Source organism: Dysgonomonas sp. 25 (assembly GCF_010501075.1).
In the GTDB taxonomy this organism is placed as follows: Bacteria; Bacteroidota; Bacteroidia; order Bacteroidales; family Dysgonomonadaceae; genus Dysgonomonas.
In genome coordinates this window covers 1-42,368 of the sequence record NZ_QVMN01000016.1, presented here as the reverse complement: position 1 = coordinate 42,368, position 42,368 = coordinate 1, and the positions used below count along the sequence as shown (strand labels likewise).

Annotated in this window: 42 protein-coding genes, 1 tRNA gene and 1 pseudogene; 21 read left to right on the top strand and 23 right to left on the bottom strand. The window is 37.5% G+C overall.

Features of this window, described 5'->3' with window-relative positions; all coding sequences use genetic code 11:
- Window positions 1–510: 510 nt before the first annotated feature.
- From mobC to mobA, 3 genes are all read right to left on the bottom strand, one after another.
- On the bottom strand, window positions 511–2,514 hold the full coding sequence (gene mobC, locus D0T66_RS15800; protein WP_163358270.1) for a conjugal transfer protein MobC: 2,004 nt from the start codon (window positions 2,512–2,514) through the stop codon (window positions 511–513).
- Window positions 2,515–2,597: 83 nt separating this feature from the next.
- Window positions 2,598–3,821 carry a conjugal transfer protein MobB gene (mobB, locus tag D0T66_RS15795; RefSeq protein WP_163358269.1) on the bottom strand — a complete coding sequence of 408 codons (1,224 nt, stop codon included), beginning with the start codon at window positions 3,819–3,821 and terminating at the stop codon, window positions 2,598–2,600.
- Window positions 3,811–4,251 (bottom strand): conjugal transfer protein MobA, encoded by a 441-nt coding sequence (mobA, locus tag D0T66_RS15790; RefSeq protein ID WP_163358268.1) that lies wholly within the window; start codon window positions 4,249–4,251, stop codon window positions 3,811–3,813. The genes mobB and mobA overlap by 11 nt, the downstream gene beginning before the upstream one ends.
- 1,194 nt (window positions 4,252–5,445) lie before the next feature.
- Here mobA and D0T66_RS15785 point away from each other — a divergent pair.
- From D0T66_RS15785 to D0T66_RS15685, 21 genes are all read left to right on the top strand, one after another.
- On the top strand, window positions 5,446–6,207 hold the full coding sequence (locus D0T66_RS15785; protein ID WP_163358267.1) for a ParA family protein: 762 nt from the start codon (window positions 5,446–5,448) through the stop codon (window positions 6,205–6,207).
- A 13-nt stretch (window positions 6,208–6,220) separates the two neighbouring features.
- Complete coding sequence (locus D0T66_RS15780; RefSeq protein ID WP_163358266.1) at window positions 6,221–6,634, top strand: DUF3408 domain-containing protein; 414 nt, start codon at window positions 6,221–6,223, stop codon at window positions 6,632–6,634.
- Entirely contained in the window at window positions 6,627–7,319 is a 693-nt protein-coding gene (locus D0T66_RS15775; RefSeq protein WP_163358265.1) for a hypothetical protein, read from the top strand. The genes D0T66_RS15780 and D0T66_RS15775 overlap by 8 nt, the downstream gene beginning before the upstream one ends.
- Window positions 7,320–7,492: 173 nt before the next feature.
- A complete protein-coding gene (locus tag D0T66_RS15770) occupies window positions 7,493–7,792 on the top strand; it encodes a DUF4134 domain-containing protein (protein WP_163358264.1) in 300 nt (99 codons plus the stop codon).
- An 8-nt stretch (window positions 7,793–7,800) separates the two neighbouring features.
- Window positions 7,801–8,136: a DUF4133 domain-containing protein gene (locus D0T66_RS15765; protein ID WP_163358263.1), complete on the top strand. Its 336-nt coding sequence runs from the start codon at window positions 7,801–7,803 to the stop codon at window positions 8,134–8,136.
- Window positions 8,133–10,628 (top strand): TraG family conjugative transposon ATPase, encoded by a 2,496-nt coding sequence (locus D0T66_RS15760; protein WP_163358262.1) that lies wholly within the window; start codon window positions 8,133–8,135, stop codon window positions 10,626–10,628. The genes D0T66_RS15765 and D0T66_RS15760 overlap by 4 nt, the downstream gene beginning before the upstream one ends.
- Window positions 10,629–10,702: 74 nt before the next feature.
- A complete protein-coding gene (locus D0T66_RS15755; RefSeq protein WP_163358261.1) occupies window positions 10,703–11,332 on the top strand; it encodes a DUF4141 domain-containing protein in 630 nt (209 codons plus the stop codon).
- 87 nt (window positions 11,333–11,419) lie between these two features.
- Window positions 11,420–12,412 carry a conjugative transposon protein TraJ gene (traJ, locus tag D0T66_RS15750; RefSeq protein ID WP_163358260.1) on the top strand — a complete coding sequence of 331 codons (993 nt, stop codon included), beginning with the start codon at window positions 11,420–11,422 and terminating at the stop codon, window positions 12,410–12,412.
- 145 nt (window positions 12,413–12,557) lie between these two features.
- Complete coding sequence (gene traK / locus D0T66_RS15745) at window positions 12,558–13,181, top strand: conjugative transposon protein TraK (protein WP_163358259.1); 624 nt, start codon at window positions 12,558–12,560, stop codon at window positions 13,179–13,181.
- Between the two features lie 48 nt (window positions 13,182–13,229).
- The gene (locus tag D0T66_RS15740; protein WP_163358258.1) at window positions 13,230–13,559 is read left to right on the top strand and encodes a TraL conjugative transposon family protein; all 330 of its coding nucleotides are present in this window, start codon (window positions 13,230–13,232) and stop codon (window positions 13,557–13,559) included.
- 19 nt (window positions 13,560–13,578) lie between these two features.
- Window positions 13,579–14,871 (top strand): conjugative transposon protein TraM, encoded by a 1,293-nt coding sequence (gene traM / locus D0T66_RS15735; protein WP_163358257.1) that lies wholly within the window; start codon window positions 13,579–13,581, stop codon window positions 14,869–14,871.
- A gap of 96 nt (window positions 14,872–14,967) precedes the next feature.
- On the top strand, window positions 14,968–15,951 hold the full coding sequence (gene traN, locus D0T66_RS15730; protein WP_163358256.1) for a conjugative transposon protein TraN: 984 nt from the start codon (window positions 14,968–14,970) through the stop codon (window positions 15,949–15,951).
- Window positions 15,952–15,997: 46 nt separating this feature from the next.
- The gene (locus D0T66_RS15725; RefSeq protein ID WP_163358255.1) at window positions 15,998–16,579 is read left to right on the top strand and encodes a conjugal transfer protein TraO; all 582 of its coding nucleotides are present in this window, start codon (window positions 15,998–16,000) and stop codon (window positions 16,577–16,579) included.
- 2 nt (window positions 16,580–16,581) lie between these two features.
- Window positions 16,582–17,043 (top strand): DNA N-6-adenine-methyltransferase, encoded by a 462-nt coding sequence (locus tag D0T66_RS15720; protein ID WP_163358254.1) that lies wholly within the window; start codon window positions 16,582–16,584, stop codon window positions 17,041–17,043.
- A 32-nt stretch (window positions 17,044–17,075) separates the two neighbouring features.
- Complete coding sequence (locus D0T66_RS15715) at window positions 17,076–17,501, top strand: DUF3872 domain-containing protein (protein ID WP_163358253.1); 426 nt, start codon at window positions 17,076–17,078, stop codon at window positions 17,499–17,501.
- Window positions 17,502–17,727: 226 nt separating this feature from the next.
- Window positions 17,728–19,065: a DNA phosphorothioation system sulfurtransferase DndC gene (dndC, locus tag D0T66_RS15710; protein WP_163358252.1), complete on the top strand. Its 1,338-nt coding sequence runs from the start codon at window positions 17,728–17,730 to the stop codon at window positions 19,063–19,065.
- Window positions 19,066–19,072: 7 nt separating this feature from the next.
- Entirely contained in the window at window positions 19,073–21,199 is a 2,127-nt protein-coding gene (dndD, locus tag D0T66_RS15705) for a DNA sulfur modification protein DndD (protein WP_163358251.1), read from the top strand.
- Window positions 21,189–22,781 (top strand): DndE family protein, encoded by a 1,593-nt coding sequence (locus D0T66_RS15700; RefSeq protein WP_163358250.1) that lies wholly within the window; start codon window positions 21,189–21,191, stop codon window positions 22,779–22,781. Before dndD ends, D0T66_RS15700 begins: the two co-directional genes overlap by 11 nt.
- Before the next feature lie 7 nt (window positions 22,782–22,788).
- Window positions 22,789–23,898, top strand: a complete 1,110-nt coding sequence (locus D0T66_RS15695; protein ID WP_163358249.1) for a hypothetical protein — start codon at window positions 22,789–22,791, stop codon at window positions 23,896–23,898.
- Window positions 23,882–24,889 carry a hypothetical protein gene (locus tag D0T66_RS15690; protein WP_163358248.1) on the top strand — a complete coding sequence of 336 codons (1,008 nt, stop codon included), beginning with the start codon at window positions 23,882–23,884 and terminating at the stop codon, window positions 24,887–24,889. The genes D0T66_RS15695 and D0T66_RS15690 overlap by 17 nt, the downstream gene beginning before the upstream one ends.
- Window positions 24,890–24,898: 9 nt before the next feature.
- Complete coding sequence (locus tag D0T66_RS15685; protein ID WP_163358247.1) at window positions 24,899–25,717, top strand: restriction endonuclease; 819 nt, start codon at window positions 24,899–24,901, stop codon at window positions 25,715–25,717.
- Between the two features lie 272 nt (window positions 25,718–25,989).
- Here the strand turns inward: D0T66_RS15685 and D0T66_RS16485 are convergent.
- From D0T66_RS16485 to rlmD, 20 genes and pseudogenes are all read right to left on the bottom strand, one after another.
- Window positions 25,990–26,124: pseudogene (locus D0T66_RS16485) on the bottom strand (PcfJ domain-containing protein); the annotation flags it as partial.
- Window positions 26,072–26,215, bottom strand: coding sequence for a PcfK-like family protein (locus D0T66_RS16390; RefSeq protein ID WP_255489848.1), 144 nt, complete (start codon window positions 26,213–26,215; stop codon window positions 26,072–26,074). The gene D0T66_RS16390 and the pseudogene D0T66_RS16485, both read right to left, overlap by 53 nt.
- Before the next feature lie 2 nt (window positions 26,216–26,217).
- On the bottom strand, window positions 26,218–27,228 hold the full coding sequence (locus D0T66_RS15675; RefSeq protein WP_163358246.1) for a fusion protein: 1,011 nt from the start codon (window positions 27,226–27,228) through the stop codon (window positions 26,218–26,220).
- A gap of 7 nt (window positions 27,229–27,235) precedes the next feature.
- On the bottom strand, window positions 27,236–27,730 hold the full coding sequence (locus D0T66_RS15670) for an SLOG family protein (RefSeq protein WP_163358245.1): 495 nt from the start codon (window positions 27,728–27,730) through the stop codon (window positions 27,236–27,238).
- Window positions 27,731–27,741: 11 nt separating this feature from the next.
- Window positions 27,742–28,008: a hypothetical protein gene (locus D0T66_RS15665; protein ID WP_163358244.1), complete on the bottom strand. Its 267-nt coding sequence runs from the start codon at window positions 28,006–28,008 to the stop codon at window positions 27,742–27,744.
- Between the two features lie 428 nt (window positions 28,009–28,436).
- Window positions 28,437–29,177: a hypothetical protein gene (locus D0T66_RS15660; protein WP_163358243.1), complete on the bottom strand. Its 741-nt coding sequence runs from the start codon at window positions 29,175–29,177 to the stop codon at window positions 28,437–28,439.
- An 11-nt stretch (window positions 29,178–29,188) separates the two neighbouring features.
- On the bottom strand, window positions 29,189–30,106 hold the full coding sequence (locus D0T66_RS15655; protein WP_163358242.1) for a ComF family protein: 918 nt from the start codon (window positions 30,104–30,106) through the stop codon (window positions 29,189–29,191).
- A gap of 122 nt (window positions 30,107–30,228) precedes the next feature.
- Window positions 30,229–30,765, bottom strand: coding sequence for an ORF6N domain-containing protein (locus D0T66_RS15650; RefSeq protein ID WP_163358241.1), 537 nt, complete (start codon window positions 30,763–30,765; stop codon window positions 30,229–30,231).
- Between the two features lie 7 nt (window positions 30,766–30,772).
- Window positions 30,773–31,303: an ORF6N domain-containing protein gene (locus D0T66_RS15645; RefSeq protein ID WP_163358240.1), complete on the bottom strand. Its 531-nt coding sequence runs from the start codon at window positions 31,301–31,303 to the stop codon at window positions 30,773–30,775.
- Between the two features lies 1 nt (window position 31,304).
- Window positions 31,305–31,700, bottom strand: a complete 396-nt coding sequence (locus D0T66_RS15640) for a hypothetical protein (protein ID WP_163358239.1) — start codon at window positions 31,698–31,700, stop codon at window positions 31,305–31,307.
- A gap of 11 nt (window positions 31,701–31,711) precedes the next feature.
- Complete coding sequence (locus tag D0T66_RS15635; protein WP_163358238.1) at window positions 31,712–32,914, bottom strand: site-specific integrase; 1,203 nt, start codon at window positions 32,912–32,914, stop codon at window positions 31,712–31,714.
- A 269-nt stretch (window positions 32,915–33,183) separates the two neighbouring features.
- A tRNA-Ser gene (locus tag D0T66_RS15630) sits at window positions 33,184–33,270 on the bottom strand.
- 78 nt (window positions 33,271–33,348) lie between these two features.
- Window positions 33,349–34,356: an aspartate-semialdehyde dehydrogenase gene (locus D0T66_RS15625; RefSeq protein WP_163358237.1), complete on the bottom strand. Its 1,008-nt coding sequence runs from the start codon at window positions 34,354–34,356 to the stop codon at window positions 33,349–33,351.
- A gap of 136 nt (window positions 34,357–34,492) precedes the next feature.
- Complete coding sequence (locus D0T66_RS15620) at window positions 34,493–34,849, bottom strand: hypothetical protein (protein ID WP_163358236.1); 357 nt, start codon at window positions 34,847–34,849, stop codon at window positions 34,493–34,495.
- A gap of 129 nt (window positions 34,850–34,978) precedes the next feature.
- A complete protein-coding gene (locus tag D0T66_RS15615; RefSeq protein ID WP_163358235.1) occupies window positions 34,979–35,881 on the bottom strand; it encodes a hypothetical protein in 903 nt (300 codons plus the stop codon).
- Between the two features lie 7 nt (window positions 35,882–35,888).
- The gene (locus tag D0T66_RS15610) at window positions 35,889–36,824 is read right to left on the bottom strand and encodes a glycoside hydrolase family 43 protein (protein ID WP_163358234.1); all 936 of its coding nucleotides are present in this window, start codon (window positions 36,822–36,824) and stop codon (window positions 35,889–35,891) included.
- Between the two features lie 165 nt (window positions 36,825–36,989).
- Window positions 36,990–37,676, bottom strand: coding sequence for a porin family protein (locus D0T66_RS15605; protein WP_163358233.1), 687 nt, complete (start codon window positions 37,674–37,676; stop codon window positions 36,990–36,992).
- A gap of 8 nt (window positions 37,677–37,684) precedes the next feature.
- Window positions 37,685–38,371: a hypothetical protein gene (locus D0T66_RS15600; RefSeq protein ID WP_163358232.1), complete on the bottom strand. Its 687-nt coding sequence runs from the start codon at window positions 38,369–38,371 to the stop codon at window positions 37,685–37,687.
- Window positions 38,372–38,398: 27 nt separating this feature from the next.
- A complete protein-coding gene (locus D0T66_RS15595) occupies window positions 38,399–39,757 on the bottom strand; it encodes a C10 family peptidase (protein WP_163358231.1) in 1,359 nt (452 codons plus the stop codon).
- 112 nt (window positions 39,758–39,869) lie between these two features.
- Window positions 39,870–41,285, bottom strand: a complete 1,416-nt coding sequence (rlmD, locus tag D0T66_RS15590; RefSeq protein ID WP_163358230.1) for a 23S rRNA (uracil(1939)-C(5))-methyltransferase RlmD — start codon at window positions 41,283–41,285, stop codon at window positions 39,870–39,872.
- Window positions 41,286–42,368 lie beyond the last annotated feature (1,083 nt).

Genomic DNA, 42,368 nt, shown 5'->3' with positions numbered 1-42,368 from the left:
TTTTTGTTGAGATTCTGCTTTTATATTGTAGGATACACTACTTCTTTTTCCGTCACCTGTCAAGTGACAGAATTTACTTGTAGATGTCAGATAATTAGTAAATTACAAACCTATGTTTCTTCTTGGGAAAACATACGGCAAAACAAAAAAGAGCCGAACAAACTTCTGAGAGATGTGTAATTGTTTCATCTTGTGCATACAAGAAAACATTTTGCGTTCGTTTAGTTACTATTTTTTGCATGACAAACATATAGTGTATTCATTTGTAGCATATTATGTTATCCAGTGTGGAATTGTTTGTCATTTGCTTCAATGAAGAGAATTCAAAATGTATATTATATGATTGAATTTTAGACTCAAAAAATTGGGTCGATAAAAAATAAAAATGTATATTTGCCTCTGTTATTAAGGCTCATCTGTCACTTGACAGGTGACAGAATATGTGAAAAAAAAGATTTCAATAAAATGTAAGATACAAAAAAGGTTGCAATTTTTTGCAACCTTTTTTATTTACTCCTTAATCAAATGCTTCAAATTCTCATCGTTCTTTATTCGTTCTAATTCCTGCTCCACAATATCTTTTACATCCTGTTTTATCTGCTTGTAATTTTCAGCAATATCAACATCCATTGTGTTATTTCCATTCTCATCAATAAAATTAGTCAGTATTGGTATTTTCTGATAAGCCTTTGTTTCGGCAGCGACTTTCGCATTATCAATTACAATTTCAGCATGAAAAATTTTCTGGTCAATCCGCTCATCAAAATTATCGGAAACAGCACCTACAAACATTCCTTGTGTCAGATTCGATATTTTAGAAGCAGGAATAAGGCTATCCATTTGTGTGGAGATAGAGGTAGATTTATCTTGTCGATTAATGGTCATAGACTGCCGTTTTTGTAATACTTTACCAAAGCGGTCGGAAAGAGTTTTGGCAGATTCGCCCACTACTTGCCCCGAAAAGATATTTCCAACTGTATTTTGAACTACTTTCGATTCTTTATCTCCGTAGTCACGATTGAGCTGTGAGAAGTCCTGAAATCCCAGACACACAGCCACTTTGTTAGACCTTGCTGTCGCTATCAGGTTATCCAATCCACGAAAATAGATAGTCGGCAATTCATCTATAACCACGGAAGATTTAAGCATCCCTTTTTTATTTATCAGCTTTACAATACGGCTGTTGTATAAACCAAGTGCTGCCGAATAGATATTCTGACGGTCGGGATTGTTACCGACACAAAGTATCTTTGGTTCTTTGGGGTTGTTGATGTCCAAGGTGAAATCATTGCCTGTCATTACCCAATAAAGTTGAGGAGAAATCATTCGGGAGAGTGGTATTTTAGCTGATGCTATCTGTCCCTGCAACTGATCTTGAGCACCTCCTTGCCATGCATCCATAAAGGGAGAGAGGTAATTTTCAAGTTCGGGATAAGAGGTCAGAATCGGGAAAATATCTTCGTAGCGTTTGTTCAGGAACTCGATAGCATGAGGAAAGGTACAATATTCTCCCTCATTATATATTTTGAGATACCAGATTATGGCTGCCAAAAGAATTATTGGTGATTCGACAAAGAAATCCCCTTGCTTCTGAATCCAAGATTTATTGAGATTCAACATAATCGTGTACGAAGCTTCATATGCATCGCTGATGTCGGTCATAAATTCGGGAGCGATAGGGTTACAACGGTGGCTCTTTGCCGGATTGTCGAAATTGATCACATAGAATTTAGGAGCAACCTTGTACTTATCTATATGTTTTAGCATGGTATTGTAGGCAATCACTGATAGATCATCGAACTTGTAATCATACAGGTACAAAGCGAAACCTTTGGATATTTGCTCTTTGATGAAATTATTTACCACAGCATAGGATTTTCCCGAGCCGGGAGTTCCCAATACAATCGTTGCCCGGAAAGGATTCACAACATTGATCCATCCACTGTGTTGTTTCTTTTTATACCAGAACTTTGTCGGCAGATTGATGGAATATTCATTTTCCATCAGGCGGGTTTCCTGCATAAAGGATTCGTTCTCCAGATTGAAGACATCGTCCATAAGGTTGTTTTTCAATAATCGGCTCATCCACAGTCCTGCCATCAGTAACAAAATATAGCCGATAGTCATCGTCAGTATATAAAAGGCTGTATTGGCTACTAATGGCAATGGCAGTTCCAGAATCCACCAATTAAGAAAGAAAAATATAAATCCGAAGAATAGAAACACATAAATTTTATTCCATGTAATTTTCTCTTCTTTTACTCCTTTGGTTCCCAAACAAGACAAAGCCAAAAACACTACGGCAAATAGCTTTGTCCAAAGAATATTGGAGAATAAACCTGCCGTATTTTGAAAATTCAGTAGTATTTTATCAACTACTCCTATATTAATTCCCATCTCACGGATGGATTGGTAGCAAAACCAATAGATATTGATTACTACAAATAATATACTAATGGCCCGCATAAATTCCATTACTTTGGCGAGTCCTCTTAAATCGTCTTCCTGTGCCATAATAAAATTAATTTGAAAATTAGTAAATGTGATAATTAGCCAATTAGTGAATGCGAAAATTGGCAGATAAATAAATGTATAAATTATAATTTGGAACCACGAGGTTTTCGTTTCTTCCGCTTCATGCGATTGGTAAAGGCTATTTCCTCGTAATTATCTCCATGCTGCTCCATCGCAAAGAGTCCTCCTAACGATTCTGAATCGTTAGGATCTTGTGAATTATCAAAATTGTTATCCCATGATCTGTCATCGGATTTCTGTTTATTCTCCCTATTGAACAGATTGTGAAAGACATTCGCAGAAAACTCTTTTCCCATCCGGGAGCCATTAAATACACACTTGCTCTGATGGTCAATAAAGGTTGCTCCATAGATACGTTTGTCGTCATTCTTACGGAATACAACTGATATTCCATTTTTCAGAAGTTCTTTCTCAAATGCTTCTCGGGAAGGTTTCTCTCTAATCAGAGCCGAGACAATCGTTTTAGTTCTGTCATAAGTAGCCTTATCTTTTAATGCTGTTCTTGACAAAACAGTTCTTTTCTGCAATGCCTTATAACCAACATCGCGACCAATCAAGGATGCTTTGAATGGGTTGCCCGATTTTTCTCCTTTCTTGTTCAATGCGAAATAGACCAAGCCATTGTAGGCTTTGTCTCGCACTTCGCCTTTGACCTCTTCGACTGTTACACCATATATATTAAGGAGTGCCCGATATTCATTGATGCTCTGAAAACGGTAATCTCTTATCAGGGATTTAGCAATATTGGAAACCTGCTTTTTTATGTTACCCTCTTTGATATTTACGGGTTTGAGGGATAACACATCGCTATTCCTCTGCTTTTCTGCCGGAATCAGATTATACCTTTCTTCCAAAAACTTGCGTACCTCTTCCGAGCGTCTTTTCTCAAAAGAATCGTTCAGCTTCTTTCCGTTTTCATCTACCCGTACCGATACGATATGTAAGTGGTGACGGTCGATGTCCTCATGCTTATACACTAAATACGGCTGATTGCCGTAACCCATCTTATCCATATACTCCTGTGCAATCTCCGATAGTTGTTCATCGGTTAGTTTATCATCGGGGTGCGGATTCAGAGAGATATGCAATACAGGTTTCTCGGTACGTTTATTGGTATCCAGATATGGTTCAAATGATTTCATGTTGAAATACATCGTATATGAACCATCGGTATTTTGGATGATACGATTCGAGAAAAGCACCTTGCCTTCTTCCTTATCTACCTTCTCCTGATTGTAAGACAATGCACCCAAAAGCGAACTGCCGATATTGATTTTAGCGACCATGATCCGGTAAATACTTTTGTTGAAAATCATTCGTTAGTTCAATAATCCGCTTGTTCAAAGTCGCCAATTCGATAGTTGCCTGCTCCAATTTGTAGAGGAAAGCCAATGCTTTTTTCTCCGTAAAATTGGTGTGAAGAGCCTTTACAATTTGATTATAGTTGGTGGCAATACCCCGGAACTGACCAAAGAACGTAGTCAGTCGCATGTAATAATCCTGTATTCCCTTGTCTATCTTCACCACTTTTATAGGCTTATCAAAGATGCAGGAGGTAATAAAATGAGCCATTACATGTTGCCCCGATTGTTCGAATAGTGATAAGAACCTGGCTTCGTCAACTTCGTTCAGATAAAAAACATGTCTTCTTTTGGCCGGATCTTTCTTGGGTATGCGTCCACCCTTTCGTTTTTTAGGATTTTTTTCTTCATTCATTTTTCAGTTACGAGTTACATGTTACAAGTAGACAGGATCTGTCTTTCCTGTAGCAGATTAATAAAATTGGATAATTAGCGGTCGCAGACCTTTTTGTTTAGTCTACGACAAGTTTTACATCTGCTGCCATTTTTAAGAGGCAGACTTTACTTTACAATCGAGAATTAAAATCTTACGACTTCGGAGTAAGATTCGCCCCCGACTTTTAGGGGAGTGGGCAAGATGGTTTCAAGTGTCTTGAAACGGTTTTGAGGGTACTCAAAACACATCTTGCAATACACTGACGTGTATAAAAATCCGACAGAAGTCGGATTGCCGTTAGCATTCGAAAGGGGATAGCTTTACAAATGCTCATACCTCTGATGGTTGAAGCCAACAAAATACATACGATAAATTTCATAAGAGGAAGAAACGCTATTCTTCCGGTTTCCGATTGATGTCATCAGACTGGGGCAAAGGTAAATACAAGCTAAATAAGTCCGGGCGGTCATAGATGGACAAAGGCGGCCAGATATATTTTAAGACATTAAATTATACGTGTCGGGGATTCTGTACTTTATGAAAAATAGTGATGAAAAATCGCTCTTTTTACTTTATAGAATGTATACAGTAAAATGTAAATACGTAAATATCAATAATATATGCAGTAAGCCGATTAGCCGGATGGCCAGATAACCGGTATGCCGGACGATTGTTCTTTCGCTTGAGTAAATAATTGAGTTGGCAACTAATCTCTCTGCTTGCCAACTTCTAAGGAAGGCTGAGTCTTAATCAGGTATTTGACCGATTATTTGCTTAGCCTTTCACTTGTCCCCCTGCATATTCAGCCCTCTTATTGACAGAACAGCTATTTAATGCAGTAAATAACCAACAAGAGAAGTTGTCCGGCGGAGAATTAATGAACTGATTGAACAAGAGTGGAGTCATCTTCTCAAAATGTTAAACACCATCTTAGTCAAATAATCAGATGAGTGGTATTCTTGTCAGCAACCCATTTATTTTATCACCTGACAACTCCCTTCGCTTGTCAATTACCCAATTTTCCACCTACCTGATTTGTTAAAAAAGGTGACACAGCCGGACAAAGGCGGCCAACCCATTCGGGAATGAGTGTATTCCGGGAAAAACTATATTCTTTTGCAATGACATCCGAGCCGCCCGGCTCATAATTATAAATCTCAAAAACAAATTGGTATGGAACAGAAACCACTATTTATCGCATTCAGTACCCAAAAAGGAGGAGTCGGAAAAACGGCTTTCACCGTACTACTGTCAAGTTACCTGCACTATCAACAAGGAAAATCTATCGCCGTAGTCGATTGTGATTTTCCCCAACACAGCATTATGGAAATGCGTAAGCGCGATCAAGGATTGGTTATCAGCGATCCCCATTTCAAACGAATGGCTTATGAGCAGTTTAAAGAAATAGGTAGAAAGGCTTTTCCTATTGTCAGTAGCAATCCTATTGATGCACTAGATGATGCCAAAAGACTTGTATCGGACAGTAAAAGTAAAATTGACATTGTATTCTTCGACTTGCCTGGAACCATGAACAGCAAAGGGGTGGTAAGCACGTTGCGAGAAATGGATTACATTTTTGCACCTGTCAGTGCCGACCGTCTGGTATTGGCCAGTACATTGAGTTTTGCTTCTTCTCTCAATGAAAACCTAATCTCTATCGGCAAGTCGTCTGTCAAGGGGATGTATCTCTTCTGGACAATGGTTGACGGCAGAGAGAAAACGCCTTTGTATGAAGCTTATGACGCTGCTATCGGTGAGCTGGGCTTGTCTCTGCTGAATACACGCATACCCGACACCAAGCGTTTTCGGCGGGAAATGGACGAAACGCACCGAGCCGTATTTCGATCTACTGTTTTTCCTCCCGACAAGCAATTGATTAAGGGTAGTAATGTGGATGATCTGGTAGCCGAGATATCTCAGATAATAAAATTCTAATATACATAGGCTTATGGCAAAGAAGATTGAAGAAGAAATAGATGAGGATTTTATCATCGCATCTATGAATATGACCGGTCCTTCGGCATCCGACAAAATGAGCTCGATACTTAAATCGGAAAGAAAAGAGAATCGCGAAAGTTTGGAGGAACCAGAAAAACAGAAGGATGTCCGGAGACGAAAAAGTAAAAACGATTTCGAAAGCTTATTTATCCGGCAAGCCGATATCGCAGGCCGTCAGGAAAAAACGATTTATGTACGGGAAAAATATTACAATAGAATTGATAAACTTATTAAATTATATGGTAATCCGCGATTATCCGTATTCTCTTATGTGGATGCTGTGCTGGAACTACATTTCGAAACTTACGAGCAAGAGATAAAAGAAGTATACCATAAACTATATACACCTCCATTCGATGAGTAACCGATTTATAATACAATTGATAGTTGTCATCTCCTCTGTTTTTCTGGGTATGTTTATATATCCACGGCTAAAGAGACTATTTATCTGCTTTATAGAGAAGCTATATTTACAAACTAGAGATGACAAACCGATTGAAGATGAAAGTACAGTTCTGCAAGTAGAAAAAATACCTTCGATTATAGGAAAAAGTAAATGGATACCAGGTCAAAGGCGGACAAAGACGGCCACGGATTCGGAAAATGAAAAAGAGAAAGAAAATGCCCCTATATTTGCTCCCGATTCGCAAGAAGGCGATCCGAAAATGGAGGATATCGAAGTTCCACTGGAAAAGATTGAGACCTTATCCGAAGATGAGTTTGACGAAGAATCGGAGCAGGAAGAACTGGAAATAGAAAGAGGTGCATTACAGGCCAGTGGAGCCAGTTACGATGAGCTGATGAAAACAGGAAAAATTCTCCAAAAGGAAAAACCTTCGGATGAAGAAAAGGACACGGCAGGAGAAGTGTTGTATCAGCAACAATTCACTGATGTCGTGGAACAGATTTCTTCAAAAGACGAAGCAACACTGACCAAGGTAAATGAGATGATCCATTTTCACATGAAGAAGCATAATCTAAATGCAGATGACTTTGAAATCGGATCAGATGACGATTTGAAGAATTTTGATGCCAACAGTATATTTTAGGGTCGCAGCCCTTTTTATTAACAATAAAAACAATGTATGCCTATGGGAAAATAAAGAATGAAAAAAGGAGTTTTTGTTCTCTAAAAAAACAAACGGTCGCGGACCTCACTAATTATCCAAGTTTAACCCGCCGTGAGTGACCATCCATCCTCACGGCACAATACAAAAAAAGTATGAAGAAAAAACTTCTGTTTTTCGCAGTTATGTTCATAGCTGCCACCACATCTATCTTTGCCCAAGGCAACGGTATGCAGGGGATTACCGATGCCACTAATATGGTGACCTCGTATTTTGATCCGGCAACCAAACTGATCTATGCCATCGGAGCCGTTGTTGGGCTCATCGGAGGCGTAAAAGTATATTCAAAGTTTTCGAGTGGTGATCCCGACACCTCGAAAACAGCCGCTTCCTGGTTTGGAGCCTGTATCTTTCTGATTGTAGCGGCTACTATTTTACGCTCATTCTTCTTATAGGATTGACTATGGCAGAATATTCAATCAACAAAGGGATTGGCCGTCCCGCCGAATTTAAGGGCTTGAAATCTCAATACCTTTTCATCTTTGCAGGCGGTCTACTCTCGGTTTTTATCGTTTTTGTGATTATGTATATGATCGGGATTAATCAAATATTTTGCATCGGATTCGGTGTTGTCAGTGCCGGAACATTAGTCTGGGGGACTTTCCACTTGAATGATAAATATGGAGAACACGGCTTGATGAAGTTGCAGGCAACAAAAAATCATCCCCATTTTATTATCAATCGCAGACGAATGATACAACTGATTGCCCGAGTGAACAGGAAAGGAGGCGACGTATGAGAAATACATTAAAAGCAGCAACGCTGGAAAGCAAGTTCCCATTGCTGGCAGTGGAGTACGATTGCATTTTGAGTAAGGATGCGGATATAACCGTTGCCTATCGTGTGGAACTGTCCGAACTTTTTACTGTGACCTCTCCCGAATACGAAGCAATACATTCGGCTTGGCTCAAAGCCATCAAGGTATTGCCCAACTATTCGGTCATACTGAAACAGGATTGGTTTATCGAAGAGAACTATGAGCCACAGGTACAGAAAGAGGACATCAGCTTTTTGTCCCGATCTTTCGAACGACACTTCAATGAACGACCATTTCTGAATCATACTTGCTATCTGTTTCTGACCAAAACCACCAAAGATCGAGCTAAACAACAAAGTAGTTTCAATGCTCTGACGCGAGGGTTTATTGTCCCTAAAGAAATGCAGGACAAAGAAATGGTACAGAAATTTTTGGAATCGGTCGGACAATTTGAACGGATAATCAACGATTCGGGGTTTGTCAAACTATCTCGTCTAACCACCGATGAAATTGTTGGCACGAAAGAAGAAGCGGGTATTTTGGAAAAATATTTTGCCTTGTCACAGGAAAATACAACTTGCTTGCAGGATATGGCACTTCATTCCGGCGAAATGAAAATCGGAGATAAGTATATGTGCTTACATACCTTATCCGATACCGAGGATTTACCCAACAATGTACAGACCGATATTCGTTATGAGCGACTATCGACTGACCGAAGCGATTGCCGTTTGTCTTTTGCTGCTCCCATTGGAGTACTACTTTCCTGTAACCACATTGTCAATCAGTATATCTTTATTGATGACCATGCGGAAAATCTGAAACGCTTTGAGAAACAGGCTCGCAATATGCACTCTTTATCGAAGTACAGCCGTTCAAACCAAATCAATAAAGCTTGGATTGAAGATTATTTGAACGATGCCCACAGTTTTGGATTGACCTCTGTTCGTTGCCATGTCAATGTAATGGCATGGAGTGAAAACAAAGAGGAACTGTCCCGAATAAAAAACGATGTAGGTAGTCAGTTGGCTCTGATGGAATGTAAGCCCCGACACAATACGGTAGATACACCAACCTTGTTCTGGGCTGGTATTCCGGGCAATCAGGGGGATTTTCCAAGAGAGGAGAGTTTCTATACTTTCATTGAGCAAGCTTTGTGCTTTTTCGTGGAAGAAACGAATTTTCGGGATTCACCTTCTCCTTTCGGTATCAAGATGGTGGATCGAGTTACAGGTAAACCGCTTCATGTGGATATTTCCGACTTGCCCATGAAAAAAGGAATTATCACCAACCGAAATAAGTTTGTATTAGGTCCTTCGGGCAGTGGAAAGTCTTTTTTTATGAACCATATGGTAAGGCAATATTGGGAGCAAGGTACGCACGTCGTCTTGGTGGATACAGGTAATTCTTATCAAGGCTTATGTGAAATGATTCGCAGTAAAACCAAAGGGGAGGATGGGATTTATTTTACATATACGGAAGAAAAACCAATCTCTTTCAATCCATTTTATACCGATGATAATCAATTTGATGTAGAGAAGAAAGATAGTCTAAAAACTCTACTTCTTACTCTTTGGAAAAGCGAAGACGATAAAATTACCAAGACTGAATCAGGAGAATTGGGTAGTGCCGTGGATGAGTATATCCAACTCATTCAAACGGATAGAAATATCCGTCCAAGTTTCAATACTTTCTATGAGTTTATGCGGGATACCTATAAGCCTGCATTGGAAAGTAGAGAAATTAAGGTAGAGAAACGGGACTTCAATATTGATAATATGCTGACTACACTTCGGCAATATTATCGGGGTGGTCGTTTCGACTTTCTGCTGAACTCGGACAAGGAACTGGATCTACTTAATAAACGGTTTATAGTCTTCGAGATTGATCAAATTAAGGAGAACAAAGAACTTTTCCCGATAGTTACCATCATCATTATGGAGGCTTTCATCAACAAAATGAGACGGTTAAAGGGTATTCGTAAACAACTGATCGTGGAAGAGGCATGGAAGGCATTATCTTCCCCGAATATGGCAGATTACCTGAAGTACCTCTATAAAACCGTTCGTAAGTTCTTTGGAGAGGCAATCGTTGTAACACAGGAAGTTGACGATATTATTTCGTCACCGATTGTAAAGGAAGCTATTATCAATAACTCCGATTGCAAGATACTCTTAGATCAGCGCAAGTATATGAATAAATTTGATTCTATACAAGCATTGTTGGGACTAACAGAAAAGGAAAAAGCACAAATTCTTTCCATCAATATGTCGAACAATCCCAGCCGAATTTACAAAGAGGTTTGGATTGGTTTAAGTGGAGCACAATCGGCAGTTTATGCTACCGAAGTGTCGAAATCGGAGTATTTGGCTTATACGACAGAGGAAACCGAGAAACTCGAAGTGATGCAATTAGCGGAAAAATTAGATGGCAATATTGAATTAGCCATCAAACAACTGGCGGAGCGTAAATAACCTCCAATCTACATACAGAGACCTGGATCACGAGTCTCTATCAATCATTTTTTTCTTACTAAAATAAATTAAATATGAGAACGAAAATCTTTATGTTGTGCGTGAGCCTTGTGCTTTTCACAACGAATATGGATGCCCAATGGGCAGTATTTGATCCGAGCAATCTGGCTCAGGGGATAGTGAACACCACCCGTAACGTCACTCAGACGACTACCACAGCTACTAACATGGTCAAAAACTTTCAGGAAGTCAAAAAAGTATATGAGCAGGGAAAGCAGTACTATGATGCCCTCAAATCTGTAAACAACTTAGTGCGAGATGCTAAGAAAGTTCAACAGACAATCCTGATGGTAGGCGACATATCGGATATCTATGTCAATAATTTTCAAAAAATGATGTCCGACCCCAACTATTCGGTAGAAGAACTCAATGCCATTGCAACAGGCTATGCCAAGCTGTTGGAACAAAGCAATGATGTACTGAACGAACTGAAAGGAGTCGTCAATATCAGTACGCTTTCTCTATCGGACAAAGACCGTATGGACGTGGTCAACTCCTGCCACGAATCAATGGTAGAATATCGTAACCTTGTTCGTTACTACACGAATAAGAATATTGGAGTTTCCTATCTCCGTGCCAAGAAAAAAGGGGAAACGGCTCGTGTGACTGCATTATATGGTAATCCTGACGAAAGGTATTGGTAAAACCAATGAGCAAATAAGCAAATTCGGAGATTAGCAAATGCCTTCATTTTCGAATTTGCTAATTGTAAAATTTTCAAATTTAAATTTATGGATTTCGATCAATTTCACGAAACACTGCGTACGCTCTACGACCAAATGATGCCCTTGTGCAGCAACATGGTCGGGGTAGCCAAAGGAATTGCCGGATTGGGAGCCTTGTTCTATGTGGCTTACAGGGTGTGGCAATCCCTCTCGCGAGCAGAACCAATAGATGTGTATCCTCTTCTTCGTCCTTTTGCGATTGGTTTGTGCATCATGTTCTTTCCGTCTGTCGTGTTGGGAACTATCAATAGCATTATGAGTCCCGTTGTACAGGGAACGCATGGAATGCTCCAATCCGAAACATTTGACATGAACAAGTACGCCCAACAAAAAGACCAATTGGAATACGAGATAATGCGGAAAAATCCCGAAACAGCTTATCTGGTAGACAATGAGATTTGGGATGCTAAACTGGACGAATTGGGGATAACCGATGTGGGAACAAAAGTCGGATTATATCTTGAAAAGAGTATGTATGAAGCTAAGAAATGGATACGGGAGGCTTTTCGAGAGCTATTGGAAATATTGTTTAAAGCAGCAGCATTGGTTATAGATGTGATACGAACTTTCTTTTTGATTGTTCTTGCCATCCTCGGCCCGATTGCTTTTGCTATTTCAGTCTGGGATGGTTTTCAGTCTACCCTCACGCAATGGATCACACGCTATATATCGGTCTATCTATGGTTGCCCGTCTCCGATCTGTTCAGTACGATATTGGCAAGGCTACAGTCTTTAATGCTTCAGGCAGATATTGTGCGTATGCAGACCGACCCAAACTTCTCGATAGATAGCTCTGATGTCATCTATATTCTCTTTTTGATAATGGGTATTATCGGGTATTTCACAATACCGACTGTTGCTGGGTGGATTATCTCGGCTGGTGGTATGGGGAATTTCGGTAAGAATGTCAACCAAACAGCGACCAAAGCCAGTGCGATGGCAGGAGGTGCCGCAGGGGCTGCTGCCGGAAATATTATGGGAAGACTAAAAGGACGGTGAGCCACCGCTCCCAATTATTACTTACAAGACCGATAACAAATGAGCCAATTGTTTAACATGCCAATTTGCCAATGAGTAATGGATTACAAGGCTCTGTAATTTTCATTGACACATCGGCACATTTTCAAATTATCACATTGAACTAATGGAATTTAAATCACTAAAAAACATCGAATCGAGCTTTAAACAACTCCGCATCTTCGGCATTGTCTTTCTCTGCTTATGTGCTATTGTCGCGGGATATTCCGTGTATAGTGCTTACCGCTTTGCAGAAGCACAACGCCAGAAGATCTATGTGCTGGATAACGGAAAATCGTTGATGCTTGCCCTTTCGCAGGACTTGTCGCAGAACAGACCTGTGGAAGCTCGCGAACACGTCAAACGGTTTCATGAACTGTTCTTTACCCTGTCACCCGACAAGTCTGCCATTGAAAGTAATATCCAACGGGCATTGTTCCTTTCGGATCGATCGGCTTTCAACTATTACAAAGACTTGTCGGAAAAGGGATATTACAATCGGATAATTTCGGGAAATATCAACCAGAGTATTCAGGTGGATAGTATTTCCTGCAATCTGAATGTATATCCTTACGAGGTGGCTACTTATGCCAAACAGATGATTATCCGAGAGAGTAATATCACGGAACGCAGTCTGACAACTACTTGTAGGCTTCTGAACTCTATTCGCTCCGATAATAATCCGCATGGATTTACGATTGAAGGATTCAAGATCAGAGAAAATAAGGATTTGAGAGTTCTTGACCGATAACAACCCCCTAAATCCCCGAAGGGGGACTTGGCTAAACCACGAAGAATTATGAAAGAGCGAATAAAAGAACTGGGGTATTGGCTTGAGGACAAACTCAAAGGCCTTTGCGGAGAGATCACTCCCGATAAGCGACTGACTGTTATTCTGATTATGCTTCTCTTGTTTACGATTCTCAATCTCTACTTCACATTTACATCCATTGCAAATTGGGGCAGGGAACAGGAACGAAAGGAACAACTCAAGATAGAACATATCAGACAGTTGAAGTTGGAAAGGATAAAGCCAAGCGAGTGGGATTCCGAATTTTTGGATTCGGAGATCAATACTTCGGCTTTGAACAGTATAAGGGTCGCAGACCCTCTTGTTAATCCATTATAGTATAAAAACGTAAAATAATATGAGCGAAAAAAGAAAAATAACAGCAGAGCAGGAACAAAAGCTTATCAAATATGCGGTTTTCGCATTGATGGCGATTGTTTGTGCGGGATGTATCTGGCTGATATTCTCACCTTCGGACGAGGATAAAGCCAAGGAGCAGATAGGCATGGGATTTAATGCCGATATACCCGATCCCAAAGGAGATGGGATTATTGATGATAAAAAAGATGCTTATGAACAGGAACAGATGAAAGAGCGACAAAAGGAGCGGATGCATTCGCTCCAAGGCTATGCCGACATGTTGGAAAATTCCAAGAAAGAAAAGGTAAGCCTTCATTTAGGCGATGATCTGACAAAAGATGTGAAGGAAGCACCTATCAATAACTCCATTTCTTCCTATCAGGACATTAACAAAACATTGGGTAATTTCTATGAAAAGCCCAATAACGATCCCGAAAAGGAAGAGATGATAAAGAAGCTGGAGGAACTGGAAACTAAAATGCAGGAGGCTGAGAATACCAAAAACACAATGGATGAACAACTTCTGCTAATGGAAAAATCTTACGAGATGGCAGCGAAATATATGCCGCAGGGACAGCAAGGTGAGCCGTTTGGGCAAACGAGCAATAATAACTCTCTGAAAAGTAAGATTGATAATTACGGTAAGGATAATTCTTCCAATAATGGCAAAACAAAGATCAGTCCCATCAGACAGATACACAAACAAACGGTATCGGCATTGGCTCAGAATATGAGCAATGAAGACCTTTTTCGAATGTATGACCAAGCCCGAAACATGGGATTCAACACGATGGGCGGAGAAACAGGCGTGTCGGAGAAAAATACCATCTCGGCAGTTATCCATGATGACCAGACGATAGTAGACGGACAGACCACCCGGATGCGTTTGACCGAGCCACTAATGGCAGGTACAATGATTATCCCCGAAAATACAATTCTGACAGGTGTCGCCAAGATACAGGGCGAACGGTTGGATATTCTGATCAGTTCGATTGAGTATCAGGGAACAATCGTACCTGTAGAAATGGTAACATTCGATTCCGACGGGCAGAAAGGAATCTATATTCCCGGCTCATTGGAAATGAATGCAGCCAAAGAGATTGTCGCCAACATGGGAAATAGTGTCGGGACCAGTTTTACCATGACACAGAGTGCTGGGGCACAGCTAAGTTCCGATCTAAGCAAAGGGGCGATACAGGGCATATCGGCTTATATGCAGAAGAAAATCAGGCAAGTAAAGGTTACACTCAAATCGGGATATCGAGTCATGCTTATGCCGAAGGCTAATTAGTCAATGTGATAATATGCCGATGTGCCAATGGTTTAATTCGAAAATTTGCCAATTGGCAGATTCGCCAATAATTTAATAACAGAAAAGAAAAAACAAATGAGAAAATATATAATCGCATTTGCAATGTTGTTGGCAACATTCAATATCAATGCGCAGACAGAAAAAACAGTTATCGTTAACGAAACATCAGAAAAGATACAAGACGATTTGCAACAGGTGCTCAAACCGACTTACGGAGATTATTACGAGGGACTATCCAAGAAAATAACTTTTGATAGAATGATTCCGCCGTATGGTTTGGAAGTGACTTTTGATAAAACCGTGCATATCATCTTTCCGGCATCCATCCGCTATGTGGATTTGGGCTCCAATAATATCATTGCCGGCAAAGCAGGACCTTCTGAAAATATTTTGCGAGTAAAAGCGGCTATCCGTCAGTTCGAAACGGAGACCAATATGGCGGTCATAACCGAAGAAGGCAGCTATTACACTTTCAATGTCAAATATGCCGATGAACCTGAAAAGTTAAACATTGAGATGAAAGATTTTATGCATGATGGTATAGCAACCAATCGCCCGAATAACAGCATGGAAATCTATTTACAGGAATTGGGTAGCGAATCACCTCGTTTAGTGCATCTTATTAATCGTTCCATCTATAAAAACGACAAACGATTAGTAAAACATATCGGCAGTAAACGTTTTGGAGTGCAATACTTACTTAAAGGGATTTATTCACATAATAACCTCTTGTATCTGCATACCTTGATTAAAAATTCCTCCAATGTGCCTTTTGATATTGATTTTATACGGATGAAAATTGTCGATAAGAAAATTGCCAAACAAACGGCTATTCAGGAAACGGTTATCTATCCACTTCGGGCTTACAATTTCGTATCACAAGTAGGAGGAAACCAGACAGAGCGAACAGTATTTACCATTGATAAAATTACCATCCCTAACGATAAGCATCTAATCATCGAACTCTTTGAGAAAAATGGCGGCCGCAATCAATCCTTTATCATTGAGAACGAGGATTTATTAAGAGCGGAGGAGATTAATGAACTAAAAGTGAAGTAAGATGAAGGTCACAGACCTTTTTATTAAACATTAAATACGATAACAGATGTATAGATATAAAATAACATTAGTATTTATTCTGAGCCTTGTCCTGACCGGGCAGGCTCAGGCTCAACGCTACTTACCGGGACAAAAAGGGATTCAGGTAACAGGTGGTGCTGTCGATGGTTTCAAATTCAAAAACGAGGATGGGCAGGCGTTTTTCGGAGGTGTTGCTCTGTCAACTTACACGAAGAATGGTAACAGATGGACCTTTGGTGCAGAGTATCTGCAAAAGAAACACGAATATAAGAATATTCTCATTCCTCTATCGCAGATAACCGCCGAAGGTGGGTATTATTACAAATTCTTATCCGATCCGTCCAAAACGGTATTCTTTTCTGTTGGAGCTTCGGCGATGGCAGGTTATGAAATAATTAACTGGGGAAAGGAACTATTGTTTGACGGAGCGACCATTACGAGTGAAGATAATTTCCTGTATGGCGGTGCAGTGTCTTTTGAGATAGAAACGTATCTCTCGGATAGGCTTGTATTATTAATCAATGCAAGGGAACGAATATTACTCGGCTCGGATGTTAGCAAGTTCCATACACAAGTGGGTATAGGTATAAAATTTATAATAAATTAGTTATGAAACAGAATGATGAATGGTACACACCCAAAGAGATTATAAAATCACTTGGGCAATTTGATTTAGATCCGGCCTCATCGGAAGATGCGTTCAAGCTAAATCAGTCAGCAAAGAGGTTTTATAGCATTAAAGACAACGGATTGGCACAACAATGGGAAGGACGGGTATGGCTTAATCCTCCTTATTCCAATCCTTTAATACAGCAATTTCTAACTAAAATGGCAGAGCATAATAATGGTATCGCTTTGGTATTTGCAAAGATTGAAGCCAAATGGTTCCACGATATTGTCCTCAAACATGCTACAGCGATTAAGTTCCTGTATAATCGTATCAGGTTCTTTAAAACAGATGGTACACAAGGCATGCAGCCCAGAAACGGGTCTATGTTAGTAGCATACAATAAAGAAAATGCTGAAATACTGATGAATAATACAATAAAAGGGAAATTCCTTTTCCTGTAATTCGTTTAATAATCGAATAATAAATATACAAAATGAAAAAAATAGCATCCTATATAATATACACGATACTGATAGCATGTATCGTTTGTGCCTGTAGCAGCGATATTGATGTTCGTCAGGATTATACATTCGAAATAACTCACCTGCCTGTCCCGAAAAGGTTAAAGAAAGGAGAGACAGCAGAGATCAGATGTCAACTGAATCGTTATGGCAGATACGAAAATACAACCTACCAACTGCGATACTTTCAGCCCGATGGACAAGGTACTCTCAAAATGGATGATGGCACAGTATTTCTGCCCAATGACTATTACGACTTAACCAAAGAAACGTTCCGTTTATATTACACTTCGGAATCGGAAGATCAAGCAGTTATAGACATCTATTTCTTCGATTCATTTGGAAATAGCTCATTTCTCTCGTTTTCGTTCAATAATGACAATTCGGAGGAGGAATAGCCATGATGACCATGATGGTAATTTCGTATATCACTACTTGGATAAGTATTATCTATTCAATGGTGACGGCTCCAAGTGATGTGGAACTGTGGAATGAGGAGGTGGAATAGAATATTTCTCTTATTATAAAAGTTTTAAGCAGACTGAGAGGCTATATCTCTCAGTCTTTTTTTATATTTTTGTAAATAAAAATCAAAAGAGCTACGTTAAGTTCGAATCATATAATATGTCAATACGAATCAAATATATAATTTCGGAATTAAAAGACCAATATCTTATCGAAGATAATTTGCGTCCTTGGATAATTGGTTTTAGTGGAGGTAAAGATTCTACAGTTTTATTACAACTAGTTTGGCTAGCAATTTCAGAAATCCCTTTAGAGTATCGAAAAAGAGAAGTACACGTTGTTTGTAATGACACTCTAGTCGAAAACCCCATTATTCAATCTTATGTGTATGGAGTATTATCTAAAATAAAAGAAGCTGCAGCATCAATGAGTATGCCCATTAGAGTTGAAACAACAATTCCTCGTCTGGAAGATACATTTTGGGTTAATATTATTGGAAGAGGCTATCCTGTTCCAAATAATTCATTTCGTTGGTGTACCGATAAGATGAAAATCAAACCTACGTCTAGATTTTTAACAGACAAAGTCGCAGAAAACGGAGAAGCTATTATATTAATTGGTACTCGTAGTTCAGAGAGTGCCAATAGAGCTAAATCTATAAAAAAGCATGAGATAAGGGGTAAAAGATTGACAAAACATCCTCACAATCCAAACACTTTTGTCTATTCACCAATTAAAGAACTTATGCTGGAGGAGGTTTGGTATATTATCAACACGATGACCTCCCCTTGGGGCGCTGATAACTCAAAGCTTTTCCAAATTTATTTAGATGCTAGTGCTGATGATTATGAATGCCCAACTGTAGTGACTGACAAAAGTCATAGTTCTTGTGGACAAAGCCGTTTTGGTTGCTGGACATGTACAGTAGTAAAAGAGGATAAATCTCTATCGGCATTGGTCAATAAAGGGCAAAGTTGGTTGAAACCGTTACTCGATTTACGGCAGAGTATGATCGATGAGCGAAATATATCTAAAAATCGTCTACCAATACGAAGGAATCTACAGAATGCAGTAAATTCAGATGGAGATAATTTGGGAACATATGAACCTGAGTACAGAATTAAATTACTCAAACAAGTACTAAATGCTCAACGTGTAGTTCAGAATGAAAAACCAGAAACAACACTTATAACGAACCAAGAATTAGTTGCCATACAAGTAATATGGCACAGAGATGCTGCTTATTATAACATCAAATTCTCAGAAACAGTATCTCAGATATATAACAAAATCTACGATAAAGAAATAGAGATGGAAAAGCACGCAGAAAAAATTCAAAGAGAAATTGATTTATTAAAGTCAGTATGTACAGATGAACCATCTGATTTTGATTTGATTAATGAATTGTTGGCTCTACAAAGAAACAAAGCCCTTCTAAATCGAAAAAGAGGGCTCAAAGAAGATATAGAACGGGTCATCGAAAAGTACTTAAATTAAGCCTAATATGTATATAAAAGAGATCGAACTAAATAACTTTCGAATATATAAAGGGAATAATGTCATTTCTTTATTGCCATCTGATAATAAGAATGTTATTGTTATCAGTGGAAAAAACGGATTTGGGAAAACAACTTTTCTAATGTCTCTTGTTTGGTGCCTTTATGGTAAGCAGATGGAAAAAGTTGATGATTTGTATGAGAAAGAGATTAGAGATAAAGGAAATTACACAAAATATATATCGGAAAGCTTGAACCGGAAAGCAAGAGAAGAAGGTGAAAATGAATTTTCTGTTTCCGTGACCTTTTGTGATGTGAAAATTCCAGATATTACATGTTCGGAAGTGACGATTAAGCGTACTTATAATGTAATAACATCGGCATCAGATAAGATTGAAGTCTTAGTCGATGGTTATCCTAATCAATTAGTTGATGATTTCTCTAAAAATAATCAACAAGGAGAGGAAATCTTTATTCGTGATTTTATTTTACCTATCGAAATTGCAAAATTCTTCTTCTTCGATGCAGAAAAAATAGTTTCTCTTGCTGAAGTTAACTCAACTCTTCAAAGACAACAGCTAAGCAAAGCATATTCAGAGGTCCTTGGTATACAGAAATATGAAGACTTGAAATCTAATCTTGAAGAGAAACAAGATGATTACCGTAGACGTTCTGCAAAACCGGAGGAGAAAAGAGAGCTGAATCAACTTCATGCAGATATTGAAAATACCGAAATTACAATAAAAGATTATGGATCTCAAATAGACGATATAAAAGAGAAACGGAACACTCTTGAAAAAGAGTCTGATGAAATTCAGCGAAAATTAATTAGAGAAGGAGATAAAATGTCTCTTGAGGAGCTAAATGAATTAAAAAACGAACAATCCAATCTAAATCAAGAAATTGCAAAAAAACAAGAAAATCTAAGAGAACTGCTTGATGTTGTTCCTTTTGCATTGGCAGGAGAAACTATGGCTAATGTATTAGAGCAAATCAATGATGAGAGAGCGTTAGCAGAACAAAAATATAAGCAGGAAGACGTTAGTGAGAAAATAGATAAGATTCAAGCTGATATTGAAAATGCGAAACTTAAATCGGATATTTGTTTTGACACTAATACTGTTAAAGTCAAAAACTTCTACGAAGAACAAATAAAAATATTGATTAAGAAGTATTTTTTCTCTGATATTGTAGAACTTCCTGATACATTCAAAGTCTTACATGACTTTTCAAGCACACAAACAAATGAATTTACACAATTAGTAAACACCATAAGACTAAGTTTCAAAGATAAATTTTCTCAGTTAAACTCGGAGTATTCTTTTATAAAGAACCAACTTGATTCAATAAATAGAAAACTAAGAGATGCCGAAAATAAAGCAGAAGATGAATACATCTCAAGTTTAAGACAAAAAAAGGATGCTATAACAAGTAACATTATTAGATATGACAATGAGATTGAAGCTTTAAATCAGAAAGTTGGAAGTTGCACAACTCAACTTCAAACACTTCTCCAAAGACAGGGTGTACTGCGTAAAAAAATAGATGAATCTTCAGTATATTCTAAAAAGGAGAAAAAAACTAAACAATTAATAATAAGGTTACAAAATTTCATTGTTCAATTCAAAGATGAGAAGAAAAAATCCCTAGAAGCTAAAATGTTGGAGTCGCTAAATATTCTTTTACACAAAAAAGAGTTCATAAAGCGTGTTGATGTTGATATAAATGCAACAGGAGATGATATAGATATTGTTTTGTACAATCAGAATAATAAAATAATAGATCGGAGTTCTTTATCAATGGGTGAGCGACAAATGTATGCTTCTGCATTATTAAGCTCTTTAGTTGATGAATCGGAAATAGAGTTTCCTGTTTTCATTGATAGCCCAATGCAAAAATTTGATGAGCAACATGCTGAAAATATAATTAAGTATTTTTATCCTAGTGTGTCAAAGCAAGTTGTTATATTTCCATTGATAAACAAAGAGCTAACAGAGAAAGAATATGAAATATTAGAGCCTAAAGTAAGTAGAGCCTATTTGATTGAGAATATATCAACAGATAGTTCCAAATTTACAGAAACTACCCCTGATAAATTTATAGAAACCTATAATCAAAAATACAATGCAAATTAATATCAAAACTTCCGAACAAAACCAAGCTGTAGTTAAAAGTTTAACAACAAAGTTGCCGTACGGAACAAAGGAAAATGTAATAGCACGTATTGCTTTGGGGTATTCTTTGCAAACAGGTAAAAGGTTTCAAACATCTGAATTCAATATATATGACTCCAAGGGAAAAGAATACAAGGATCATGTCCTTTTTGATGAAAAATATCGAGATTTCTATATTGCTCTGATATGCCAACACTACGGACTGTATAAGACAGATGATGTAAATATTCCTAAATATATAAAATTACATATAGATCATGGTTTAGAGTCTTTAGATAAAATATTTAGAGATAGTTATAATTATACTTTCTTCGATTTTCTCATAGAATATATAGAAAAAGGAACTTTACCTCTTGTTGGGCTAAACGTTTCTTTAGGAAGCGTTCCAAATAATCAGCAGCATATAGAAAAATCATACTTCTCTGAATTGATAAAACTGAATATTGGAGATACAATAGATACAGAAGTACCAGAACCAATATTTCTAGGATTTAATGATACCAGACGTTATAATAATAACCATATTGCAGTAGCAGGAAACTCTGGAACAGGAAAAACTCAGTTTGCATTGGAGTTTGTAACTCAAATAAATGAACAGTCAAATGGACATGTCAATTTCATATATCTTGATTTTAAGGGGTTGAAAAATGATGATGTAAAAGAAATGACTCAATTTTTTGAGAAAACAAAGACCAAATTTATAAACGTTCCAGATACCCGTTTCCCTATTAATCCTCTTACATTTATTGATAATGTAAATGATTCAAATAAAAATATGGGAATAGATAAATTTGTAGATATTGTATGCAAATATTCGAATTTGGGAGTGAAACAAAAGGGATTTTTGAGAGATGCAACTCAAGAAGCATTTACAAATCAAAAAGGAGGAACATATCCAACATTAAATCAGATCAACGAACAATTATTAGAAATCGTCGGTGATAAGAGAGATACATTAACAGAAATTATGGGAGAATTGAGTCGTTATCCAATCTTCTTAGATGATCCTAAAAACGAATCAAATTTTCTAACTAAGAATCTTTATTTATCTTTATCTGGAGATCTATCTAACTCTCTTAGATTCACGTCTCTTTTTCTTATCATAAACTATATTTATAATACATTTATGAATATGGAAAATACACCTGTAGAGAATGGTGTGCGATCAATGAGATATGTAATTATAATTGATGAAGCCCATGTATTATTTAAGGAGAAAAAATATCAGGAGATATTAGAGAAAATACTGAGAGAGATTCGATCTAAAGGTGTTTCAATAGTGTTACTTTCACAAGGTATTGAAGAATATAATCAATCAAACTTTGATTTTTCCTCAATGTGTGAAATGGCATTCCTCTTAGATATAAAAGATAAGAATACGAAAACAATGGAAAAATTCCTAGGACTTTCGGGTAAAAGTTCTCATACGATTTCTAAGAGTATGGAAAAAATCGAAAAAGGACAAGCTATTTCGAATATCAAAGAATTCAAACTTGCAGAGAGATTTGAAGTTAAACAATATTGGGAAAGAGATAAAAAGTAATAAAAATATGGCTATAGATCACGAATATAAAACTATTTATTATAAAGAATTAGCTCTAGATCCTGAAAATCCGCGTATCCCTGCCTCAAAACATAACATGGATGAAAGGGATATAATTGATTATATGCTTTTAGAGGCTGCAACTTTAGAGTTAATGCAGGCAATAGGGGAGAATGATTTTTTCAGAGGAGAACAATTATTAGTTGTTCCTGATGGGAACAAGTATAAAGTATTGGAAGGTAATAGGCGTTTAACGTCTATAAAACTTTTAAATGAGCCAGAGTTAGCTTCTGTAAAAAAGGCTTCTGTTAAAGAAATATATGATACTGCGAAATTTCATCCTCAACATATTCCCTGTTTAATCTTCAACTCAGAAGAAGAAATAAGAAAATATCTTGGATTTAGGCATATTACAGGAATAAAGCCATGGGGACTAACCGAAAAATCTCGATATTTATATCAATTATATAAAGATCAGTTTCAAGGAGACGACAGTATTGATGTTGCGGTTAAAGATCTAGCAAAAAAAATAGGTAGTCGTAAAGACTATGTTAAAAGAGTTATAGTTGCTTATGAAATATATCAAATTGTAGAAGATGAAGGATTTTACAGAATTAAAGATTTGGATGATACAACTTTTTACGTAGGGTACATAGTTGATTCATTAAGTAGAAGTCATATATCCGCATTTTTAAACGTAGATATGTCCTCGAATAATCCATTAAAAGATATAAATAAAGCCAATCTAAAAGAATTAATATTCTGGTTTTTTAAAAAAAACGACCAGGATAAAACTAGAATTAAGGGAAAGAGTGGTGACCTAAATAAACTAAATGCTATTCTAGAAAATACAATAGCATCTTCTGCCTTTAGAGAAGGAAAAGATCTAGAAAGTGCTTATGAACTTACTGACAATATTGAATCCAGATTCTTCACAAGTATTCAAAATTCATTAAATTCTTTGGAACAAGCTGATTCGCTAGTTCATAAAGTAACCGATTTTTATGGTGAATTAGAGGCTGATCTCGTACAAATAAGAAAGCTGACATCAAAGATCAAGCAAAGCAAAGATGAGTTATTAAATAAAGAAATATTTGGTGATGGAGACGAGTTTTAATGAAAAGTTAGAGAAACAATTTCGGAATTTCTCGATTGAATCTCCCAAAGTATCAAAGTATATTGAGCATATATATGCAGATTATGTAGAATTGAATGCTTTGTTTTTAAAAGAAGAAGTTACAATTGCAGATATTTCTGATAAATTACAAGATGTAAAAGATTCCAATGTATTAGAGACAGATGAACTGGACAATATTGAAAACAAACTAGATGAGATAGCTTCTCTTGAGGCTGAGAAGAACGATATTATTGAAGAAAAGTTCTATTCTATTTTTTCTATTTGTCAAGATAGAGAGAAACTTTATGAAGTTGATGAATACCCATTTTTAATCAATAAGAATCAAATAAAATTGAAAGATAATCTCACAAATAAACAAAAACTATACATACTATTGCTTTTGTGCTCTAATTTGAATTATTTCAAAGAAATTGATCATGAATTGACTGTCGATTTTGAGATGTTATCATTCTATTGTCTTAAATTTTTTCTTCCACGAAAAGCTGTAATTAAATCATTCGGAAAGAATTCTACATACAAAGGTAATGCAAGAACAAAAATATCTCAATTAGCTGAAGATTTAAATACTAAAATTAATATTGATAAACTAGACTCAATTCCCCAGACAAACACACAAGAGAGAGGTCTTGATTTAATTGGTTGGATCCCTTTCGTTGATAAAATACCAAATATGGTCATTGTTTTAGGACAATGTGCTTGTGGAAAAAATTGGAATTATAAGCAATACGAAACGCAGAGATTTAGGGAATATATCGTTTTTCCTAAATTGCCTATTCACGCCATGTTTATTCCTTATGCAATGAGTATTCCCAAGGATGTAAAATTTCACCAGTATGATGAAATTTTAAGTGATCAACTTCTCTTTGACAGAAAAAGAATTTTAGAGCAAATTGATGATTTCAATTTCTCTACAGAACTAAAATCTTTCTCTGCTGTAGAAGTGAGTATTAAAGATAGAATAGTAGTGTAGTATTGTAGTATGGGAACCACAAAGAAAAGTAGCACTACAATAATAGATGCCATTAGTCAGGTATTAAAAAATAGCAAAAGACCGTTAACAGTCAATGCCATATATGATAATATCATTGCAAATGACTACTATAAATTCAAAGCTCAGAATCCATTAAATGTAATGAGAGTTGAGTTACGCCGTCATTGCCAAGGTGTCGATTTTCCTACAGCCTCAAAAAGAAAGCACTTTCAAATTTTAAATGATGGAACTTATTGTCTAATAGAATATTCTTCCCTTTATTTAAAAGAGGATAAAAAGAAAAGTGCCATAATCGCTGATGAAAAGAGATTAATAGAAATACTAAAAACTACTCATACAGATTATATAAAATCCTTCAAGATACAACTCCTAGAACAACTTAAAGACTTAGACCCATTAGTTTTCGAACTATTTAGTAAGAAATTGCTTAAAGTTTACGGCTTTCGAGATATGAAAGTAACTAAACCTCAAAAAGATGGAGGGATTGATGGTTATGGTAAATTGAAAGTTGGCATTTCTTACTTAAATGTAGCTTTTCAATGTAAAAGATGGAAAAACACAAGTATAGGGCGCACTGAGATTGATAAATTTAGAGGGGCAATTCAAGGGGATTTTGAACAAGGGATATTTATAACAACTTCCAAGTTTTCAAAAGAAGCTTTAAATGCCACAACAAAAAAAGGAGCAGTTCCTATAATTTTGATAGATGGTATGATGATTATAGATATCATGATTGAAAAGAAATTTGGAATTGAGATACAAGATATTCCATTATACATAAATGCTTTAGATTCAATTTGGGACTAAAAAAAATGTTTCTTTTTTGTCCGTTCAGGCTCATTGAAAAAAGAAACGGACTGAAATTCTCAGTCCGCATATTAGAATAAATTATTGCGTTCGTTTTATTTCTGATTCAAACACATACCAACTATCTCTATAATTTTCACCAATAAGATTAAAGACTTCGTTCAGATTGCAGTTTTGAGCATATTTCTTGGCTTTAAAGATGCTATCGAACTCGCCCAATTTCCGAAAGCCGATAAAAAGACTATACATATTCTTCTAGTTTTAGTGAGTAATTAAGCCACCATCCTTTCCTCAATCATAGAGATATTATTTTCCACAAGATTAATTATCTGATTGTGGTATTCTGTATTTTTATTACATACCCCTCTCGATTGAATAACCCGAAGTTGTGATAAAGAAATTTCTATTGGTGTACTTCCACTCGAATAGAGAATCGCTTGCTGCGCGTTGCTCTAAATAGGCTTGTATTGTATTCTTGAAATGCTTTGTTATTTTCATAATTATTCTGCTTTTAGATTTAATACTGTGTTTAATTCGTCTTGCTTAGTCTTGGAAAATATCCACCCTGCGTGCTTTTGGTTGTTATAATTCAATCTCGGATTGAACTTGCCACCCATAGCAGACAATAGGTCTTTAATTGCTTTGGTATCCCCAAACAAGGCGATTGCTTTCTCCGAATAATCCACTATCTCAAAAGAGAGATTCTCGTTTGTGATGGCTGTTTCTGTCGAAGTCGGATTATTATTTTCATTCAATGATTTGAGGTGTATATTATCCTCGTTTCCTGCGGTGTAGGCAAATTCTTCGATTGTTTTTTCTCTTTTGTAGATAGGGCATTTTTCGATTATCCAACCGTGATACTTACTTTCGCCTAAGTAATAACCATCGCCCATGCTGTATTTTTCCCGATGTTCATAGTCCTCATTATACTCTGCTAAATAGGCTATTTCCTCGAAGTTTGAAGCGTGTTTTCTCATTTCAGAAAACAACTCTCTCTTATGCTTTGAAAAGCCTAAAATAACGGTGCGTTGTGGGCTGTGGGCGAAGTAGTCGGTTGGACTGTCGCTCTCGTTCTGTCTTAATCGTGCCACGATAACGGCTTGTGCATCTTCGGGAAATATCTCGGCAAAGCGTTTGCGACCAATCGTTTTAACTTCTTCAACTCGTATGCGTTCCTTTTCTTCTTCGTCTGCTTCCGCTTTTTTCTTTTGCTCTGCTTCTTGTAGGAGTATAGCCACCTCGAAGCCGTCCATAAACTGAGGGTTTTTACTGTCGTAATAGAAACCAATGCCAAATTTTTCTTTCAATGGTCTGATAATATTGGCTGTATGAAAATCTTTTGTAGTTAGGTTGATTAGCTTGTAAGTGATGCCCCATTGATTTACTACAATATCATACACTACATACCTGTGGTAGCTGTAACCCTCCATTTGGATAATCTGATTGACCTCTACCACTTGTTTGGCTCTATCTATTTCTTTGTTTGCTCCTAATAAAAATACTTTGTTCATAGTTGTATTATTTGAATAAGTTAATAATCGGAATTTTATTTGCTTCTGCTCTGCGGACTGTATAGCCTGTACCACTACGGAAAGAATGTGTATTGTAGTAGGCTATCAGTAAGGAGCAATGCTCTAACATATAGTTGTTACGATGGAGAAAACAGCCGTCATAGTAGTGAGAGGAAAGGAGTATATTTGCTGTTGCTTTGTCAGCAATGGCAATATATCGCTCATTATCCCCGTCTGTGAAATAATTGTGATGACCTGTATAGGGTACGGCAATAAATAGTTGCATATCTGCAAATTTTTCTTGCAAGGTCAATACGACTTCTGCCGACAATAAGTCGAACCCTCTTGCACCACCAACAATGAATGTGTTGTAGCCATTATTGTACTGCTCTGTCAGCACTGCTGTCAGTCCTTCTTTCAAGAACAGTAAATTATCTGTTGTAATATTTCTATGCCCTGTAAAGGCAATCGTTTTCGATTTATCAATGAATCTATTTTTCATGCTGTGAAATGTTAAAGGATAAATACTATTATTCCCATGACAATGGCTACCAAAAAGAGAATGAAAAGAAGGTAGAAAACAACATGAATAGACAAACGGATGATTTTAAGTACGCTATGGACAATTATATATATTCCGACCACCGATACTACCGACACGCCTATTTTAGACACAAACCACACGCAAAGAGCCACAAATGCCACTCTGAATCCCAATTTTATGCTACGAGTGAGATAGGAAATGTTGTTCTCATTATTCTTTTTTTCTGTTCTTTTCATATCCATCGACTTTTTTTTTATGCCATGTCGTTTCGATGAGGTGTATGTTGTTCTAAAGGCAGCAAAAGATCAGATTGTCGGAATGACAAATTTTTTGAAAAAAATACGCTCGCCCGAAGTATGAGGGAAAGAGGAAGATTATTTTCAAAATCCCGACAGGGACTCGAATTTCACGTCATGCCGAGAATATGGATAACCTTTGCCTGAAAGACACAGCCGCCTCATCGGTATGATATGTGCATAGAGGAGATGGATATTAGAAAAGAGCCGAAAAATCGTTGTTTCGGAAAATGGGAAAAATGATATTTTGGGGAAATATCTATTACAGGCTAGTGTACACTTGAAAAGTAGTACTCTTGCCGAAACGTCTATCCGGGACTGTCTTGAACAAGAATGTAATGGGAGTGAAAGAGGGTCGGAGGATAATTTTATTCTTCTTCTATTATTTTGTCAATATATCTATTTACGTCATATTTAAATTGAGCATCGTTATTGTATTGTGTTAGAATAAGGCGACCTCCATCTTCAATGCTGGTTATACTTATAGCTCTATACCAGACTAACTTTTCAATTGTTCTATCAAAATAGTCATTATTAGATTCAAACATACCAAAGTGTTCCCAATAAAAGACATTCTTAGTTTTCATATTTGCAATGGTAAAATCCGGATATCTTTCCTGGCATCTTGCTATCAGAGCTTTCTCATATGTAATACGCAGAAATTCAAAAGTTAAGAGTCTATTGTATATATACAATTCCTGTTTAGATCTAACTTTTACACCATTAGATGCCTCATGTTGAAGGTTTTTGCTAAATATATTACCCATTTCTGATCCTTTGGCCAATACTGTTTTCTCTGGTAAAGGTGCATTATCGGAGGAAATAGTATCTTGCGGATAAAATTTCCATTTATAGTGATGATGAATGGAAGTATCAACACTACAATTGGGAATAAGCTGCAAAAGAACTTTATCCTGATGCATTTTTCTCATAAACCGACTGAAATCAATGCTTGTCGGAAATTCATCCTTAAATGGTTCTTTTGTTCGGATATAATCATATATCTCTGATAAATTAGATATTTCGGTTTTGCGCGTACTTTTGAAATACGCTTGAATAATAGTGTTAAGTTGTTTCAATAAAAGATATTCTTTGGGTAATTTCTTCATACTATTATTATTCAAGTTTGTTCTATTCTTACTGTTTTACCAAAAAATAATCCGGTGACTGATTGAGCTCCAAGTTCAATCAACTTACGCTTGACTTGAATAAAACTTTCACCGGTTGTGAATATATCATCAATCAGTAAGACATCCTTGCCTTGAAAATAGTTAGGGTGAAAAATCAAATTTTCAAGTTTATCGTACCCTTTAGTCCCTTTCAACTGTTGGCGATCTTCTTTTATCCAGATAGCTTTGAAGCCGTCTTCGACTTTGAGCCTTTTGGCTAACAAATAAATAAATTGGGCAAAACGTTGTATATTTCGTTCTTTAGTAGCTGCCGGAATCGGTATCAATATAGGATTTTTTAATTCTTTGATAAAGGGCATACGCATAATAGCTAAGGAAAATAATTTAGCAACCAAGGCTGACTGTTTCCCCTCCTTGAAACGAAAAACAAGATTGGAAACTTTCTTCTGGTATGTAGAAATTTCCTTATAGTGAGATACCGGATAGTAATCATGGATATAAAAGCACAAGGCATTATCAACCCTTATCTTTCCTTTGAAATGATTGGTATAAGGAAAAAATTTCCGAACAAAATCGCTCTCGAATGTAAAATGCAAGATGTCCCGCCAAAGCTTCAATGTGTTTTCATCGCTTACTCTATATACCTCTCCTTCGGCATGATCTTCTCCGGCTAAGCCTGCTCCAATAAATAATGATTCGTTAAATTTGTCTTTGGAAACAATGTACCAATCGAAAGAAGAACATATTTTATCAATCGGGCAGTCTAAATTACACATAAAATAAAATTGGCTATCTTCTTTCTGTACAACAAGAAACTCACCCGGTAATTTCAAAAGTTCAAAATAATTACCAACGTCATTTTCTGCTACCTCTTCAATCGGAATACTTATTTGAAGGTTATCAATCATATGAAAAGTATTGAAATGTGTATCTGTCAAATATAATAATTATCAGAAGAAATATCCACAAGTTTGTACAAAAAAAGCCTCCCTCATAAAATGCGGGAGGTCCTCTCAAATATTTGCATCAGCTATTCTTTTGGCTTCTTCTTTACGGTATGTTTTACTTTTAGGACAGAAAGATTGAGTTCGATAGTTGTTTCAGTACCCACAGTTTGATAATCGTTGCTCAATACATCCGAAATCAATTCACCACTTCGTTGCATCAATGTTTTTTGCATCTTCTTGTCAGAAGTTTCAGACATCTCAACTATACTACGGGATAATTCACGAACTTTTGCGAAAGTTTCAATAATACCAATGGTTGTTTCTGTTGCTTTGGGAGATTTCAATATTGTAGCAATCATATAAAGTCCTTTTTCAGAGAATCCTTTGGGAGCAATACGACTCTTCATTAAACTTGTGGTCGAAAATTTCGACCGCAAATTTTCGAACTCTTTCTCTGTCAGTTGAACGATATAACCTTCTGGGAATTTATCGGGATTATTCTTTACTGCTTCATTGATACGTTTTGTTTCAACTCCATAAAATTCAGCCACATCACTATCCAAGATTATATGCTTACCTTGAATTAAAATTATCTTCTCTTCTATTTTTTGTAATATCATGGTCAATTTACTTTTTTTGTGAATCTTCAGCTTCATCTTGTACATACCCAACTTTCTTTCGCGGCTTATTTTCTAATTCTTTTACACTTGCCAATTCGGTCAAAGCCTGATATATGTCATTGAACTGCATATTTGTCTCAAGCATAAAGCTTTCTAACCTTTGATTAAGCTCTGCGTATCCCAAAGCATATTGCCGTATGACAACAAAGGCTCTCATGATAGAAATATTAATATCAATAGCAGCTTTACTTCTCAAAACAGATGAAAGCATAGCTACACCCTGTTCAGAGAAAGCAAAAGGCATAGCAGGACTGAATTTTATTTTTTCTGGGAGGTTATCACAAACTGTGATAACCTCTTGCCATTCGTTCCTAGTCAATTCAAACATAAAATCGGAAGGGAAGCGTTCAATATTTCTTCTCACTGCTTGCTTTAACGTTCTGTTCTCTACTTGATATAATTCAGCTAAATGAAAATCCAACATTACTCGACAGCCTCGAACTTCAAATATCCTGTTTTGTACTACTTGCAATTCCATACTAATTCAAACTAAATTGTGAGTACTCTCTAATAATCAAATCACAGTCTATAAGCCGATTCTGAGATTTATTTGATTGATACAATGAGCCAAGTACCCATTCACGAAAAACCTTTGCATAAAATGATTGAGTCCTGAAGCTCAAATAGGTAATTACCTCCAAGTTGTAATATATTCGGATGCACTCCCCATATATAGGACAAGTGTAACGATGTTCACTTACAACCTCATTTTCTCTCAGTAAATTTTCTTTGAATATTCCTTTCAAATGTTTATTGACGGTCGAAATATTTATTCTAAAAAAATCGGCTATTTCATTGACAGTCATCCAAACTGTACCGGATACAAATTTTACATCAACTGAATTTCCTGTAATTTTGATATGTCCTGTTTTCATAATTTCTCAATTTATAGTGTCAGTTTACTCATCTCATTACTGATCATATTCTCAGTAATTCGAGCATATATCTGAGTCGTTTTAATATTAGTATGTCCTAGCATTTTAGATACAGCTTCGATTGATACACCTTTGGCGAGGGTCGTAGTACTGGCAAATGTGTGTCTTGCAAGATGGAAGCTCAGCCGCTTCTCAATACCACATAGATCGGCAATTTCTTTCAAATAACTATTCATCTTTTGATTACTCAATGTTGGCAATACTTTGTCATCTTTTTGTTGCCCTCTATATTTTTCAATAATGGCTAAAGGAATATTTAACAATGGAACATTCACAATGGTATCTGTTTTTGCTCGCCTAGTCATGATCCATAATTTATCATCTATACCAATTTTAATATTATCGTATGTCAGTTTGAAGGTATCAACGTACGCCAAGCCGGTATAACAAGCAAAGACGAAGATATCTCTTACTTTTTCAAGTCGTTCAATATCAAATTCTTTATTTTTGATAATGTCAAGCTCTTGGTCTGTCAGATATCCTCTGTCCACTTTTTTGAAATGTATCTTATAATTGGCAAATGGATTATGTTGCATCCATCCGTTGTTTTGAGCGATAAGAATTACACGTTTGAAAAATTGAATAAATTTAGCCGTTGTATTAGGACTACAATTAGCCTGTGTTCGTAGATACACCTCAAAGTCAGAAATGAATTGATATTTAATTTCCTTCACATTGATATCAGAAATATTATACTTGAATTTCATAAACTCCGACAACCGCGTATAAGTAACCTTATATTTTTGTAAAGTCGCTTTTGTTTTATTGATGCCAACTAGTGCTTCAATATCTTTTATCAGATCGCGAAACAACTCAAGTAACATTGTATTATCTGTAGAAATGCCCAGATAAGAATTTTTCAATTTCTCGGCAGTCACAAAATTATCTTTCTCAAAGATATCTCGATATTTGTTGTGCAGAATCGTACGGCAAGCATCCAATATCTGATTAACTTCTCGTGCTTCGCGAGAACTACCCATAGCCTTGTGGTTTTCCATATCCCAGATCTCGGCTCTGATATCTTTGTGAATATTAAAACTTACTGCTTCGCCTGCAATAGTTACCCTACAGAATATAGGGGTGAACGAATTTTTCTTCATTTTATCTTTTCTCAGATAAAATGTGATGTTAAATGTGCTTTTTGAGGTTCTCATAACTTCTCTTTTTTGGTGTTAAAATTAATTTTAATCAGCTATTATAGAGAGAATTAAACACTTCCAATATTGGACAAAAAATTGCCAATTTGCGACATCTCAAGGGTGAACGAATAAAACTGATAGGGTGAACACTTTAGCAAAAAACAGTGTCCAAAAATGGCTTTTTTATGACTTTCGTTGGAAAAGTAAAAACATAAAAAAATCCCACAATACGTTGATATTGTAGGATTTATCCAAGCTTTGTCGCTTTTTGTCTTTCTTAAAAGCGGAAGCGGGGGGATTCGAACCCCCGGTACGGTTACCCGTACGTCAGTTTAGCAAACTGGTGGTTTCAGCCACTCACCCACACTTCCTGACTTTCAATTGACAGTATTTTATCAATCGTGGTGCAAATATAATTGTTTGTTTCGATATTGCAAACAGTTTGCCGCTTAAATAGCTTTTTCTTTAATTAAATACTCGGCTATCTGAACTGCATTCAGTGCTGCACCTTTCTTTATCTGATCGGCAACCACCCAAAACGTCAGTCCGTTCGGGTTGGCAATATCCTCGCGGATACGTCCTACATAAACCGGATCTTCGCCTGCGACAAACAAAGGCATCGGATAATCTTTCTCTGCCGGATTATCCTGCAATATAACTCCTTCGGCTTTGGCAAAAGCCTCTTTTGCTTCCTGAGGCGATACAGGGCGTTCGGTTTCTACCCAGATAGCTTCGGAATGTGAACGCAAAACAGGTACACGGATACATGTCGCACTTACCTGAATATCGGAATGCATAATCTTCTGCGTCTCATGATACATCTTCAATTCCTCTTTCGTATATCCGTTGTCGGTGAATACATCTATCTGCGGGATGAGGTTGTATGCCAGTTGATAGGCAAACTTCTCTACCGTCACATCCGAATTTTGCATCAACTGCATATATTGGTTTACCAGCTCGTCCATTGCTGCTGCTCCTGCCCCCGATGCTGCCTGATAGGTTGCTACATGTGCCCGCTTGATATGGGATATTTTCTCTATCACGTTCATGGCTACCACCATTTGTATGGTCGAGCAGTTAGGATTGGCTATAATCCCTTTCGGGCGGATTTTTGCATCTTCGCCGTTTACTTCGGGAACAACCAACGGAACATCCTTATCCATGCGGAATGCGCTGGAATTGTCTATCATGATAGCTCCGTGCTTCGTGATGGTCGGGGCAAATTCAGTTGCGGTACCTCCTCCTGCCGAGACAAAGGCGATATCTATACCTTTGAAATCGTCGTTGTGCTGAAGTTCTTTGACCGTATATTCTTTTCCCATGAATGAATACTTTCGTCCTGCACTACGAGCCGAACCGAATAATACTAATTCATCGAAAGGGAAGTTTCTTTCTTCTATCACCCGCAGGAATTCCTGCCCTACGGCACCACTGGCGCCCACAATAGCTATTCTCATTCTATACTTTAAATGTTGCGGTTATATACTCCGAAAAATTGAGGGAGTAAAGATAAATGATTTTCTCCTAAAAACAAGAAAGGAACAGCCTCTTTGAGACTGCCCCTTGTTTTTTCATTCCAGAGAATGGATTCAATTACTGCATAGCTTGTGCAACTTTTTGTCCCAATTCTGCAAGTTTCTGAGCTTCTTCTGGAGTCAATTTTGCAAAATCTTCTGCATGATCTTGTGCATATTTTGCATACTCTTCAGAAATTTTTGTGTACTCTTGAATAGCAGAAGCATCACCAGCTTTAATTTTAGGACCAAGTTCGATCATCTTGTTACAGATTTTTTCGTATTCAGCAAGAGCATTGCTGCTTGAAGATGAACTTGACTCTGTAGTTTCTGTAGTTTCAGTTGTGCCTTCTCCTGAATTAGCAGTAGAACCACCACATGCTACAAAAGATACTGACATTGCAGCGATTGCAATAACCATTAAAATTTTTTTCATTGTTTTGAGTGTTTTTTTAATTATTAAAAAATTACCAGTGGCAAAGATATACAATATTTTATAATGTTATGAAACGTTAACTACTATTTTTTTAGTTTTATTTGTTAAATAACAAATTACACCGCCGATCTAAATATTCGGTTTATCTACTATGGTTGTTGCCAGAATTTCTATATCGCTCTTTATTATAGGCGAATACAAAAGGCTGTTCAAAAGCATAAGTCCGCTCTTGGAACGGGTTCCCGAAATCGTTATTTGCCCGCCTTCTATCTCGGAGTATACCATAGGAGCCAGCAAAACAGTGTTATCTACACAGATAACCAATATCCTCCCGATATTCTTTTTGGTAAGGTCATAGAATTGTTCTGCACCTTCATCATTCAGCGTAATATCCATTTGGTCATACCTGTCTTCTATTCCCGGCTTGATAGCACTCTTTTTAAATGTCCTGTTTATGTTTATATTGGCATCTGTATCGCGCAACATATAAAGATTTGCCCTTTCGCCGTCCACATATTCCCATGCAAATTTTATATCCTCCGGAAAATTTGCTCTTTCCCTGTTTACTCCTATAATGCTATCCACAGTAGCAACAGCGACTTCGTTTATATTCGAAAGCAAAAGAGAAGGGTTAAGCGTCATTTCCAAAGTATAATAATAGCGGATAGAATCTACAAGATTCATGCCTACTTCCATCTGTACCACTTCGGGATAAGTATATATCTCGGAGATAGTCATATTTCCATGCGCAAAGAGCGGGGCTATTCTTTCAGTTTTCAGCCCGGGCAATTCTATCGCATACGTCGAATCGGGCTCATTGTAGCGTATGGTCGGGATTACGCCCGGAGCTACATGCTTCAACCGAAGGGTTAATATCGAATCTATTTGTTCGATACTTTCGCCATGCTCTTCCATGCCTGTGATGCGGCATTTTGCGACCACTCCGCCATCTTCCTCCAAGGTATACATCTTCTTCTGGCACGAGGTCAGGAAAGCCAACAATACTATAATAAGGAACAAGCTCTTTCTCATAGATGCATTATTCAACAATAATATAAGGGGTTATGATATTTTCACTGCTCATAGTTACACCTTTGTCCGAGATAGCCATATCGGTTATATGCATCAACCGGGGATGAATTTCGGTTGTACTGAAATGGGCATGGAAAACATATTTCGTTTTGCCTGCTTTATCAGTAAACATCGCTCCATGCCCTACCCCGACAAGTTCCGGATTCGGATGTTGGAATATCGGATTGGTTGCAGATTTTTTCCATTCGCCCAACGGTGAGGTAGCTGTAGCATAGCCTACACCATAATCGTGGCTTTGATAATGATTAGCCGAATATATCAGATAGTAAACACCATTCCGCTTGACTACCGAAGGTCCTTCGGCCACTTTGGCCATAGACATTTCCCATGGTTCGGAGACTTCGATACAAGACGTCAATGTTTCTTCTTTTATTGTCATCAAATCGCTTTCTAATTGTGCCGCCCAAATCACATTGCCATTGGTGAAACGGACGAAGTAGAGGTAAGGCGTTCCGTCCTCATCGACAAACAGAGACGAATCGATACTTTTTTCTTCACGCATCGGTTTCTTTTCATCCTGCACAAAAGGCCCTAAAGGAGAATCGGAAGTGGCAACACAGATATGTTCTTCGGCCGAATAATACATATAAAACTTTTTATTCGCCTCATTATAATACACTTCGGGTGCCCAGAACCATTTGTCACCGTAAGAATCTTTTTTGTTTAATGCCAACTCCGTATGTTTCGTCCATTCTTTCAACGATTCGGAGGAATATACCTCTATCCCGTCTGCCGAATGTGTTCCATAAGCATAATATGTCCCATCATGATAGAGAATAAAGGGATCGGCTAAAGGAATAGGCTCGGTAATGGCATTGCTATTGTTGTCTCCGCAACAAAGGAACGGGAAACTGCATAAAATAAGGAATAAAAAAGATTTCATGGTAAGTTAGGTTTTAGTTTTTTTAGAGAAAGCAAATATAGTGAAAGCCGAGTGCAATCAAGCTTGCTTGAAATTGCCGAGGCGCATCTTATAACATGCAAATATACAAAAATAGAGGTTCTTTACCGATAAAGAACCTCTAAATAGTATAGATCTTGGAGTGTCCTAAAATTTATATCCCAGAGAAATAGCCATATTGAAATTTCTGTATTTTAAGTCTCGGTATCCCCCTTTTCTCGCAATATTGATTATACTTGACGAAAATCCAATACCAAGAACATACCTGTTTTTATATTCGAGATCAGCTTTGATACCGGCACCAAAGTCAAACCGTTTCAATGATTCGCCATGAGAAGAATCGGAATGTCCAAATGTATTCCATTCCCTCTTTGAAGTTCCATCGCTCCAGAAACCACTATTCAATTTTTGTTTGGTCTTTCCCCCTAAGCCATACGCGAAATAAGGACCTGCTCCCAAAATAAGATCCATCTGATTTGAAACACCTACCTTATAGGCAGCATATAAAGGCAATTCTAAATAGAATTGGTTGAATGTATGCGTAAAATCAGGATCTCCACCAACATAATCACTGGCATTAAAATTCTCTTGTTTAGAGCCTTTGGCCGTAAAGGATAATCCGGATTGTATCAGAAATCTCTCTTTCAGTTGCCACTCTGCAGTGATGCCCACATTGTAACCCGGTTTGAATTTGCTTTCCCATGCATCGCTAACAAATGCTGTCGATAGGTTTAATCCCGTTTTAACGCCGAACCGGATAGGACTCTTGTGCTCCTGTGCAAAGGCAATTGCGCCAACACATAGCAACAGACAGAAGAGGATAGTTCTTTTCATATTATCATCTATTCTGCAACATATTTGACTGTCCCTGTTAATATTCTGCCATTTTCGAACTTCACTGTGATAGTGAAATTGTATTCGCCAGTGGAAAGAGATGGTAAAATATCCAGATAATAGTCATAAGCTAACAAAGTCAGATCAGACACTGTTACATCCGATAATAATTTATAAACAGGATAATATCCTTCTCTAAAAGAAAGACCTTCAATATCTTCAGGTATTTGATAGTCATCAAGTTTCTTATAGTCGTTTTGAATAAATCTATATGGAGAGGCTGCAAATAATTTTATCACATCATTTAATGATGTTCCGGTAGGATGTTCACTATCGATATCTTTATCACATCGAATGTCAATTGTCTGGATATCCTCTCCCATAGCCCAATTGGTAAATGGGACTAACTTCTGATTATAGTGAGTATCACCATATTTCTGGCTATACAGGCTAAATTGTTCTTCGTGGGCATCTGACATATTGTCTATTTCCGTTCCGTAGAACTTCACATAAATAAAACTCTGCAAGTGTCCGTAGTCTCGAACACTTATCTCCATCCTATCAGGAATTATATAGGCTTGCACAAAGTTTTCGGAATAGAAAGCCCCACTGATTGGTTCATCTTCTGTACTATGGCAACTTGAGAATGCAAGAATCAAGCATGCAAACAATAGGATATTATATATAGTTTTCATATTAGGGGTCTATTTTTGGTTAAATAATTATTTGCGGATATTATAAATTATATCCAACTTATATTTATAATGGTTCTTTTCTCCAGAGGTTGAGGTTGATTTTGTAATATTTTCCGGACCTTTATTCGTATCGAATATACCACTAAGATAGTAACCATTTCTCAAGCCATCCCATCCCCAATTGCAATAGACATAGGTGTATACCTCTCCTCTCGAACCATAAGGTTTTCCTTCATAATATTCTTTCATCGTTCTTGTTCGTATCAATACTCGTTCTATCAACCAAGTATGTCCCCCATCATGATATGTATCAATAGTAATCCCAAGAATCTTTTCCTTATGTTTAAAAGAATAGCCCGAGGCAACAACCGGATATTTTCCTTTTAACTCTTCAATTATAATTTTAGTGTCATAAGCAGCAAAAAGCCCTTCATTAGAAAATCCTAAATTCTTCAGCGTTTTGGGAATATCTTTTCTATAGGCAGAACTCTCTTTTAAGCCAAAATTGACAGCTAAGTTCTCTTTCGTGCTAATTGCAGCGTATAGTTGGGCGATCTGCTCATAAGCAAATATATAACTAGCGTTAGGATGAGTGAAATTCCGATGTTCTTTCATTTCATTCCAATCGAATGAATAGCCTTTATAAGTTGCAGGAAATTTGTGATAAGCACAAAGCTGCGCTACAGCTGTAGGAACACAACCTGCTACTGCTCTTTTGCCATCTATAATATCTGCTAAATCGTCATAAGGAAGATCTTTTATCACCCAATAATCCTCATCTCGCCAATCTCCCTGTCCCCAAACAACGTAATCGGCATTTTGCCCCTGATAATAAGTATCTACCCATGGCGTATATTCCACATGGTATTCTTTAATTCTGAGTTCATCTTCCCCGGGTACGATTTGAAAATCCGGAACTGTTATAGGATCGTTGATCTGATCCCTATACGATTGGTCAATCCCCAACAAAGCACGAGCCATTCCGGGATTGTCAATTGTCCCTCCTTCAGGCAGATTGCCCGATTCGGTTATCGCAAAAACAGGGACTGTGCGCGTATCACCCGATATAATAGCAAATCCTTCGTTATTTTCGAAATTGAAAATGTAGAGAAACGGTTCTTCTTCCTCTTCTCCTCCTGCCGAACGTTTCGTGGGACTTTCTTCACCCGTAGTGTAATAATTGGCGATAACTCTTTTTGTACTCTTTTTCCCGGACGAATCGAGCATACCTAACGCCTCGTCTAATCTATCCAAAGCTTCGTCATAAGATACGCGAGTGTTTTGTACATTAGTGTCCGGTTGATGTGGGTCTTGCTCTATTTCATTATTGTCGCATGAGGCGAACACGATGAATATCAGAACAATGGGCCAAAATAATTTTTTCATAAGCTGGTCTTGTTTATTTGTGATTATTATTTAACATTGCAATGTAAGCAATCACAATCAACCCAGCAACTTTTTTTATCAAAAAATCACATTTATTTACAAAAAGACAATCTTATCGCTTTTCGAGCAACACTACGTTTTCTACGTGATGGGTATGCGGGAACATATCTACCGACTGAACTTTAACCACCTTATATTTTGCATCCAACAGGCTCAGATCGCGCGCCTGTGTCGCCGGGTTACAGCTGACATAGACAATCCGTTCGGGCGAGGCAAAAAGAATCGTCTCTATCACATCGTCGTGCATACCGGCTCTCGGAGGATCGGTGATAATTACATCCGGACGGCCATGCTCGTTGATGAAATCCTGTGTCAGAATATTTTTCATATCGCCCGCATAGAAAAGCGTATTCCCGATGCCATTGGCAGCAGCGTTTGCTTTGGCGTCTTCTATAGCCTCTTCTACATATTCTATCCCTATCACCTGTTTCGCTTGGCGGGCTACGAAGTTGGCTATTGTACCCGTACCCGTATAAAGGTCGTATACCAATTCCGACCCTGTGAGACCGGCAAATTCGCGGGCAACTTTGTAGAGATTATAGGCCTGTTCGCTATTGGTCTGATAGAAAGATTTAGGCCCTATCTTGAATCGCAAGCCTTCCATCTCCTCATAAATAAAATCATTCCCTTTCCAAGTCAGGACTTCTTGATCGGTGATGGTATCATTCGCTTTTTCGTTGAGAATGTAAAGGAGCGATGTTATCTGCGGAAACTCCCGGCCGACTGCATCGAGCAGAGTAGCCCGTTTATCAGCGGGGCATTGATAGAAGACAATGATAACCATCAGTTCGCCCGTAGTAGAAGTGCGGACAAACATGTTACGCAGCATGCCTTCGCGATTGCGCAGGTCGAAAAATGTATAATCATGATCGATAGCATATCGGCGGATAAAATTCCGTATCTGGTTCGAAACATCGTCTTGCAACCAGCATTTATTGATATCGAGCACTTTATCGAATCGCCCGGGGATATGGAATCCCAAAGCATTCATCTGCATATTATTGAAACTTTCGCCCGAATTAACGACTTCCTGCGTCAGCCATTTTTTATTGGAGAAAGAAAATTCCAGCTTGTTGCGGTAGAAGACTGTTTTTTCAGAACCTAAGATAGGCGATATTTCGGGCAATGCTATTTTCCCGATGCGCGTCAGGTTATCCGTCACCTGTTTCTGCTTGTATTTCAATTGCTCGGAGTAAGGGAGAATCTGCCATTTGCAGCCGCCACATGTACCGAAGTGCTCGCAAAAAGCCTCTACGCGGACAGGCGAATCCTTTACTATCCGTTCGGCACGCCCTTCGGCATAACGATTCTTTTTGCGGGTGATTTGCAGATCGATAATGTCTCCAGGAACGACATAAGGTACAAATACGACCATATCATCGACTTTCACAATTGCCTTGCCCTCTGCTGCAATATCTACTACTTCTACATGTTCTAACAATGGTAAATTCTTCTTTTTCCGTGCCATTCCGTTGATCTTGATTTTATGCGTGTCCGCAAAGATAGTGCTTTTTTATGATTTCCGATCTGCATAATATGGCCTCTATGTATCGAAAATATCCTGCGAAGGCAGTATTATTCTATGTTAAAATTCAGAAAAATGCAATCGCTTAGGAATATTTCATTTATATTTGCAATATCATAAAGTAATATTATCGTGCAAATAGTGAGCAATTATAAGCATATATTTTTATTTAATATTCTTCATATCAATATGATGATTGCTCTTTCGCGTGCACACACACACACACACACACACACGAATATAGCTATTTTCGATTAGTCCACCAAATCTTCTGGGTATTTTTTTCAAAAAAAAGTAAACGAGTAGACAAGTATACGAGTATACAAGAATGGAATAAACTTGTTTACTGGTCAACTCGTCTACATGTCAACTTAATAATTGCTTGTGTTAATACCAGGGGCATCCCGGGTCGCGATGACCGTGGATGCTTCCCCCCGTCCCCCTCTGCAGAAGGGGGAATGTGGGGCCATTTTTCAGGCAATAGCAGGCCCCCTCAATCCCCCGAAGGGGGAAGTATATCATCCTCTTCTATCAACAATAGAAATTTTGTAGGGACACACCTGCGTGTGCGCCCGCGAATCGATATATACGGGGCAATGTTTATTGGCTCGCCTGCGCTTCGCCGAACGATGTTTGCCCCCTACACCCAAATCGGAACGAGCTCCCTCGTATCCACTCGGGATGACAATAAAACTAACAGCTATCAGTCAACGGATAACAGTCTAATGTTGCCACGCCTTTTAAGGCGTGGATATAGTTGCATCTTTCAGGAGATGACTTTAGTCAAAAGATATTTGGCTAAAGCCATTTTTGAACCAACCTTTCGAGACCTCCACTTAAAAGTGAAGACAATTAGTAAGAACGCACCGAGATCCCTCACTCCGTTTCGGGATGACAATAAAGCTAATAGCTATCGGCTAATGGCTAAAAGCTATAAATCAACTATTTATTCACATCATCTTTTTCTGTTACCCCCTCTTGTGGAGGGGGCAGGGGGAGGTGGCTTATTCTTTTATAACATGAAAA

Bases quoted from the DNA above. Each gene is read 5' to 3' on its own strand.
- D0T66_RS15690 (WP_163358248.1), top strand. From the start codon at position 23,882: ATGGAGACGAGTTTTAATGAAAAGTTAGAGAAACAATTTCGGAATTTC.
- mobB (WP_163358269.1), bottom strand. From the start codon at position 3,821: ATGGTCGCTAAAATCAATATCGGCAGTTCGCTTTTGGGTGCATTGTCT.
- D0T66_RS15670 (WP_163358245.1), bottom strand. From the start codon at position 27,730: ATGAAAAATAGATTCATTGATAAATCGAAAACGATTGCCTTTACAGGG.
- mobC (WP_163358270.1), bottom strand. From the start codon at position 2,514: ATGGCACAGGAAGACGATTTAAGAGGACTCGCCAAAGTAATGGAATTT.
- rlmD (WP_163358230.1), bottom strand. From the start codon at position 41,285: ATGGCACGGAAAAAGAAGAATTTACCATTGTTAGAACATGTAGAAGTA.
- D0T66_RS16390 (WP_255489848.1), bottom strand. From the start codon at position 26,215: ATGAAAATAACAAAGCATTTCAAGAATACAATACAAGCCTATTTAGAG.
- D0T66_RS15695 (WP_163358249.1), top strand. From the start codon at position 22,789: ATGGCTATAGATCACGAATATAAAACTATTTATTATAAAGAATTAGCT.
- traJ (WP_163358260.1), top strand. From the start codon at position 11,420: ATGGATTTCGATCAATTTCACGAAACACTGCGTACGCTCTACGACCAA.
- D0T66_RS15665 (WP_163358244.1), bottom strand. From the start codon at position 28,008: ATGAAAAGAACAGAAAAAAAGAATAATGAGAACAACATTTCCTATCTC.
- D0T66_RS15625 (WP_163358237.1), bottom strand. From the start codon at position 34,356: ATGAGAATAGCTATTGTGGGCGCCAGTGGTGCCGTAGGGCAGGAATTC.
- D0T66_RS15655 (WP_163358242.1), bottom strand. From the start codon at position 30,106: ATGATTGATAACCTTCAAATAAGTATTCCGATTGAAGAGGTAGCAGAA.
- D0T66_RS15760 (WP_163358262.1), top strand. From the start codon at position 8,133: ATGAGAAATACATTAAAAGCAGCAACGCTGGAAAGCAAGTTCCCATTG.
- D0T66_RS15615 (WP_163358235.1), bottom strand. From the start codon at position 35,881: ATGAGAAAGAGCTTGTTCCTTATTATAGTATTGTTGGCTTTCCTGACC.
- D0T66_RS15740 (WP_163358258.1), top strand. From the start codon at position 13,230: ATGAAAGAGCGAATAAAAGAACTGGGGTATTGGCTTGAGGACAAACTC.
- D0T66_RS15785 (WP_163358267.1), top strand. From the start codon at position 5,446: ATGGAACAGAAACCACTATTTATCGCATTCAGTACCCAAAAAGGAGGA.
- dndD (WP_163358251.1), top strand. From the start codon at position 19,073: ATGTATATAAAAGAGATCGAACTAAATAACTTTCGAATATATAAAGGG.
- D0T66_RS15770 (WP_163358264.1), top strand. From the start codon at position 7,493: ATGAAGAAAAAACTTCTGTTTTTCGCAGTTATGTTCATAGCTGCCACC.
- D0T66_RS15640 (WP_163358239.1), bottom strand. From the start codon at position 31,700: ATGAAAACAGGACATATCAAAATTACAGGAAATTCAGTTGATGTAAAA.
- traN (WP_163358256.1), top strand. From the start codon at position 14,968: ATGAGAAAATATATAATCGCATTTGCAATGTTGTTGGCAACATTCAAT.
- D0T66_RS15765 (WP_163358263.1), top strand. From the start codon at position 7,801: ATGGCAGAATATTCAATCAACAAAGGGATTGGCCGTCCCGCCGAATTT.
- dndC (WP_163358252.1), top strand. From the start codon at position 17,728: ATGTCAATACGAATCAAATATATAATTTCGGAATTAAAAGACCAATAT.
- D0T66_RS15725 (WP_163358255.1), top strand. From the start codon at position 15,998: ATGTATAGATATAAAATAACATTAGTATTTATTCTGAGCCTTGTCCTG.
- D0T66_RS15780 (WP_163358266.1), top strand. From the start codon at position 6,221: ATGGCAAAGAAGATTGAAGAAGAAATAGATGAGGATTTTATCATCGCA.
- D0T66_RS15715 (WP_163358253.1), top strand. From the start codon at position 17,076: ATGAAAAAAATAGCATCCTATATAATATACACGATACTGATAGCATGT.
- traM (WP_163358257.1), top strand. From the start codon at position 13,579: ATGAGCGAAAAAAGAAAAATAACAGCAGAGCAGGAACAAAAGCTTATC.
- D0T66_RS15650 (WP_163358241.1), bottom strand. From the start codon at position 30,765: ATGATATTACAAAAAATAGAAGAGAAGATAATTTTAATTCAAGGTAAG.
- D0T66_RS15675 (WP_163358246.1), bottom strand. From the start codon at position 27,228: ATGAACAAAGTATTTTTATTAGGAGCAAACAAAGAAATAGATAGAGCC.
- D0T66_RS15600 (WP_163358232.1), bottom strand. From the start codon at position 38,371: ATGAAAACTATATATAATATCCTATTGTTTGCATGCTTGATTCTTGCA.
- D0T66_RS15605 (WP_163358233.1), bottom strand. From the start codon at position 37,676: ATGAAAAGAACTATCCTCTTCTGTCTGTTGCTATGTGTTGGCGCAATT.
- mobA (WP_163358268.1), bottom strand. From the start codon at position 4,251: ATGAATGAAGAAAAAAATCCTAAAAAACGAAAGGGTGGACGCATACCC.
- D0T66_RS15645 (WP_163358240.1), bottom strand. From the start codon at position 31,303: ATGGAATTGCAAGTAGTACAAAACAGGATATTTGAAGTTCGAGGCTGT.
- D0T66_RS15685 (WP_163358247.1), top strand. From the start codon at position 24,899: ATGGGAACCACAAAGAAAAGTAGCACTACAATAATAGATGCCATTAGT.
- traK (WP_163358259.1), top strand. From the start codon at position 12,558: ATGGAATTTAAATCACTAAAAAACATCGAATCGAGCTTTAAACAACTC.
- D0T66_RS15595 (WP_163358231.1), bottom strand. From the start codon at position 39,757: ATGAAAAAATTATTTTGGCCCATTGTTCTGATATTCATCGTGTTCGCC.
- D0T66_RS15775 (WP_163358265.1), top strand. From the start codon at position 6,627: ATGAGTAACCGATTTATAATACAATTGATAGTTGTCATCTCCTCTGTT.
- D0T66_RS15660 (WP_163358243.1), bottom strand. From the start codon at position 29,177: ATGAAGAAATTACCCAAAGAATATCTTTTATTGAAACAACTTAACACT.
- D0T66_RS15720 (WP_163358254.1), top strand. From the start codon at position 16,582: ATGAAACAGAATGATGAATGGTACACACCCAAAGAGATTATAAAATCA.
- D0T66_RS15700 (WP_163358250.1), top strand. From the start codon at position 21,189: ATGCAAATTAATATCAAAACTTCCGAACAAAACCAAGCTGTAGTTAAA.
- D0T66_RS15610 (WP_163358234.1), bottom strand. From the start codon at position 36,824: ATGAAATCTTTTTTATTCCTTATTTTATGCAGTTTCCCGTTCCTTTGT.
- D0T66_RS15620 (WP_163358236.1), bottom strand. From the start codon at position 34,849: ATGAAAAAAATTTTAATGGTTATTGCAATCGCTGCAATGTCAGTATCT.
- D0T66_RS15755 (WP_163358261.1), top strand. From the start codon at position 10,703: ATGAGAACGAAAATCTTTATGTTGTGCGTGAGCCTTGTGCTTTTCACA.
- D0T66_RS15635 (WP_163358238.1), bottom strand. From the start codon at position 32,914: ATGAGAACCTCAAAAAGCACATTTAACATCACATTTTATCTGAGAAAA.